Raw genomic sequence first — 55,267 nt, forward strand, 5'->3', positions numbered from 1 at the left:
TGTTGTGGTGGGGCGGCTTTGTGTCCGCACGGCGCACCCGTAGAAATAACGCCAATCGCCGTCATTTGTTCCCGCGCACGCAGTGAGGGTAGAAAAAGGGACAGAACGCCCACCAGTGCAACCGCGCGCGGTCCGTACTTATTCCGCGAGTTCGGACTCCCCGATGGTGATCTCGGGGATCGGCATGGGCTGGGCCTCGGCCATGCGCTGGTTGTCCCAGTACTCGAGGACCTCGCCAGGGTGCGGGTTGACCTCGGTCGAGACGACGATGCCTTCGTCCGGTGCGGGGGAGTCCGCGGGGGAGTCGTCGCGCGTCTGCTCCACGACGGCGCGGGTGTCGCGCGCCACCTGGTCGAGCCTTCCCGCCGAGGCGGCCGCCGCGACAGTGGCGCCTCCGACGACGATGACGCCGACGACGGCCGCGGATGCCCACATCTTGCGGGTCTCGTCCATGAAGGCTCCCTCCTTTTCCCCCACTATGACGCAGCAGCGACTTGTCGGGTTCCTGCCTTGAGTCGCATCAGGTCGGTTTTGCCGTTGGGCAGCAGCGGGAGCCGGGCAACCAGTCGCAGCTCGCGGGGGGCCGCGTACGGGGGGAGCCTATCGCGGCAGTATGCGCGCAATTGGTCAAGTGTGGGGGGCGTGTCGGGACGGGCGGGCACCACGACAGCGGTGACCCGTTCGCCCCACTCGGGGTCGGGCGTGCCGAACACGACCGCGTCGGCGACCTCGGGATGCGTGCACAGCACGGCCGCCACGGCCGTGGCGACGACCTTCTCGCCGCCGGTGTTGACGACGTCGTCGGCCCGGCCGAGCACCCGCAGCCGCCCGCCGTCGAACTCGCCCAGGTCGGAGGTGACGAACCAGCCGCCGTCGAGCGGCGCCGGCGGGTCGGCGAAGCGGTAGCCGGAGAACAGTACCGGCCCGGTGACGCGGATCAGCCCGTCGTCGCCGATCTTGACGTCCACGCCGTGCAGGGGGCTGCCGTCGTACACGCAGCCGCCGCACGTCTCGCTCATCCCGTACGTCGTCACGACCCGCGCGCCGAGGTCGCGCGCCTGGTCGAGCAGCCCCGGACGGGGAGCGGCGCCGCCGAGCAGGATCGTCCTGAACACCGACAGGTCGGCGCCCTGCTCGACCAGCCGGTGGAGCTGGGTGGGCACCAGCGAGACGTGGTCGGCGCCGGACGACAGCACCGCCTGCGGGTCGAAGCCGGGGTGGATGATCGGCTCGCTCTCGCAGAGCAGGGCACGGACGAGCACCTGAAGGCCGGAGACGTGGGAGACCGGCAGGCAGCACAGCCAGCGGTCGCCCTTCGTGGCCTCGACCCGGCGCAACGAGGCCGCCGCGGACGCGCGCAGCGCCGAGGCCGACAGCATGACGCCCTTGGGCGTCCCGGTGCTGCCGCTGGTGGCGATGACCACCGCGACGTCGCCGGGGACCCCCTCGCCGCCGTCGAGTGGCTCGCCGTCGACATGCGTGGGGCGCAGCGCGGCGATCGCCCCGGTGGAGTGGTCGGGCGCGAGCGGCAGCACGGCGGGGCCGTCACCCGTGAGCGCGTCGCGGACCGCCGTGAACAGGGCGGGTCCGGGAGGCTGCACAATGGCATGCAGCGGACGGTCCGGATGCGACGGGTTCCTCCACATGCTCGTAAGGTTAATGGCGACAGGTCGGACACTGGCGCAGGGAGGGTCGTGACGCGTTCCCCCGTGGTCTTCCGCATTCCGATGCGTACCCGGTTCCGCGGACAGACCGTCAGAGAAGGGGTGCTGCTGCACGGCCCGTCGGGGTGGGGCGAGTTCTCGCCGTTCCCCGAGTACGGCCCGCGCGAGTGCGCCCGCTGGCTGGCCTGCGCCCGGGAGGCCGCCTTCGAGGGCTGGCCGGAGCCGGTGCGCGACCGGGTGCCCGTCAACGCGACCGTGCCCGCCGTCGATCCCGGCCACGCGCACGACATCGTGCGCCGCTCCGGATGCGGCACCGCCAAGGTCAAGGTCGCCGAGCGGGGCCAGACCTTCGACGACGACGTGGCCCGGGTCGAGGCCGTGCGCGACGCGCTGGGCCCGTCCGGCAAGCTGCGCGTCGACGTCAACGGCGCCTGGACGGTCGACGAGGCCGTCCGCAGGCTCAAGCTGCTCGACCGGTTCGACCTCGAGTACGCCGAGCAGCCGTGCGCCACGCTGGACGAGCTCGCCGCGGTGCGGCGGGCGTGCGACGTGCCGATCGCGGCCGACGAGTCGATCCGCCGCGCGGAGGACCCCCTGCGGGTGCGCGCGGCCGAGGCGGCCGACATCGCCGTGATCAAGGTGCAGCCGCTCGGCGGCGTGCGCAACGCGCTGCGGGTGGTGGAGGCGTGCGGGCTGCCCACGGTGGTCTCCAGCGCCGTCGAGACGTCCGTGGGCCTGGCCGCCGGGGTGGCGCTGGCGGCGGCGCTGCCTGAGCTGCCGTACGCCTGCGGGCTCGGCACGATGTCGCTGCTGACGGGCGACGTCGTGGCCGACTCCCTGGTGCCCGTGGGCGGTGAGCTGGACGTGCGCCGACCTCCGGTAAGTTTTGACCACTTGTCGGCCTTTGAGATCGAATCTCCCCAGTGGTTTCGCCGGATGCAGGAGGCGTCACTTTGAACCCCGCCACCGCGCTGGCCACGGTGCTGATCGACGAGCTGGTGCGCTGCGGTTTGACCGACGTGGTGCTCGCCCCCGGCTCGCGTTCCGCCCCGTTGGCACTGGCGCTGCACGCCGAGTCGCGGGTGCGGCTGCATGTCCGCATCGACGAGCGCTCGGCGTCGTTCCTGGCGCTGGGGCTGGCGCGGCGCTCCGAGCGGCCGGTCGCGCTGATCTGCTCCTCCGGCACCGCCGCCGCCAACTTCCACCCGGCCGTGATCGAGGCCGCAGAGTCGGGCGTGCCATTGCTCGTGCTGACCGCCGACCGCCCGCCCGAGCTGCGCGGCACCGGCGCCAACCAGACGATCGACCAGCTCAAGCTGTACGGCTCGGCGGCCCGCTGGTTCGCCGAGCTGGGCGTGCCGGAGAACCGTCCCGGCCAGGTGGCCTACTGGCGGTCGCTGGCCTGCCGCGCCTACCAGCGCGCCGCCGGCCCGTACGATCCCGGTCCCGTCCACCTCAACCTGGCCTTCCGCGAGCCGCTGATCCCCGACGGCGACCCGAGCTGGTGCGAGCCGCTCGACGGCGGCGCGAGCGGCCCGTGGGTGCGCGCCCGGGTGGCGCCGCCGCCCGTCGCCCTGCACCTGCCGCCCACCCGGCGCGGCGTGCTCGTGGTCGGCGACGGCGCCGCCAACGTGCGCCGTTACGTGGCGGCGGCCGGCATGGCCGGCTGGCCCGTGCTGTCGGAGCCGAACGGCGGCGGCCGCTACGGCGACCACGCCGTCTCGACCTACCACCAGCTGCTGGCCACGCCGGAGTTCGCCGACGCCCACCGGCCCGACGTGGTCGTCACGCTGGGCCGTCCCGGGCTGTCGAAGCCGCTGCTGTCGTGGCTGCAGCGCGCGGACGAGCACATCGTGGTGTCACCCGGCCTCGACCGCTGGCCCGACCCGACCCGCTCTGCCACGCAGGTGGCGCAGGCCGTCGAGATTCCGGTCGCGGCCGGCGACGACAGCTGGCTGAACGCCTGGCGGCAGGCCGACCGGGTGGCCAGGGACGTGGTCGACGAGGTCCTCGACTCCTCCGGCACCAGCGAGCCGCGCGTCGCCCGCGACCTGGTCGACGCGCTGCCCAACGGCGCCCTGCTGTTCTGCGGCTCCTCGATGCCGATCCGCGACCTCGACCAGGCGATGCGGCCGCGGCGCGGCATCCGGCTCATGGCCAACCGGGGCGCCTCCGGCATCGACGGGCTCGTCTCGACCGCGATGGGGGCCGCGCTGGCCCACAACGGCCCGTCGTACGCGCTGATCGGCGACCTGTCGTTCCTGCACGACCAGAACGGGCTGGTGCTCGGCCCCCGCGAACCGCGTCCCGACCTGTGCCTCGTGGTGGTCAACAACGACGGGGGCGGCATCTTCTCGCTGCTGCCGCAGGCCGCGCTGCGCGACCCGTTCGAGCGGGTCTTCGGCACGCCGCACGGCGTCGAGCTCGGCTACGTGGCCGCCGCGACGAACACGCCGTACACGCTGGTCGAGGACATCAGCGACCTGCCCAAGGCACTGCGCGGCGAAGGGCCCAGGGTGGTCGAGGTGCGCACCGAGCGCGAGGAGAACGCCCGCGTGCACGCCCGCCTGACCGAGGCCGCGCGGCAGGCCGTGCGGGCGTACCTCCAGGGCTGAACCCGGCCCGCTTCAGCCGCCGAGGGCGTCGAGCAGGCGGTTGAGCGGGCTGTCGAGACCGTGGCGGTCGGCCAGGCGGACGAGCGCCTCCGGGTCGCGCGGCTTGGCCGGCAGCGTCAGGTCGGTCGCGGGCAGCGGCGCGTCCGTGGCCACCGCCACGACCGCGGGGGCCGCGCTCAGGTAGTCGCGGGCGGCGGCCAGGCGGTTGCGGCTGCCCGCCGGGAACCCGTCGGTCGCGCCGGCGTCGAGGGCGGCGAGCAGGGCCTCCAGCGAGCCGAACCGGGTGATCAGGGCGGCCGCGGTCTTCTCGCCGACGCCCGCCACGCCCGGCAGCCCGTCGCTGGGGTCGCCGCGCAGCGTGGCGAAGTCGGCGTAGGAACGGCCGGGGATGCCGTACTTGGCGGTGACGAACGCCTCGTCGACGATCTGCAGGTTGCGGATGCCGCGCGCGGTGTAGAGCACGCGCACCGGACGTGAGTCGTCGACGAGCTGGAACAGGTCGCGGTCGCCGGTCACGATGTCGACCGCGCCGGCCGCCCGGTGGGTGAGCGTGCCGATCACGTCGTCGGCCTCGTAGCCGGGAGACTCCAGGCGGGCGATGCCGACGGCGTCGAGCACCTGCTCGATGACGGCGATCTGCGGCACGAGCGCGTCGGGCACCTCCTCGGCGTCGCCCTGGGCGACCCGGTGCGCCTTGTACGTCGGGATCGCCGCGACCCGGAACGCGGGCCGCCAGTCGGCGTCCATCGTGGCCACCAGCTCGGCGGGGGAGTGGGTGCGCACGAGCGTGGCGATCATGTCGATCAGGCCGCGTACGGCGTTGACGGGGGAGCCGTCCGGAGCCTTGATCGACTCCGGCACTCCGTAGAAAGCGCGGAAGTACAGGGACGGGGTGTCCAGAAGCATCAGCACTAGGCCAGTATGCCCACCCCCAGCAGGCATGCGTCGTCCTCCGGGTTGGGTCCGCCGATGTCGGCGAGCAGCCGGTCGAGCCCGGCGTCCAGATCGTGGCCCTGGACCCGGTGCGCGGCGGCCAGGGCGAGCGCGAGACCCGTGTCGATGCCACGGGTACGCCGCTCCACGAGCCCGTCGGTGAACATGAGCAGCACGTCGCCGGGCATCAGCTTGGTCATGGCCAGCTCGTACGGCCGGCCGGAGACGGCGCCGAGCAGCACCCCCCGCGGCTGGTCGAGGTGGCGGGCCGTGCCGTCGCGCACCAGGATGGGCGCCATGTTGCCGGCCTGGGCCCAGGCGAACACCCGGGTCCGCGGGTCGAGGTGGCCGATGACGGCCGTGGCGGTCGTGTCGCAGAGCTGGTGCAGGACGAGGTCGTTCAGCCAGTCGAGCAGCCGGTTGGCGGCCTGGCCTGTCATGGTCAGGCCCACCAGGGCGTGGCGGAGCTGGGCCATGCGCGAGATCGCGGGCAGGCCGTGGCCGGAGACGTCACCGATGGCCAGCAGCAGGCGGCCGTCGGGCGTGGGCGTCGCCTCGAACCAGTCGCCGCCCAGGTTCGCCGTCTTCTCGGCGGGCACGTAGCGCACCGCGATGCCGGTGTGCGGGAGGTCGAGGCAGCCGGCGGGCGCGGGCAGGATGGCCTCGCGCAGGGCGAGCATGACGTGGCGCTCCTCGGCGGCCTGCTCGCGGGCCTCCAGCAGCTGGCGGCGCGACTCCGAGACCATGCGTTCCGCGCGGCGGCGGCCCGTGATGTCCTGGATGACGCCGTGCATGCCGACCGGGCCGCCGGGGCCCGCGAGCGGCTCCAGCACGACCCGGAGGTCACGAAGGTCGCCGAGGCCGCGGCGGATCCGGAACTCCGCCTGCACCCGTTCGTCGCCCTGCAGCACCGACCACAGCAGGCGGTCGAGGGCCGCGGCGTCGCCGGGCTCGACGTGCTCGGCCAGGTCGGGCAGCGCGATGGGGCCCTGGTGCGGATCGCGGCCGAAGATCGCGTACACCTGCTCGGACCAGACGGTCTCGCCGGTGTGCATGTGCCACTCCGCCCATCCCATGTTGCCGAGCCGCTGGGCGTGCCCCAGCCGTACGGCGAGCATCTCGGCATCGGTGGCGGTCCCGAGCAGCCCGGCCGCGCCAATGACGTCGACCATGTCTCACTCTCAAAGCGCAGTGGAACTAGACAATTGGCCCCACACTACGTGCTCGTTCGAGCGCGGAGCGTGGTGATGCCCGACCGCGTGTGAGACCTTTTCGCGGATTTTAGGGGGGTGCGAAAAGAGTAGATTGAGCCTGTGACGTCCACTGATCTGTATCCCGTATCCCGTCTGGCCGCCGTGCAGGAAGCCACGGCCAAGGCCGGCATCGACGCCCTTCTGCTGACGCCAGGACCCGACCTGCGCTATGTGAGCGGCTACGAGGCCAAGCCGCTCGAACGGCTGACCTGCCTCGTGGTGCCCGCGTCCGGTGACGCGTACATGCTGGTCCCGAGGCTGGAGCTGCCCGCCGCGCAGGCGTCCCCCGCCGCGCGTCTCGGGCTGGAGTTCGTGGCGTGGGACGAGACCGACGACCCGTACGCGATCGCCGCCGCGCGGCTCGGCAAGGTCGCCAAGGTGGGTCTGGCCGACCGGATGTGGGCGATGGCCTCGCTGCGCTTCCGTGCCGCGCTGCCCGGCGCCGAGCAGGTGCTGGCCGGCAGCGTGCTGCGTGAGCTGCGGATGCGCAAGTCGCCCGCCGAGGTGGCCGCGCTGCGCGAGGCGGGGCAGGCCATCGACTCCGTGCACCGGCAGGTGCCGGAGTTCCTGCGCGCCGGGCGCACCGAGCGCGAGGTGGCCCGCGACATCGCCGAGGCGATCCTCGCCTCCGGCCACGCCGCCGCCGACTTCGTGATCGTCGCCTCCGGCCCCAACGGCGCGAGCCCGCACCACGACGTGTCCGACCGCGTCATCCAGGCCGGCGAGCCGGTCGTCATCGACATCGGCGGCCACCTGCCCAACGGTTACTGCTCCGACTCCACGCGCACCTACAGCGTGGGCGAGCCGCCGGCCGAGTTCACCGCCTACTACGAGGTGCTGCACCGCGCCCAGGTGGCGTCGTGCGAGGCGGTGCGGCCGGGCGTGTCGTGCGAGTCGGTCGACGCCGCCGCGCGTGACGTCATCGCCGAGGCCGGGTACGGCGACCACTTCATCCACCGCACCGGGCACGGCATCGGCATCGAGGGGCACGAGGACCCGTACATCGTGGCGGGCAACGGCGAGCCGCTCGAGCCCGGCTTCGCCTTCTCCATCGAGCCCGGCATCTACCTGGCCGGCCGCCACGGCGCCCGCATCGAGGACATCGTCGTGTGCACCGAGGACGGCGTCGAGCGGCTGAACACGACCACGCGCGAGCTGGTCATCGTCTGACGGGTGCCGGGGCGGGTAGTGAGAGGGTCGCCTCATGTTCGCGGAGATCACGTACGCCACCCGTCCCGGCTCCGGGCGTCCCAACGAGGACCTGGTGGTCGCCGGGCCCTCGTGGATCGTCGTGCTCGACGGGGCCACGGCGGCCCGCGGCGTCGACTCCGGGTGCGTCCACGACGTCGCCTGGCTGGTGGGGCGGCTCGGCGGCGCGCTGGCGGCGAGCCTGGCGGCCGGTGCCGACGCGCCCCTGACCGAGATCCTCGCCCACGCCATCGCGCGCACGGCGCGGGCGCACGAGGGCGCCTGCGACCTCGGCAACCCCGACTCGCCCTCGGCCACCGTGGCTGTGGTCCGCGCCCGCGCCGGGCGGGTGGACCACCTCGTGCTCGGCGACTCCCCGGTGGTGCTCGCCCCGCGCGGGGGAGACGTGCGGGTGGTCGCCGACGACCGGCTGGAACGGCTGCCGGGCGGGCGGCCGTACTCGCTGGAACTCGTCCGGCGGATGCGCAACGCGCCCGGCGGCTTCTGGGTGGCGGCGGCCCGCCCGGAGGCCGCCCATCAGGCCGTCACCGGCACGACGGACGCGGCCGCCCTGCGCGGGGTCGGCGTGTTCACCGACGGGGTGTCCCGGCTGGTGGACTGGTACGGCTGGAGCTGGGCGTCCGTCCTCGCGCTGCTGGAGGGCAGCGGCCCGGCCGCGGTGATCGAAGCGGTGCGCGGCCTGGAGAGCTCCAGCGGTCCCGCGCGGGGCAAGCGGCACGACGACGCCACCGCCGCCTGGGGACGTCTGCAGGACGGGTGTCTGTCCCGTCCGGCGTAGTAGCTGTACTGGTTGGTCTGCTGACCTGCTGAATGTCAGGCAGTTCCGAACGGCTGATTCGCTATATGTCCGAAGTGACTCTGCACTTTCGGTGTACTCGCCTGCTCTGGGCCGCACCTCCATGTCACAGCCGTCGGCCGATGGTGAGGGCGGCCGACCAGTGGCGGGTGAGTCGTCCATCCGGGCGTGCGGCGAGGTGGCGGCGTATCTCACGGTAGAGGTGTTCGATCTTGGCCGGCTCCATGGCGATGTGGCCGGAGAACGTGTTGAGCAGAGCGATGTATGCGTCTGCTGTGTAGCGCAGTGACCATACGTAGAGCTTCGTTGCGACCACGGTGAAGTGCCCGGAGGCCTCGAACTCGGCGGCCATGGGGTCGGGTTGGTCCTCGGGTGGTGGCGGGGGCCACGGGCCGTCATGGCCTTCGCCGATCTCCTCATAGACCTTCTGAATCTCGGTGAAGATCGGATCGAAGTCTGTTGGCATGGCGTGGTCGGCGTTCCATACGGCCAGGTGGCCGTCCTGGGCGAGCAGAGCTGCTGCCTTTGCGTACTTGACCTCCGGGTCCACCCATTTCCACGCCGTGGCCGCGTACAGGAGATCGAAGTGGGCCCCAGCCGGCGGCTGCCAGCCTTCGAATGACGACGTGACTACGGAAACGTCGGAGAAGCCAGTGAGGCGGTGCCGTGCTTCTCTTGCCAGGGCATCACCGAGTTCGACCGCGGTGATCCTGAAGCCTTCCCGTGCCAACGGCAGCGTGGCCTTCCCCGGGCCGCATCCGACTTCCAGCAGGTGCGCAGGTGGCGTGACCCCTGTAATCGCCAGCAGGTCGGAATACAACTCGTCCGGGTAGTCGGGGCGTGCGTCTTGATAGGAGGCAGCCGCTCTGTCAAATGTGGCTCGAAGCCGAATGTCGCGGGACATGTTCCAATCCTGGCGGTGTGGCAACCGAGCCTTGGGGGCTCCGATGGAATCGAAGCTGCCCTGGCCGGCGCGTCCGAGCGCGCGGCTGAGAGGGCAGAGCGCCATGGTGTGGCCATCGCCTGAGGCCGAGCCGTTCGAGACGCGCTGTCCAGGGATTTTCTGGTCTGGCGGCCCAAGGGCGCAGAGGTTGAGCGAGGCTTCGAAGCCGTTGAAGCGAAGGCCGAAGGGGATCACCATCGCCAGGTCCTCTTCAGCGTTGTCCGGGACAAGTTCTGGCTCGGGTTGGGGCGAACGAGGGCTGCTGGCTGCGGCGACTTCGGTGCGCGCTGCGACGCGCCGGCTGCGCCGGTCGGCGGGTCCGTTCCCGGCGCGGGTCAGCAGCTGGTCCAGCACGCGTGCGATGTCGGTCTCGTTGCGGTCGTCCGCCTCGAAGTCACTCGCTGAGACGGGCTCATCATCGGACAACAGGACGGTCGCGGCTGTCATCTTCCTCTGTTGGATCCCTCCTGTCGCAGGGTCAGTGCGGACGTTTCATCGGTGATCGCAGGGTTGGTCCGGACGTCGCAAGGTTCACGCGGAGCGGACAGTGTCGTCCGAGGACAGCGGAGCCGACCGATCAGTCACGGGGCTGATACCTTGATCGATATAACGCGATCATGAAACAATTCCCCCACAGGTGTATATCGGCGTTGGGGGGGTCGTTCGCCCATGATCCGCGATCCGAGCGAGCGGCTCTAGGATGCCGGACGACGAGCTGGCCAAGGCCTACGAACTCGGACGGACGTGCGCGCTGGCCGCCGAATGCCACAGAGACCTGCGGCGCTGCGCCCAGATGTACGGCGCGCTGTTCCCCCCGGCGGCCTTCGGCGGCGAGTACCTGAGCGCCCTGACGCTCTCCACCGCCTTCAGCGCCCCCTGGGCCGGGGCCGACCGGCTGAAGGTCGCCAACCGCACGGCCCTGTGGGTCTCGGCCGTCGACCGGCTGGTCGACCACACCGTCACCACCCGTGAGCAGGTCAACCGGCTCACCCGCGAGTGCCTGTCGGTGGCCGACGGGGCGGTGCCGCGCTCGGCGGTCACCCGCTTCCTGGCCGACCTGCGCGACGAGCTGGCCACCGTCAAGGAGTTCCCCGGCCTGCAGGGGCTCTGGCGCGACCAGCTCGCCCGGATGCTGGTCGGCATGGCCACGGCCTGGGTCTGGCGTGACACCCGCGCCGAGCCGACGCTGGCCCGCTTCCTCGACAACGCCGACTGCTGCGGCTCGTCCTTCGTGGACGTCTCGCACTGGATCTACACCGCCGACACCTGGGCCAAGGCGCACCTCGACGAGCTGCGCGGCGTCAGCGCGATCGTGCAGCGCTATCTGCTCCTGCTCGGCGACGTGGCCTCCTACCGCAGGGACGTCAGCTGGGGCGACCTGAACGTGCTGGCGCTGGGCGTGAGCCGGGCCGAGGTGGCCGAGGAGATGGAACGGCTGGCGGGGGAGGCCGACGCCGTCATCGAGCGGGTGCGCGAGAACAGTCCTCGTACGGCGGCCTACCTGCGCCGGCAACTGGGGTTCAGTTCCGGATTTACCGGTATTTCCGGTTTAGGGCTATATGGGTAGTCTGTGAAGCCTGATGTTCTGACAGACTATCTTGACTCTCCCTCAGTTAGATCCCAAAATAACCACCCCCAGGCAGCAAAACGAGACATTTTCATTCTTGGGGCAAATTGCGGCTTGAGTGGAAAATGTGGCGTTGCTAAGGTGTCTCGATGCCAGGCATGTGGATCTCAGACGCGCCTTGACGGGTACCACTGACTCCGGCACCTCAGGGGTGGGGTTGTACATGCGCGAGATATGTACAGGCGGTGCTGAATGGAATTCGGTCGTTTCGACCGTTGGCGGCTGCCGACCGCTGTCAAGATACTGGTCGCGGGTGGATTCGGCGCGGGCAAGACCACCATGGTGGGCGCGGTCTCCGAGACCCGCCCCCTGCGTACGGAGGAGGCCCTCACCCAGGCCGGCACGTACGTCGACGATCTGTACGGCGTCGAGCGCAAGCTCAACACCACGGTCGCCATGGACTTCGGCCGCATCACGCTGAGCAACGACTACATGCTGTACCTGTTCGGCACCCCCGGCCAGGAGCGCTTCTGGTTCTTCTGGGACGAGCTCGCGCTCGGCGCGCTGGGCGCGGTCGTGCTCGCCGACACCCGCCGCCTCGACGACTGCTTCCCGTCGGTCGACTACTTCGAGAAGCGCGACCAGCCGTTCGTCGTGGCGCTCAACTGCTTCGAGGGCAGCAAGCCGTACACGGTCGGGCAGGTGCGCAAGGCGATCGGCCTGCAGTCCGACATCCCCATCGTGCACTGCGACGCCCGCCGCCGCGACTCGGGCAAGGAAGTGCTCATCACCCTCATGGAGCACGCGATGCGCAGGGGTGCCGCCTCCACCGTCGGGACCATGTCGTGACCATGACGGGCTACCTTTGACCGATGGAGGAGATCGACCGCCGGATCGTCACGCTGCTGGCCCGTGACGGCCGCATGAGCTTCACCGACCTCGCCAGAGAGACCGGGCTGTCGGTGTCGGCCGTCCACCAGCGCGTACGCCGCCTGGAGAAGCGCGGAGTCGTCCGCGGATACGCCGCGATCATCGACCACGAGGCAGTGGGCCTGCCGCTGACCGCCTTCGTGTCGATCAAGCCGATCGACCCCGCGGCGCCCGACGACGCCCCGGAACGGCTGGCCCACCTGACGGCCATCGAGGCCTGCCACAGCGTCGCGGGCGACGAGAGCTACATCCTGAAGGTCCGGGTGGCCTCGCCGACGGCGCTAGAAGACCTGCTGCAGCAGATCCGGGCCTCCGCCAACGTCTCCACCCGCACGACCGTCGTGCTGAGCACCCCCTACGAGCACCGCGCCCTCGAGCCGTACGCCGAGCCCGAGGTCAGGCAGGACGGCATCGCCTGACCGGGCCGCCCAGGTCCGCGTATTCGCCCCGCAGCCGCGTCCCGGCCTCCGGAGGGGCGCCGAGGCGGTCCAGGCCGAGCAGGGCCGCCCCCAGCACCGGCGGGGCATCGGCCACGGTGGGCGCGGCCCGCGGCGCCCGCCGCGCGAACCCCGCCGCGAGCAGCGCCACCAGCAGCGGGTCACCCGACGTCAGCAGGCCGCCGCCCAGCACCACCTCCGTGGGGGTCTCCAGCAGGCGCAGCCGCCACAGGCACACCTCGGCCAGCACGGTGACCTCCTCGGCCTGCCGCTCGACCAGCGCGAGGGCCACGGCGTCGCCGTCGCGGGCCGCCGCGAGCGCACCCGGCGCGAGCTCGTGCAGCCGGCCGCCGTCCACCTGACCGAGGTGCAGCCCGAGGACGAGCTCCTCGACCGTCGCCGTGCCGAAGTACGCGGTCACCAGGCCGGCCGGCGCGGTCGGCGCGCCCCTGCCGTCCTCGGCGCGGACCGCGCGGCACAGCGCCTCCTCGCCCAGCCCGTGCCCGCCGCCCCAGTCGCCGCTGAGCCGTCCGAGGGGCGGGAAGCGGGCGACGTCCCCGGTGGGGGAGACGCCGACCGCGTTGATGCCCGCATCGCACACCACGGCCACCCCCCACCGCGCCGACGCGCCCGCCCGCAGCGGCGCGAACGTGTCGTTGCGCACGACCACGTCCGCGCCGAACCCCCGGGCGGCGAACGCGCGGGCCGGCGCCTCCTCCTCCACGGGCAGGTCGGCGCCCGACACGTGCGCGATCAAACCCGCGTACAGTGGTTCGACCGGCGGCACCGGCAGCGGCGTCGCCCCCGAGGCCGTGACGGTCGCGGGCACCTCGATCACCGCCTCCTGGCCGAGGAACGGCAGCGTGCCGTCGTTGCGCACGTTCACCACCTGCGTGTCGCCCCGGTCGCCGAGCAGCGAGGCGATGAGCGCCACGGCCGCCTCGGAGTAGAACGCCCCGCCCCGCCGCGTCAGCAGCTCGGGCTTGGTCACCAACGCCGGGTCGGCGTACAGCTCCAGCAGCTGCTTCCCCATCGCCGCCACCTCGGCCGCCCGCGACGGCGCCTCCCGCTGCTCGCGCACCACCGCGTCGTGGGCGTAGAAGTACCGCAGATAGTACGAGGGCACCACGCCGAGCCGCCGCAGCAGGCCGGGCCGCAGCCCCACCTCCGCGGCGATCTCCTCGCCGTGGTCGCGCAGCAGGGCGGCCAGCACGTCCTCGCTGTCGAGGCGCACGGCGCGCTCCCAGGACAGGTGGTTGAGCCCCACGTGGTCCAGCGTCACCCGCGCCGGGTCGACGCCCAGCCGGGCGGCGAACCGCCGCTGGAACCCGATCGCCACGTTGCACAGCCCGACCGCCCGGTGCCCGGCGTCGAGCAGCGCCCGTGTGACGATGTCCACCGGGTTGGTGAAGTCCACGATCCACGCCTGCGGCGCGTGCTGGCGTACGGTCTCGGCCAGCTCCAGCACGACCGGCACCGTGCGCAGCGCCTTGGCCAGGCCGCCCGAGCCCGTCGTCTCCTGCCCGACGCAGCCGCAGCGCAGCGGCAGCGTCTCGTCCACCTCGCGGGCCGCCTGCCCGCCCACCCGGAGCTGGAACAGCACCGCCCGCGCCCCCGCCACGCCCTGCGCCACCGAGGACGTGGCCAGCACGCGCGCCGGGTGCCCCGCGTGGGCCAGCAGCGCCGCGACATCCCCGCCACGAGCTCCAGCCGGCCCGGGTCCGGGTCGACCAGGGCCAGCACCGTCACCGGCAGCTTGTCGCGCAGCCGCGCGACGCCGTCGACCAGTTCGGGGGGGTACGTCGACCCGCCCCCGACTTCCGTCTGCCCGGCGGGCCGAAGAGGAACACGCTTACGAAGGGAGGGTCGAGCCGAAGACCTCCTCCCGCAGCCCCGCCGGCGCCCGGGCGGCCGCACCGCCCTCGCCCCGCGCCGCCCGCGCGGCGGTGGCGACGGCCTGCCGGAAGCCGTCCCCCTCGATGCCGTACGAGCGCAGCACCTCCAGCACGGCGCGCCCACCGCTCAGCGCCTGCAGGCCGTGGTCGCCGTAGCGGCCGCTCTCCCGTGCGGTCGGCGCGCCCGGCGCCGGCAGGTAGCCGACCTCGCCCGCGCCGCCGGTGGTGCCCCGGTGCATCCGCCCGCCCAGCACGATCGCCGCGCCGATGCCCACGTCGGCCCACAGCAGCACGAAGTCGTCGCGGCCGCGGGCGGCGCCGTGCGCGCGTTCGGCCACGGCGGCGAGGTTGACGTCGTTCTCCACGTCCACCGGGACGCCGAGCCCTTCGCTCACCGCCGGGACGAGGTCGGGCAGCTGCCGGCGGTGTGCTCGCCCACGACCGTGCCGGTGATGTCGGCCACCTGCACCCGGACGCGGCCTGGGGTGACGTCGAGCGCGCCGACGTACGCGGCCGCGGGGTTGATCCGGTAGAGCTCCGCGTACGTCCAGGCAGACCTTCCCTGACGCCGTCGAGCACCACCAGGCCGGCCTCCCGCAGGCGGGCGAGCAGCTGCGAGGCCGTGGGCTTGGACAGCCCGGTGAGGGCGCCGATCTCGGGACGGGTCAGCGGACCCCGTTCGAGCAGCGCCCGCAGCGCCGCGCGATCATTGATGGCGCGCAGCAGACTGGGGGTACCCGGAGCGGTCACGACCTCTCCCTCGCCGTCAGGAAACTTTCCTGACGGCATGACGACCATAAAAAGAGCCGCGCGTGCCGGTCAAGGGTGTGATCGCGACGGAACGAGGTCGCGGAGAGGGGAAAATGATGGGAGTGCCGCGACGGGCATGCTAATGTCATCGTTTGTCGTAACAACAAGCAGAATGGCCCGGAGTGTCCCATTAACCACATTAATGGTCAGGCGGCGGCTCGTCAAACAGAACTCGCCAGGGAACAGGCGTACGTCACCAGCCTGTACGACCGGCTCGACCTGCTGCGCGAGCGAACCCAGAGCCAGCTGAAGGACGTGCTGGCCGCCGGCGCCGTCGGCACGATGCAGAACAGGTCCGAGCGCGACACGTTCGCCGACATGTACGCCTCCCGGCTCGCCCGGCTGTGGGCGGTCGAGCGCGGTCTCGCCTTCGGCCGGCTCGACCACCTCGACGAGGGCCGCCTCTACATCGGCAAGCTCGGTCTCACCGACGACGACCAGCGGCGGCTGCTCATCGACTGGCGGGCGCCGGTGGCGCAGCCCTTCTACCGCGCCACCCCGGCCGCGCCGATGGGCGTGACCAGGCGCCGCCACCTGCAGACCAAGGGCCGCACCGTCGTGGGCGTCGACGACGACCTGCTCGACCTCGACTCCCTCACCGACGACGACCGCGCCACGCTCAACGGCGAGGCCGCGCTGCTCGCCGCGCTCGACGAACGCCGCACCGGCCGCATGCGCGACATCGTCGCCACCATCCAGGCCGAGCAGGACCGCGTCATCCGCAGCGACCTGAACGGCGTCCTCGTGGTGCAGGGCGGCCCCGGCACCGGCAAGACAGTGGTGGCCCTGCACCGTGCCGCGTACCTGCTCTACACCCACCGCGAGCGGCTGGAACGGCGCGGCGTGCTCATCCTCGGCCCCAACCTCACGTTCCTGCGCTACATCGAGCAGGTGCTGCCCTCGCTCGGCGAGACCGACGTGCTGCTGTCGACGGTCGGCGAGCTCTACCCGGGCGTGACGGCCACCGCCAGGGAACGTCCCGAGGTGGCGGCCCTCAAGGGCGACCTGCGCATGACCGAGGTGATCGCCAAGGCCGTACGCGACCGGCAGCGCGTCCCGCGCAAGCCGATCGAGCTGCCCCTCGGCCGGGTCACGCTCACGATCGACCGCTCGATGCTCGACGCGGCGAGGAACAAGGCGACCCGCTCGCGCCGGCCGCACAACCAGGCCCGCGCGGTGTTCGTACGTTCGCTGCTGAACGCCCTGGCCAGGCAGCAGGCCCGCAAGATCGGCAAGGGGCTCATCGACGAGGACGACCTCGCCGACCTGCGCGAGGACCTGCGCACAGAACCGGTGGTCAAGGCCGCGCTCAACCGGCTGTGGCCGTACCTGACGCCGCAGCGCCTCCTGCTCGGCCTGTACGGCTCCAAGGAGCGCCTCGACCACGCCGCCTCCGCGCTCACCCCAGCGGAACGCGCCCTGCTGCGCCGCGACGGCGGCGCGTGGACCGACTCGGACGTGCCGCTGCTCGACGAGGCCGCCGACCTGCTCGGCGACATCGACGAGCAGGTGCTGCGGGCCACCGCCCTGCAGGCGGAGGAGGAGCTGGCCGCCGCGCGGCAGGCCGAGGAGCGCGAACGCGAGGCCGAGCTGGCCTACGCCCGCGAGGTGCTGGAGCTGACCGGCCTGTCCGACCTCATGGAGGCCGAGCGGCTGGCCGATCGGCAGCGTGGCGAGGGTCCCCATCTCACCACCGCCGAGCGCGCCGCCGCCGACCGCTCCTGGGCGTACGGGCACGTGATCGTGGACGAGGCCCAGGAGCTGTCGCCCATGGCGTGGCGGGCCGTGATGCGGCGCTGCCCCACCCGGTCGATGACCGTCGTCGGCGACATCGCCCAGACGGGCTCGGCGGCCGGGGCCCGCTCGTGGGCGCAGGTGCTCGACCCGTACGTGGCCGGGCGCTGGCGTCAGGAGCGCCTGACGGTCAACTACCGCACCCCGGTCGAGCTCATGGCGGTCGCCGCCCGCGTCCTCGCCACCGTCGACCCGGCGCTGCAGGCGCCGACGTCGGTACGCGAGGCGGGCGCCGAGCCGTGGTCCGCGCCGCTGGCGGCGCTGGCGGAACTGGTCAAGGCCGAGCTCGGCGAGGGCGGCAAGATCGCCGTCGTCGTGCCCGACGCGCTGCTGACCGGCCTCGGCGAGCAGGTCCGCGCCGCCGTGCCCGGCGCCGTCGTCGTGGCGCCAGGGTCGGGGCGGGCGGCGGGGGCCGAGGCGCTCGACGCCCCCGTCGCCGTCATGGGCGTGGCCGACGCCAAGGGCCTGGAGTTCGACTCGGTGATCGTGGCCGAGCCCGACCTCATCGCCGCCCAGTCGCCGCGCGGCCCGAGCGACCTGTACGTCGCCCTCACGCGCGCGACGCAGCGGCTCGGCGTCGTCCACGAGCGCCCGCTCTCGGACGCTCTGCGGGGCTTGCCTGGCCATCCGACAGTCCCCGCAAATGGGTTCTGACCTGCTTTAGGGCCATCGACCGAATCTCCCAGCTGCGAAAACTTGATGTTCCCGCTGATCGGGACACGGTTGACATCTGAGGTGGAGTCGGTAGTTTGCTGCGCAGTCCAGCACGGGACTTGGCCGGTTGGCCGTCTCTGACATCGTCGGATCCTGCGTCCGTGACGAAGCGTCGCTTCGTCCACACAGCCAGGTGCAGGGCCGTCGGTCCGTCGAGTCGGGGCACCCCAACCGGGCGGGGGGTTGGACCCGGGACGGGCCCGGGAGCCCAGTAGACAACGGAATTCCGCGCTCGCCGCCGACGAGACGGGTCCGGTCCGAAGGGTTTCCGGGCCCTCTTCCCGTTCCCGTGTCCCGGACTCATTTGCGCCGGGTGATCCCGCCAGCCGCGGGATCACCCTGTCGCTCTCCTCCGGCCATCCCCCTGGGCCGACTTCCGGCGCGGGCTCCGACCTGAGTAGCCGCCGCGGGGCGGTAGCGTTCTCGCAAGCAGGCGTTGTGAAGTGGCGAGGAGACCCCGGAATGGTTCAGGACAGCACGAGCCTTCCGCCCGCGACAGGACCCACCTCGGCGGGCGAGACGGCCGCGCCCGTGTCCGTCGCCGTGCCGCCCTCCCCGCGATGGGTGCTGCCCGCCAGGGTCGCGGCGGCCGTCGCCGGTGGTCTGGCGCTGTTCACCGCCTTCCCGCCGCTCGGCTGGTGGCCGTGCGCGCCGCTCGGCATCGGCCTCATCGCGGCCTCCCTGTACGGCACCCGCCCGAGACGGGCCGCCTGGCTCGGCTACCTGGCCGCCGCCGTCTTCCTCTTCCCGACCCTCGCCTGGGTGCGCAGCATCGGCGACGACGTCTGGTTCATGCTGGTCGGCATCGAGAGCGTCTTCTACGCCGCCATGGCGGCCCTGGCCGCGTTCGTGTTCCGGCTGCCCGCGTGGCCGGTGTGGTTCGGCGGCCTCTGGGTCGCCATGGAATGGGCGCGGAGCCTCGTCCCGGTGGGCGGCTTCCCGTGGGCGCGGGCGGCCTTCAGCCAGGGCCAGTCGCTGTTCACGCCCTACGCCGCGCTCGGCGGCGTGCCGCTGGTGTCGTTCGCCGTCGCGCTGAGCGGCGGCCTGGCCGCCATGGCCGTCCTGACCAAGGGACGGGTCCTGCGCCGGGCCCTGCCGCTGGCGCTCGCCCTCGTCGTGCCCGTGCTCGGCTACGCCGTGCCCCGGTACGGCGACGAGGGCCGCTACGTCAACGTCGGCATCGTGCAGGGCAACGTCCCTGGCCGCGGCATGTACGCGCTCGGCGACGAGCCGGCCGTCGTGCTGAAGAACCACGCCAACGAGACCAAGCGCCTCGCCCAGGCCGTCCGCGAGGGCAAGCTCCCCAAGCCCGACCTCGTGATCCTGCCCGAGAACTCCACCGACATCGACCCTTACCGCGACGCCACCGCCCGCGAGATCATCCAGGACTCCGTGCGCGACGTCGGCGTGCCCACGCTCGTCGGGGCCGTCGTGGCGATCGGCGACGAGAACCGCGCCACCCGCAGCCTCGTGTGGGACCCGGTGACCGGCCCCGGCGCGTACTACGACAAGCAGAACCTCGTGCCGTTCGGCGAGTACACCCCGTTCAAGGACCTCGTGCTGGCGCTGTCGACGCGGGCCCAGCTGGTGGGCCGGCAGTCCGTCCCGGGCGACCGGCCGGGCGACCTGAAGCTGGGCCCGGTCACCATCGGAGCGGTCAACTGCTACGAGGTCGCCTACGACGGCACCGTGCGCGACACCGTCCGCGCCGGCGGCACGCCGCTCGTGGTGCAGACCAACAACGCCAGCTACGCCCTGTCCAACCTGCCGCCCCAGCAGCTGGCCATGTCGCAGCTGCGCGCCGTCGAGCACAACAGGGCCGTCGTCACCGCGGCGACGACCGGGATCTCCGCCTACGTCACCCCGGAGGGTAAGGTCTCCTGGCAGAGCCGCGAACTGGTCGCGGCCATGAACGTGGTGAAAGTGCCAGTGCGCACGAGGGAAACGTTGGCCACCAAAGTGGGGGCTCTGCCCGAATGGGCATTGATGTTGATGGGAGTGGCGGCGGTGGGAGTCGCCGCGTGGCGTGGCAGGCGACGAGAAGACCTGATGAGGAACGAATGATGGAGACTCTCGGCCGGGTGCTCGTCGTCGTGCCCACCTACAACGAACGCGACAACCTGCCCGCGATCGTCGAGCGGTTGCGGGCCGCCGTGCCGTACGCGCACGTGCTGGTGGCCGACGACAACAGCCCCGACGGCACCGGCGAGGTGGCCGACCGGCTGGCTGCCGGCGACGAGCAGGTGCACGTCCTGCACCGGCCGGGCAAGCAGGGGCTCGGCGCCGCGTACATCGCGGGGTTCCGTTGGGGGCTCGACGAAGGCTTCGACGTGCTGGTCGAGATGGACGCCGACGGCTCCCACCAGCCCGAGGAGCTGCCCAAGCTGTTGCGGGCGGTGGCCGAGGGCGCCGACCTCGCGATCGGCTCGCGCTACGTGCCCGGGGGGAAGGTCGTCAACTGGCCGCAGCGGCGCGAGCTGCTGTCCAAGGGCGCCAACGTCTACACCCGGGTCATGCTCGGCCTGCCGGTGCGCGACGCCACGGCGGGTTTTCGCGCCTACCGCGCCGCCACGCTGGAGAAGGTGGGCCTGGCCGGGGTGGAGTCGCAGGGCTACTGCTTCCAGGTCGACCTGACGCTGCGCACGTCCCGGCACGGGCTGCGGGTGGTCGAGGTGCCGATCACGTTCGTGGAGCGGACGGTCGGCAAGAGCAAGATGAGCGGCAAGGTGATGTCCGAGGCGCTCTGGCGGATCGGCCTGTGGGGCGTGACCGGGCTGCCCGGGCGCCTGAAGGGGCCCCGCCGCCCCTGACGGCCGGAACGCTTCCGGGCGTCCGCGCGTTGTCCCCTTGAACGCGTGTGCGGAAACGAGGAAATGATGCGGCTGCTGCTCTTCCTGGCCTTCCTGGTCGTCCCCGTCCTGGAGATCTGGGTGCTCATCCAGGTCGGCTCCGTGATCGGCGGGCCACTCACCGTCGCTTTGCTCCTGGCCGACAGCCTCCTCGGCGCGTGGATCGTGCGGCGCGAGGGCCGGCGGGCCTGGCGCGCGGTGCAGAACGCGGTGCAGACCGGGCGCATGCCCGACCGTGAGCTGGCCGACGGCGGGCTCGTCCTCGTCGGCGGCACCCTGTTGCTCGCGCCGGGGTTCGTCACCGACGCGCTGGGGTTCCTGTGCCTGCTGCCGTTCACCCGGCCGATGATGCGCCGGCTGGGCGCGTGGTTCTTCCAGCGCCGGGTCAAGCGCATGGCAGCCGAGTCGCCGTACGCCGCCATGTTCCCGCCGCAGGGCTTCCCGCCGTCCGCGGACGGCTTCCCCGGCGCTGAGACGCCGCGCAGCGGGCGGGTGGTGCACGGCGAGGTGATTCGCGAGGACCGCGACTCCTGAGCGTCTCTGCGGAAAGCTGAAACCCCCCGGGCCGACGGCCCGGGGGGTTTCACCGTGAGAAAGGTCAGGCGCTCTTACGACGCTGAGCCCGCAGTACCGCGAGCCGCTCGTTGAGCACCTCCTCGAGGTCTTCGATGGACCGCCGTTCCAGAAGCATGTCCCAGTGTGTCCGTGGGGGCTTCGTCTTCTTCGACTCCGGCTGCTCGCCGTCCACGCGTACCGCGGTTGCGCCGCACATGCGGCACTCCCACGTCGCGGGGATCTCAGCCTCGGCGGCAAGCGGAACCTCGAAACGATGGCCCTTGGGACAGGTGTAAGACACCTCCTGGCGTGGGGCCAGATCCGTGTTACGGTCGTTCTCGTAGCTGGTTGCCCCGAGCCGGGTGCCACGAAGCGCGCGCTCGCCCATGTCTAAATGCCTCCTACAGGGCCCCCTTGCGTGGGGGGTCTGTCTCCCACGGTGGTTAACGCTTGGTACCGTGATGGGATTCCCACCCGTAGGGTGATCCAATCGCGCTGGGGGCCTCGGTTCTTGACCGGATCTCCGATAGGCCGCGTACACAGGGGTTGTGCGACCCTCCGGCCCCGTACCCGATCGCGGTAGGTCCCTCCGAGCGGCCCCCGAGCCGCTCAGATCCGGGCGCTTTGGTCAGATACGGGCGGGCACTTCGTTGCCGGCGGCCTTGATGGCCTTCGGCAGGTTCGTCAGGGCCAGCAGCACGAAACCGACGACGAAGAAGATGACCATCGAGACGATGGCGATGCGGTAGCTGTTGGTGAGCTGCAGGGCGATCGTGACCGTGAGCGCGCCGATGAACGCCGACCCCTTGTCGCTGATCTGCAGCAGGCTGAAGTACTCGGCCTCGCGGCCCTTCGGGATCACCAGCGAGAACAGCGACCGTGACAGCGCCTGGGTGCCGCCCAGCACGATCGCGATCGCGAACGCCATCAGGAAGAACTGCAGCGCCTGCCCCTCGGCGACGAACAGGCCCATGGCGACGATCACCGTCCACAGCACGAGGCTGCCCAGCACCGTCCGCTTCGTGCCGAACGACCGGGCCAGCCGGGCCATCAGCAGCGCGCCGAAGAACGCCACGAACTGCACCATCAGGATCGCCGTGATCTGCACTTCCTGCTCGAGCTTCAGCGCCTCGGACGCGAAGGCCGCGCTGTTGCCGATCACCGTCTGCACGCCGTCGTTGTAGACCAGGTACGCCACCAGGAACAGCAGCGTGAGCGGGTACTTGCGCAACCCCGACAGCGTCCGTCCGAGCTGGCGGAAACTGCCGCCGACCGAGCTGAGCGCCGAGGTCTCGTGCGCCGGCACCGGACGGTTGCGCAGCCGCAGCAGCGGCACGATCGTGAACGTCGCCCACCACAGACCCGCCGACATCATGCAGATGCGCACCGCCATGCCATCGGTCAGGCCGAAGCTCTCGCTCTTCGTGAACAGCACGAGGTTGAGCGCCAGGAGCAGGCCGCCGCCCAGGTAGCCGATAGCCCAGCCGCGCGAGGACACCGCGTCGCGCTCCTGCTCGGAGGAGATCTGCGGCAGGAACGAGTCGTAGACCACGATCGAGGAGCCGTAGGCGAGGTTGGCGACGACGAACAGCACGCCGCCCAGCATGTAGCGGTCGCCCTCGACGAAGAACAGCCCCATCGCGGCGAGCGCGCCGACGTAGGCGAAACCGCCGAGCATCTCCCGCTTGCGGCCGGTGTGGTCGGCCAGCGCGCCCACGATCGGCAGCCACAGGATCTGCACCAGCACCGCGACCGTCGTGATCAGGCCGAAGAACGCGGCAGGACGGATGTCGGCGCCGAGCACGTCGACGTACCCGAGGCCGGGGTTGGCGGCGGCGAGGTCGTCGAAGCCGTCCACGCACGTCGCCGACGGCACAGAAGGGAAGTCCTTGGCGCAGGCCGCCGTCTTGGCGACCGGGATGATGTACGGCCCCAGGAAGACCGAGATGACCGTGGTGTAGAAGGCCGAGTTGGCCCAGTCGTAGAAGTACCAGCCGCGCTGCTCGCGCCGGCGCGCGGCGGGGGACTCGTCGAGTGCCGCTGGAGGTGCGGATGGGGGCATGGGTCGAGCTCTCCTTCGCGGTGGGGCCGCCTCGTGGGGGTGAAGGACGGGCTGGAGGGGTGCGCGTCGGCCCGCGCCGTCAGGCGGCCTGCCTGCCGGGATGCCAGGCTCCGCGGCGTTGGAGCACGTCGCGCAGGCCCGTGATGTCGTCGGTCATGATGCCGTCGACCCCGAGGTCGAGCAGGGTCTCCATGCGGGCGGTGCTGTTGATCGTCCACACGTGCACCTGCATGCCGATGGCGTGGGCGGTGCGGATCAGGCGGCGCGTGGTGACGCGCAGCCCGCGAAAGCCGATGGGGACCTGCGCGCAGGGGACGCCGGCGCGCGACAGGCGCGCCAGCAGCCGGCCGTAGCCGGAGGTGCTCGCGGCGGCGCGCAGCGCGGCCACGCCACGCGGGCCGAGCGCCGAGCACACCTCCCTGCCGAGCGCCGCTCTGGCCATCGCCAGGCGCTCGTCGGAGAAGGAGGTCAGGCAGACGCGGTCGTAGGCGTTCGTCCGCCGGATCGCCGCCGCCAGCGGCGCGACGGCGGTCGCCTCCTTGACGTCGATGTTGAACCGCGCCTCGGGCCAGGTGCCGAGGAGGTCCTCCAGCAACGGGATCTCGTGCACCCCGCCGATGCGGGCCCGCTTGACCTCGCGGTAGGGGAGCTCGGCGACGCGGCCGCTCCGGTCGGTCACGCGGTCGAGCGTGTGGTCGTGGAAGGCCAGCAGCACGCCGTCGGAGGTGGCGTGCGCGTCCGTCTCCAGATAGACGTATCCGAGCCCGACCGCCTGCTCGAAGGCGGCCATGGTGTTCTCCGCTCCCTCCAGCGCCCCTCCGCGGTGGGCGAAGGCCAGCGGGGCCGGATGGTCGAGGAAGGCGAATCGGCGGATCGGCACGACGTGAAGTATGCCCTTCCCGAGTGAACGGTGAGGTTACGAATCGGGGAGTTTCTGCCATTCCTGGCGGCGGGCCTCCGCGAGCGCGATCGCCGCGGCCACCGCCACGTTGAACGAGCCCACCCGGCCCACCTGAGGGATGTAGCAGGCGCCGTCGACGGCGTCGAGCAGGGCGGGGGAGCAGCCGTGGTCCTCGCTGCCGACGACCAGGCACACGTCGCGGCCGAGGTCGGCGCGGTGCAGCGGCACGGCCTCGGCGGTCAGCTCGATGGCGAGGACGGTGAACCCGGCCTCCTTCGCGGCCTTGACCGCCTCGGTGGCGGGGACGGCCTCGTGCCAGGTGACCAGCCGCTCGGTGCCGAGCGCGGTCTTGCCCGCCTTGGGGTTGGTGGGCGGGGTGGCGTTGCCGGCCAGCCAGAGCTCGTCGACGCCGAACGCGGCGGCGCTGCGGAAGATCGACCCGATGTTGAACGGGCCGGTGACCGACTCGACGATCAGGCCGAGACGGTTTCCGGTGTTCCTGCGCCAGGTGCGGTTGAGCCGCTTGACGTCGGTGGGGCGCAGTTGCCTTCTCATCGGGTCACCTTCAGGATGCGGTAGGCGGCCCGGCTGGCCTCGCGGGAGGCCTGCCAGCCCTGCTCGCCGAGCCAGCGCTGCAGGGAGTCGGAGCCGAGGTGTTTCTGGACGACCAGGTAGGCCACGCCGTCGGGTGTCAGCCGGGTGAGCCACCTGGTGAGCATGTCGTGCAGGGCCTGCTTGCCGATGCGGATCGCAGGATTGGACCAGATGGCGCGAAATTTCACGTCATCCGGCACATCGTCGACATGTACCGATCTTACTTTGTACAGGCGCGCGGTCTGCGCATTGCGCTCCGTGAGCTCCAGACTGCGCCGGTTCACGTCGACGGCCCACACCGTCGCCTCGGGGGCCCGCGACGCCATCGTCAGCGCGATCGGGCCGTAGCCGCAGCCCAGGTCGAGCAGGTCGCCCTCCTGCGGCGGCTTCGGGACGGCCTCCAGCAGCGCGCGGGTGCCGACGTCGACGCGCTCGGGGGAGAACACGCCGCTGTCGGTCTCCAGCCGCAGATGCAGGTCGGGCAGGACCAGATCGACCGTGCCCGGCCGGCTCGCGGTCGACGGCCGCTCGGAGAAGTAATGAGCCACGTCGCCAAACGTTACGGGATGCGCGAACCGAACAGCACCGCGGCGCCCGCCACCAGCACCCCGGCCACGATCGCCGCCACGATGAACCACTGGCTGATCTCCTGGCTGACCAGCCGGTAGCCCAGCGACGTGCCGATCTGCTCGTAGACCTGGCGCAGCTCGCTGCCGGACTCCGCGGTGTAGGCCAGGCCGCTGGTACCGTCGGACAGCGACTGCAGGGTCTGCTTGTTGACCGGCACGGTCACGGGCCGCCCGTCGATGCTGACGGTGCCCTCCTGGGTGCCGTACGCGATCGTGGAGACCGGGACGCGGGCCTCCTGGGCGGCCTGGATGGCCTCGTTGACCGACCGGCCCGAGGTGTTGTCGCCGTCGGACAGCAGCACGATCGCGGCGGGCGGCGGGTTCGTGGCGGCCTGCTGGTCGAACGAGCGCACCGACTCGAGCGCGTTGAAGACCGCCTCGCCGATCGCCGTGCCGGGGCGCGTGCTGAGGTTGCCGATGGCGGTGATCACGGCGTCGTGGTCGGTGGTGGGCGAGACGATCACGTTGGCCGAACGGGCGAAGGAGACCAAGCCCACGTTGAACCGGTCGGGCAGCTCCCTCGCGAACGCCTGAGCGGCCGTCTTGGCGGCGCTGATGCGGTCGGGCTGGACGTCGTCGGCATCCATCGACAGCGACACGTCCAGAGCGATCATGATGGTGGCGCGGTCGCGGGGCACGCGTACCTGGTCGGCCGGTTTGGCCGCGCCCATGACCAGGAGGCTCATCATGACGAGGAACAACGCGGGCGCGACGTGCCGGCGCCAGCTGGGCCCGGCAGGGGCGACCAGGTTGAGCAGCGCCAGGTTGGTGAAACGCACGGTGTAGCGGCGGCGCGCGAACATCGCCAGGATGTAGCCGGCCACCAGGAGCAGCAGCAGGACGAACAGCCAGAGCCAGCCGGGGGCGAGGAACGTCACGACGCCGCCCCCGTCACGCGGCCGGTCGTGGCCTGGCTGGTCTGGGTCACGTGGGTCTCCTGGGGGACAGGTGGCTCATACGGCGCTGACGCAGTACGAACTGCGCGACGTCGAACACCCAGTCGCGGTCGGTGCGCAGGACGAGGTGGGCGACCCCGGCGCGGCGCAGCGCCCGGCGGGTGCCCTCGCGCTGGAGGGCCGCCGCCTCCGCGTACGCTTGCCGAACCTGGGGCGAGAGGTGCACCTCGCGTACGTTCCCGGTCTCGGGGTCGGCGAACGCGACGCGGCCCACGTCAGGTAGTTCGAGCTCGCGCGGGTCGACGACCTCGACGGCGAGCACCTGGTGGCGGGCCGCCAGCCGCCTGATGGGACGCTCCCAGGGCCGTTCCGCCGCTGGATCGAGGTCGGGGTGGGCGTCGAGGAAGTCGGAGACGATCAGCCGCATGCCGCGCCGCCTGCGGGAGGCCGACAGGATGTCGATGCCCTCGGCCAGGTCGGGCGGGTCGTCGACGACCTGGCCGCGCGGGGCGTCCATGAGCGAGTGCAGCAGCCCGTACAGGGCGGGACGGCCGGTGCGGGCGGGCACGCGGTGGACGTACTCGTCGTGGATGACGAACGCGCCGAACCGGTCGCCGAGGCGGCTGGACAGAAAGCCGATCGCGCCGGTCGCGGCCACCACCAGGTCGCGCTTGTCGGTGTCGGCGGTGCCGAAGTCCATGCTCGGCGACAGGTCGACCAGCGCCCAGGTCTCCAGCTCGCGGTCGGCGACGAGATCGCGGACGTGCGGGACGGTGGTGCGGGCGGTGACCGCCCAGTCCATGCGGCGCACGTCGTCCTCGCCTGGCACGTACACCCGGGTGTCGCCCGCCTCGCTGCCCGCGCCGGGCAGCAGGCCCAGGTGGGCGCCGTGCAGCAGGCCGTCGAGCCGGCGGGTGACGGTGAGCTCCAGGCGGCGCAGCGCCTGCTCAGCGGTGGTGGACGCGCTCAACGGTTCTGGTTCCAGACGACGAGGGGCGGGGGCACGGCCTGGAGGATCTGGCGCACGACCTGCTCGGGGTCGACGCCGTCGGCCAGGGCGTCGAAGGTGAGCATGAGCCGGTGGCCCATGACGTCGACGGCGACGTCGCGTACGTCGTCGGGCAGCAGGTAGTCGCGGCCGCGCAGCAGCGCCAGGGCCCGTCCGGCGGAGACCAGGCCCAGCGTCGCGCGCGGGCTCACCCCGATCTCGATGGTCTCGGCCAGCTCGGCCATGCCGTACTCGCCGGGCGCGCGGGTGGCCATGACGAGGCGTACCACGTAGTCGGCGACGAGCTGGTGCACCGAGACCTGCTCGGCGGCCTGCTGCAGGAGCAGCAGCCGGGCCGGGTCGAGCACCCGCTCGGGGACCGGCGGGCGCACGCTCATGCGGTGCAGGATCTCCAGCTCCTCGTGCGCGGCCGGGTGCGGCACGCGCACCCGGAACAGGAACCGGTCGCGCTGCACCTCGGGCAGCGGGTAGACGCCCTCGGACTCGATCGGGTTCTGGGTGGCCAGCACGATGAACGGCTTCGGCAGCGGGTGGGTGACGCCGGCCAGGGTCACCTGGCGTTCGGCCATGACCTCCAGCAGCGCCGACTGGACCTTCGCCGGCGCGCGGTTGATCTCGTCGGCCAGCAGGAAGTTGACGAACACCGGGCCCAGCTCGACGTCGAACTTCTCGGTGGACGGATGGTAGACGCGGGTGCCGACGATGTCGCTCGGGACGAGGTCGGGCGTGAACTGGATCCGGGCGAACGTGCCGCCCACGACGGTGGCCAGGGTCGAGGCGGCGAGCGTCTTGGCGACGCCCGGGACGCCTTCGAGCAGGCAGTGGCCCCGGGCCAGCAGGGCCACGACGAGCCGTTCGACCATGTGGTCCTGGCCGACGATGACACGCCGGACCTCGTCAAGACTCTGACGCAGTACGGCCGTGTCGATTCCGCCTGGCAACTCTTCGGCGACGCTCATAGAGGCCATTCCACCAAACGCGCCGCAAACGTGCACGGCGCCACGTCTGTGCTTTCATGGCAAACGTGGCAAGTCCCCTGCAGTACGGCGACCCTCCACGGCTGGGGCCCTATGTGCTCCAGGCACGATTGCAGACGGCGCCGGCCGGATTCGTGTACCTGGGCCAGGCCCCCGACGGCCGGCCCGTGTCCGTCGCCGTGCTCACGCGCGGCGCCGCGTTCGACGCAGCGGCGCGCGAACGGTTCGTCACCGCGATCAAAGAGGCCGGCGGTCGCGACCGGTCCGGGATGCGCGGCTGGCTGGGGCGGCCCGCCCGCGGGCGCAGCGCGGTCCTGGAAGGCGCGCCCGAGGTGCTGGCGTTCGACGGCGGACGCGCGCCGTGGGTCGCGGTGCCGTACGTGCCTGGCCGGCCGGGGGCCGAGCGGTTCCTCGAGCCGGTCATGGTGGGCGGGACGTTCATCGGCAAGGCGCACGGGCCCGACTTCGTCCCGTACTGGGTGACCGACCGCGCGCCCGCGCTGCCCGGTGAGAACCGGCGGCGCCTGCCGCTGACCGAGACGCGCAAGCGGGTGCTGATCGCGGCGCTGACGCTGGTGCTGTTGCTGCTCCTGGTCCTCACCATCCTGCTGGTGATGCTGCTCGGCCGCGGCGACAGCCGGCCGCAGCCGCGGCAGCTGCCGCCGACCGTGTTCATGCCCACGCCGCCGCCGACGCCCGAGACCCCAGAGCCGTCGCCGTCGCCGTCGCCGTCGGCGACCGAGAGCGGCCCCGGCACACCGGGCAGGACTCCCGGTGACGACCCGGACGAACCCGACCTCTGACGGAGCTCGAGAAAACGGGTTGAGCCTCACCCGGCGTGAGGCTTTACCGTCGGCCGGCATGGAGATCATCGTTCACGACACCCTGACGCCGATCGCCGCGCTGCTGGAGCAGCCGCTCGACCGGCGCCCGGCGGCGCTGCGCGAGCTGCTGGCCCCCATCCGGCCCGTGATCCCGATGCCGGGGGACATCGTCGACATCCACCACCAGGGCGGCGGCTTCCGGGTCGACGCCGACGACCCGCGCTACCTGCCCGCCGTACGGCGGATGATCGAGGCCGACGTGCTCGGCCAGGTGCGGCACGAGCTGGGCCGGGCCTCAGAACGACTGGACGCTGCCGAGCAGCCCGAGTCGCTGCAGGTCATGTTCGTGATGGGCGACCCGGACAACGACCACCTCATGAAGCTCAGCGGCGGCTACTACGGCATGGGCGGGGCGCGCGGCTGGCTCTACCTGCTGGCCTGGCCCGGCGACGAGGTGATCGGCCGGATCGCGCACTGCGCGGTGCACGAGCTGCACCACAACATCCGCTACACCAACGTCGAGTGGAACCCCGTCACCGTGACCGTGGGCGAGCACGTGGTCGCCGAAGGGCTGGCCGAGGCGTTCGTCCGGGAGCTGTCGGGGCCGTCGGCCATGGGGCCGTGGTCGGCGATGGTCACGGGCGAGGAGTTCGAGCGGGCGTACGAGCGGATCATGGCCGACTTCGACCTGGCGGGGATGCAGCACACGTCCGCGTACGTGCTGGGCGACACCGCGATGCGCTCCTTCGGGCAGGAGCCGCGCGGCATCCCCGACATGGCCGGGTACGCGGTGGGGCTGCACCTCGTCGACCGGGCGCTGGCCGCCACCGGGCTGACCGCGACGCAGGCCACGCTGCTGCCCGCGGGCGAGCTCATGCGGCGCGCCGGGCTGCGTCCGTAGCTCCTGCGGCACGCTGGGCCGCGTGTGTTGCCCTTCTCATATTCGGGGTGGGTTGTCGATGAATATTCGCTGAGGGGGGAATGCGCTTATCGAGAAATGCGCCGCAGGCGAAATCGGTGAAGAAAACGTGGCGGCCGGGTCTAACGTTTTTCGCAGTGAACACCCGCGAAGAAAGGCGATCGTCATGACGGAGACCCGCGCCGCCGCCTGGCCTGACCAGCTCGATCAGCGCCTGCTGAAGGAGCGCATCGTCGTTCTGGGCCAGGAGGTCGACGACGACATTTGCAATCGGCTGTGCGGCGAGCTGCTCCTGCTCGCGGCTGAAGACCCGAAGCGCGACATAACTCTTTACATCAATTCTCCGGGCGGTTCCGTGCACGCCGGAATGGCGCTGTACGACATGATGCAGTTCATTCCGTGCGACGTGGCGACCGTGGCGATGGGGTTCGCCGCCTCCATGGGGCAGGTGCTGCTGTCGGCGGGCGCGAAGGGCAAGCGATACGCCCTGCCCAACGCCCGCGTCGTGATGCACCAGCCGCTGGGCGGCATCGGCGGCTCGGCCAGCGACATCCAGATCCAGGCCGACAACATGATCTACACCAAGCGCCGGATGGCCGAGATCATCGCCCACCACACGGGCCAGCCGCTCGAGCGCATCCAGGCCGACTCCGACCGCGACCGCTGGTTCACCGCCCAGGAAGCCCTCGACTACGGCATCGTCGACCACATCGCGGAAGGGATGAACTGACATGAGCGGCTACGTGCTGCCGTCCTTCATGGAGCGCACCAGCTACGGCGTGCGCGAGATGAACCCGTACACGAAGCTGTTCGAGGACCGCGTGGTGTTCCTCGGCACGCCGATCGACGACGGCGTCGCCAACGCCGTGATGGCGCAGCTGCTCACCCTCGAGTCGATCGACCCCGACCAGGACATCAGCATCTACATCAACTCCCCGGGCGGGTCGTTCACGGCGATGGCGGCGATCTACGACACGATGCAGTTCGTCCGGCCGCAGATTCACACCGTCTGCATCGGTGAGGCGTCCTCGGGGGCGGCGGTGCTGCTCGCGGCCGGCACGCCGGGTAAGCGGGCTGCGCTGCCGCACGCGCGGGTGCTGCTGCACCAACCGCACACCGAGGGAGGGCGCGGGCAGGGCAGCGACCTCGAGATCCATGCCCGCGAGATCCTGCGGATGCGTGACCAGCAGGAGGAACTGCTGTCCCGGCACACCGGCCGGGGCGTGCTGGACATCAGAAAGGACATCGAGCGCGACCGCATCTTCACGGCCGAGCAGGCCCGCGCCTACGGCCTGATCGACGACGTCTACGCCTCCAGAAAACGCCTCCCCACCCTCACCCCCTGACCGCACGCCCCCATCCTCCGACCGCCGCGGGCTCCGACCGAACGCCGCAGGCTCCGACAGAACGCCCGCACCTCCCTGACGTGATCCTGGCCCGTCGCCGTCCTGTGGTCGTGATCTGCCGGGTGCTTCGAGCCGGCGCGTCGGATACGGGCGCGCCGTGTTCGCGATCAGGGGACGCGCAAGGTCCGCGACCTTGGGTGGAGCAGTGCCATCGGCGACACCTCGCTGTGTGCCTGGGGGTGGTCGGGAGTGGCTTCTCGCGGGTGGCGATGTGGCGGTGGGTCGGGTTGGCAGGGTGGGGTTGTTTGCCCTGCGGTTCTCTACCCGTCCCCGGCCGCCGGCCCGATGTCTGGGCCGTCGTCCGGGCGTTGGCCGGCGAGGGTGCAGGAGCGGCGTTGGGCAGCACCCGCCGGTGATACAGCAGCGCGAAGCCGGGGAAGCGGCCGGTCAGGTGCGCCCGGCTTCGGGCGGGACGCCCGCCCTGGCGGAGGTGTTGGTCGTGGCCGTCAGTGGGGCTTATCTGCTGGTCAGAGGGGTGGTTCGTGGGGTGCGGCTGCTGGGTGGAGCGGTGGCGTGTGTGTTGCCTCTGCGTCTGTCTGTGGTGTGTTGGCCTTGGGCGGTGGGTGGAAGTCGTCGACGGTGATCGTTGATCGAGGGGTTCGCGGGTCTCGGGCGGGCGGTGGGGTTGTTCGTTCCTGAATGGGCGACTTATACACTTCCTACCGGTTCTTTGGGGATTCAGGGGAGTTGGGCGTGCCGCTCGAGCAAGTCTTGGTGTTGTTGGTCGCAGCGGCTGGGGCGGGGTGGGTCGACGCCGTCGTCGGTGGCGGCGGTCTGCTGCAGCTTCCCGCCATTCTCGTGACCGGGATGCCGCCGGTCGAGGCGATGGCCACCAACAAGTTCGCGTCGGTGTTCGGCACCGCTTCGGCCGCGGTCGCGTACGTGCGCTCCACCAAGGTGGACCGGCAGGTGGTGCTGCCCGGCGCGGCGCTGGCCCTGGTGTTCGCGGGGCTGGGCGCGTGGGCGGCGGCGTCCATCACGACCGAGGTGCTGCGTCCCGCCGTCATGGTGGTGCTGGTGGCGGTGGCGGTGTTCGTGACGCTGCGGCCGGCGATGGGCGCCGTGCCGGAGCCGCGGCTGCGCACCCCGCCGCGGGCGGCCGCGGCGGTGGCGCTCGCGGGCGTGGCGATCGCCTTCTACGACGGCATCATGGGCCCCGGTACGGGGACGTTCCTGATCATCGCCTTCACCACCGTCCTCGGGCTCGACTTCGTCACCGCGTCGGCCTCCGCGAAGATCATCAATATCGGCACCAACCTGGGCGCGCTGGCGGTGTTCGCCGTACAGGGGCACGTGCACTGGGCTCTCGGCCTCGGCATGGCCGTGTGCAACGTCGCGGGCGCGCAGGCCGGCGCCCGGATGGCGCTCAAGCGGGGAGCCTCGTTCGTGCGCATCGTCCTGTTGTGCGTGGTCGTCGCGATGGTGATCAGGCTCGGCTGGCAGCAGTTCGCCTGAGATCGACCCCCGGCGGCGGCCGACGCCGCGGGTGATAATGGCAGATGTGCGTGCCAGCCGCCTGCTTTCGTTGCTTCTGCTCCTGCAGACGCGCGGACGCATGACCGCGCCCGAGATCGCACGTGAGCTGGAGGTCTCGGTCCGCACCGTCTACCGCGACGTGGAGGCGCTGTCGGCGGCCGGTGTCCCGGTGTACGCCGACCGGGGGCCCGTGGGCGGCTACCAACTGCTCGACGGCTACCGCACCCGGCTCAACGGGCTGACCGCCGAGGAGGCGTCCTCGCTGTTCCTGGCCGGGCTGCCCGGTCCCGCGGCCGAGCTGGGGTTGGCCGAGGTGGCCGCCGCCGCGGAGCTGAAGCTGCTGGCCGCGCTGCCGCCCGAGCCGCGCTCGCACGCCTCCAGGATGCGCGAGAGGTTCCTGCTGGACGTGCCGAGCTGGTACCGCTCGGCCGACGACGTGCCGTACCTCGGCGAGGTGTCCGAGGCGGTGTGGGGCGAGCAATCGTTGCGGATGACGTACCGGCGCTGGGGCAGGCAGGACGTCGAGCGGGTGGTCCACCCGTACGGGCTGGTGCTCAAGGGCGGGTCCTGGTACATGGTGGCCGCTCCGCCCGGTGGCACGCCGCGGACGTACCGGGTCGCGCGGATCCTCTCCCTGCGGACGCTGCCAGAGCGGTTCACCCGGCCGGAGGGGTTCGACCTGGCCGAGTTCTGGCGGGCGTACGCCAGGGAGTTCCGTGAGCGGATGTACACCGCCGAGGCGGTGATCAAGCTCGCGCCGGGACGGGAGGACCTGCTGGCGTACACGATGGGCACTGACGTGGTCACCGCGGCGGTGGCCGAGGCCGGGGAGCCCGACCCCGAGGGATGGACCACGCTGACCGTGCCCATCGAGTCGCTCACCCACGCCCGCTGGCTGCTGCTGCGGATGGGCGCCGACGTCGAGGTCCTGGAGCCGCCGGAGCTGCGCGAGCTCATGCGCGACGCCGTCGGGCAGCTGGCCAAGCTGTACGGCTGAGCACCCGTACGGAAGCCCGGCGAGTGCTCGGCTGAGCGCCCGTTCGGTGGTCCGGCGCGTGCTCGGCGGTCCGGGACCGCGCCGGGCGCGGCCGAGCGGGCCCACCGCCGAACGCCCGGATGAGGCCGGCGACTTGTTGGATTACCTTTGGTGCATGACGAACGACCTGGCGGCTCTGATGCAGCAGGCGCAGGACGACGACCCGCTGCGGGCGCTCAACGCCACGACGGCGCTGCGTCGCGAGATCGAGCGCCTGGAGGCGGTGCAGGTGCGGCGGGCGCGGGTCGCGGGGCTCCCCTGGGCACAGATCGCGGACGCGATCGGCGTCAGCAAGCAGGCCGTGCACAAGAAGTACGGCCGCCGGTAGTGGGCAAGGGCCCCGCGGCCCGTAGTGAGCCCGCGACCAGTAGTGCGTAGGAAGTACGGGCACCGGTAGTGCGCAGGAAGTGCGGGTGCCGGTAGTGGGCAAGGGCCCCGCGGCCAGTAGTGCGCTAAGAAGTACGGGCGTCGGTGGTGCGTAAGAAGTACGGGTGCCGGTTGGGCGCACGTACAGCCGCCGGTAGCGCTCCGCTGACCGGCGGTGCCGCTGTCGCGTTCCCGGTGGATCCCGCCGCGCGGCCCCCGAGGCGCTCAGGGTCCGCGGGTGGCGCGGGTGTAGGCCGTCAGTAGGCGACCTGGACGGTGGCGATGCCGAGTGTGCTGGTCATGGGCAGCAGACCCGACTCGAAGACGGCGCCCAGGACCGGGGCGGTCAGCTGCCCGAGGCGGGCGGCCCGGTCCTCGCCGAGGCGGCGCCAGGGTTCGGCGGCCAGGTCGTCGGTCATCCGCTCGACCTGGTCGCGCAGTGCCCGGCCGTCCTCGGTGGCCGTCCCGTCGGGCTTGACCAGACCGCGGGCGACGAGGCGTTGGGTGGCCTCGTCCCATTCCTGCTCGCTCCAGCCGCGTCCGGCGAAGTTCGCCACCGGCGCCGCGCCGATCGCGGCGAACGACACCAGCGCCTCGCACCCGTCGAGCCCGGCCGCGTTCAGCGCCACGAGGTGGCCGTCGCCGCGGTGCTCGCGCAGCACGGTGGTGGCGTGCCAGAGCGCGAGGTGCGGCTCGTCGGGCCAGGGGAGGTCGAGGTTGGCGGCCGTCAGCACGCGTCCCTCCACCTGGACGCTCTCGGCCGCCCGCCTGGCCAGCTCCGCCGCCTCCACGATGCCGTCGGCGGCCACCCCGTCGCCGAGCATGGCGCGGTAGGTCCGGTCGACCGCGCGCACGCGGGCGTCCAGCACCTGTTCGGGGGTGGCGACGTCCCAGACGGCGGGTAGGTGCTCGGCCACCGTACGGGGGCTGAAGCTGTAGTACGTCGCCGTGGCCAGCCGCGTGCCGGCCGCTCCGAGCGGGGCCGTGCGGTAGGCGAAGTAGCTGGGCCAGCGGGCGTCGACGTCGTAGTTCAGCGCCGCGGCCTCCTCGAACGCCTGCGGCGAGAAGTAGAGCACGGCGTGGAGCGGTTCGAGCTGGTGCCACATGCTGCGGGCGAGTCTGGACGAGGCACTCATGGCAACTCCTCACTGTCTAGATAAGATATGCCAGTGACGATAGAGGCCTGGCGCATCACTGGTCAACAGCAAATAGACAGTTATGTCGGGAGATGGGCGGAGTTGGCGGTGCTCCTCGTGAACGAGCTGCACGTCACGCACGTCCGCGGGCGGCGGGTCGATCCTCCGGCTGATCGCCGCGCGGCGCTGGAGGAGGCGTTCACCCGGCAGGAACGGGCCCTGGACGAGGTGCTGACCGAGGAGGATGCCGACCGCCTCGCCGACGTGGCCGCCGAGCTCCACCCCGCCTTCACCGGCGACGTCGCGACGCTCAACCAGGCGCTGGTCCGTCATGCCGCGGTGCCGAGTCTGCACGGGGACCCGCCGGTGCTCGCCTTCCACGCCCCCGGCGCCGACCTGGTGGACGCCTGGGCCGCCGACGCCGGCACGGCGCTCGCCATGGTGATCGGCGTCGGGCAGGGGAGGCGGCTGCGGTCGTGCGAGGCCGAGGGGTGTGAGCTGGTGTTCTTCGACGTCACGCGGAACACCTCCCGTCGGTTCTGCGGCCTGTCGTGCCAGAACCGCGCCAAGGCGACCGCCTACCGCGCACGCCGCCGCACGTGACCGTGCCGGGTTGATCGCCTGCCAGGTACGCGGCCGTGTGTGGCGGTGCCTCAGTGATCGGGTGCTGGGTGTGACTGTGCCCGGGCGATCGCCTGCTGGGGGTGCCGCCGTACGTGAGCGTGCCTGGGTGATCGCGTGCTGGGTGTGCCGTCGTGTGTGTCGGTGCCTGAGGTGGTGGCGAGCGGGCACATCGGGTGCATGGGACAGATCGACGGACGTTCGGGGGCGCGCGGCCCGGACGCCGGTGCGGGCGGTGGCTCGCGGCAGGTGTCGGAGCGGCTCGTGCCGTGGTTGCTCCTGCTGCTCGCCGCCTCGGCGGGCGCGTTGGACGCCGTGTGCCTCATCCGCCTGGGTGGCCTGTTCGCCAGCGTCATCACCGGCAACCTGGTGCAGCTCGGCCGCTCCGTAGCGACCGTGGACCTCGCCCTCCTCGTCGGAGCCGTCACGAGCGTCGGAGGGTACGCCGTCGGCGTCGCGGTGGGCAGCCTCGGCCTGCGCCGCCCGGGCAGGCAGCGACGCGGGGCGGACCGGCCGCGCGCCGTCGGCGGGTGGGGGCGCAGGGCCGGGGTCGTCGCGGCGGGGGAGTTCGTGCTGCTGGTCGCGGTGGCGGTGGGCTGGGTGGCGAGTGCCGCATGGCCGCCGCAGTGGCTCGCGACGCAGCTGCTCGGCGTGGGCGCTGCGGCGATGGGAGTGCAGAGCGCGCTGTCGATCGAGTCGGGCGCGGGGTCGGCGTCGACCACGTACCTCACAGGAACGCTGACGGCGGTGGTGAGGACGCTCTCCGGGACCCCTTGGCGGCGTTCGGGTGTGGCGGGCGGAGTCGCACGGCTGGCCGCGCTGCTCTGTGGTGCCGCGGCCGGAACCGTCCTGCTGGACGTCGCGCAGCTGTACGTCGTCCTGCTGCCCGTGGCGCTGGTGGGAACGGTCGCCGCCGTGATGCTCGCCGCCACCCGCAGGCCGCGTCCCGCTGTCCGTCGCTAGGGGAGTCAGCCCAGCGCGACCCGTAGCGGGACGCCGGGAAGGCGGCGTCCCGATGGTCCCCCGCTGTGGTTACCGGGTGATTTCGTAGATGGCGGTGGTGCCGCTGATCTCGTTGCCGACGATCAGCAAGGGCTTGTGGGTGGGGCTGTCCTTGCCGTCGACGAACAGGACGCCTTCGGGGCCGACGTCGCCGGCGGTGCCGGCCTCGACGTCGCCGGTGAAGTCGCGGGTGTTGACGTAGCCGGCCTGGCGGGGGTTGCCCGGGTCGGACAGGTCGTACACCGCGATGCCGCTGACCCGCTCCAGGCCCACGAACGCGTACGGACGGCCGCGCACCTCGCCGACCGTGACGCCCTCCGGCTCTGGGCCCTTGTTGTCGCTGCGCGAGTCGAACGAGTCGTTCTCCTCGTTGTCGGAGTTGAACTGCCCGGGCAGCTCACGCGCGATCAGTTGCTCCAGCCCGCTGCCGGAGTCCCAGACGAGCGAGCCGTCGGCCGAGCGCACCGAGATCGAGCGGCCGCCGAAGGCCCGCAGCTCGGTGAAGCGGCCCTGGGCGTCCTTGGGGGAGTCGGCCAGGACGGTCAGCCGGCCCAGTTCGGTGTCCTGCTTGAGGCGGGCCGCGTCAGGGAACGCCGTGGGTGACAGCTCGGCGTCCTTGACGCGCACCTCGTCGGCGTGGCACTCCCAGTCGCGGCTGTCGCCCTCGTTCGCCATCACCAGGTACGTACGCCCGCGACTGCGGAAGTGGCTGACCGCGTCCGGCATGTACACGCCCTTGACCGGGTGCGTACGGATGTCGATCCTGCCGTCCTTGTCGGAGGCGTCGAACGCGTCGGCCGGCTTGGAGTGGTCCTTCAGCCCGAGCGGCACGATGTCGCGGACGGTCGCGCGGCGCAGGTCCACGATCGCCACGGCGTTGTTCTCCTGGAGGGTGACCCAGGCGGTGTCCTTGTCGGTGGTGATGTACTCGGGTTCGAGGTCCTGGGCCACGCTCACGCCCGGGCCGCTGAGCCGCACGCCCTTGGCCCGCAGCTGCTCGGCCTTGCCGTTCCAGGACCGGAACCCGGCGGTGCGCACGGCGCCGCTGCGCACGTCGATGACGCTGACCGAGCCCTCGGGGTCGTCGACGGCGCCGGCGCAGTACGAGGCGGCCTCGCCCTCGTTGGCGACGACGACCTGCTTGCCGTCCTCGGTGAAGGTCAGCATGTCGGGCAGCGCGCCCACGGTGACCTGGCGCAGCTTCCTGCCGGTGCGGGCCTCGAAGAACGCGACGCTGCCCGGGCCGGTCTTGCCGGACGCCTGCTGGGCGACCGCCACCAGGCCGTCGTGCACGGCCACGCTGTTGGCGCCCGGCGTGGTGAGGGTGGCCACCTTGCGCGGGGAACGCGGGTCGCGGATGTCGAGCACGTCCACCGTGCCCTGTTCGGCGTTGATCACGAAGACGCGCCGGGTCCTGGGGTCGTACGCGGTGATCTCCGCGGCCCCGGCCCCTGCGGCGCCGGCGGAGTAGCGCCCCAGGAGGGACAGTTCCAGGCCGGACGGCTTGGCAGCGGCGGACGCGGCGGACGCGGCGGTGGCGGGCAGCATCGAGAGCACCGACAGGCTCGCCGCCGCCAGGGACAGGGCAGTGGTGGTACGCATGGGGCGGAGTGTCCTGAAACGGAGTGGCGTCCCGCCGCCCTGCGCATGATCACCGGATGAACCGGGACCGGCGAACGCGTGAACGCGGTCGGCGGCGCGCCGCCCCGGCAGCACCGCGACGGCCGACGAGAGCTCGGCCGCGCACCGCCGTGCGTACCCTGTCGTGCTTTCCTGGGTAGCTCTGGCGGCATGAGATTCGGTGACTGGGAGGTCCGGCCGCTCGGCGGCTGGGTCGGCTGCCTGGTGATGATCGTCGCGTCGATCGTGCTGTCGGTGCTGCTGACCGTACTGATCAACCTGCTCTTCTAGGTCGGGCCGGCGGGCCGGGCCGCGCGGCCCGGCCCCCGAACCGGTCAGACGCCCTCCGCCTTGGCGTAGTCGCTCATCTGGCCGGAGAAGTCGAACACCACGGCGGGCTCGTCGCCCACCACCCAGGCGTCGTGTCCCGCCGGGCAGTCGAAGACGTCGCCGGGCCCGATCTCGGACTCCGCGCCGTCGTCCATGCGGATGCGCATCCGCCCGGACGCCATGTACGCGTGATGGTGGACCTGGCAGGAATCCGTGCCGGCGATCTGCCGGAGCGACTCCGTCCAGCGCCATCCGGGTTCGAACGTGGCCACGGCGAAGGTCAGCTCGCTCAGGTGGCACAGCTCCACGTGCCCTCGCGGGAAGTCGCGGCGCTCGTCCGGCTTCTCGGTGCTCTTCACCTCGATCATGACGGTCCCCCTCTCCGTCCCTTCCAGTCTCGTACGGCCCTTCCGGCCGGTTCGCGGCGGGTGGGCGTCGCGGGCGGACGGTAAAGCGGCCGGTATGATGCCCGCATGAGCGCCGAACAGCCCGAGCCGACTTCCGCGGAAGCGCTCCCGGCCGGCGCCTCCGACGACTTCGGCTGGACACTCGGCGTGCTGCTGCGCGCGTACCACAACTCGGTCGTCTCGGTGATCGGCGACTTCCCGCACGGGCCGCGCGGCTACCAGACCCTCGCCGCCGTCCTGGGCGGAGACCACCCCACCCAGCTCGCCCTCGCCGCCCACCTCGGCATCGACCGCACGGTGATGACGTACCTCATCGACGACCTCGTCGCGAAGGGCCTCGTGGAGCGCCGGCTCAACCCGGCCGACCGCCGCAGCCGCCGCATCGTCGCCACCCCTGAGGGCGAGCGCGTGTTCCGCGAACTCGGACGTCGCGTCCGCCACGCCGAGGATCGGCTGCTCGGCGCGCTCGCGCCGGCCGAGCGGGTCGCGTTCCGGCACCTGCTGGCGCGGGTGGCCTGCGACGTGCGCGACATCGAGCCCGCCACCGACCCGTGCACGGTGGCCGAGAAGCTCTTCTCCGACAGCGTCCGCTAGCACATCACCTCTCTGCCTGAGTTGCGCCGCCGTCGCGGCGCCCGTCGCCATGCGCTCTGCTCAAAGGTGTCAGGAATATCGTGGGGATACCTGCTGTTCCGCAACTTGTCTCGCACTGGATATTCTTCTGAGCAACACATCTGCTGAGCAGACGAGGAGGAGAGCGCACATGTCCGACTACGGCCATGACCTGCTGTTCGGGACGTTCATCACGCCCACGAACGCCGCACCGCACCGGGTGGTCGCCCTGGCGCAGGAGACGGAGGCCGCCGGGCTCGACCTCGTGACCTTCCAGGACCACCCCTACCAGGCGGGTTTCCTCGACACCTGGACACTGCTGTCGTACGTCGCCGCGCGCACCGAACGCGTCCACCTGTCGGGCAACGTCGTCAACCTCCCACTGCGCCCGCCCGCCGTGCTCGCCCGCGCCGCGGCCAGCCTCGACCTGCTCAGCGGGGGCCGGTTCGAGCTCGGCATCGGCGCCGGCGGCTTCTGGGACGCCATCGAGGCCATGGGCGGCCGGCGGCTGAGCCCCGGCCAGGCGGTGGACGCGCTGAGCGAGGCGATCGACATCGTCCGCGGCATCTGGGACGCCGACGACAAGTCGCGGTTCCGGGTGGACGGCGCCTACTACCAGGTCGCAGGGGCCAAGCGCGGGCCGGCTCCTGCGCACGACATCGGCATCTGGCTGGGGGCGTACAAGCCGAAGATGCTCAGGCTCACCGGGGCCAAGGCCGACGGATGGCTGCCCTCGCTGCCGTACCTCGACCTCTCCCGCCTGGCCGAGGACAACGCGATCATCGACGAGGCGGCGCAGGAGGCAGGGCGCGAGCCCGCCGCGGTCCGCCGCATGCTCAACGTGGCGGGGCAGTTCGGGACGGCCGGTGACCGGCTGCTGTCCGGCCCGCCCGGCGTGTGGGCCGAGCAGCTCGCGGCGCTGACCCTGGAGTACGGCTTCTCGACCTACATCGTCATGGCCGACGACCCGGCCACGATCGCGACGTTCGGCGCGGAGGTCGCCCCCGCCACCCGTGAACTGGTCGCCAAGGAACGTGCGGCACGGGCCACCGTGCCGGGAACGGTGTGAACTGAACGTGACTCCTCCGCTCCCTGAAGAAAGCGGCTTCTCGCTGAGCCGCTTTCGCAGCCTGGCGAAGGGCAAGTCCTGCCCTGAGGATGTTGACCGCCGCGTTCACGTCGGCGTGCGCGGCATGCCCGCACGCCGTACAGGCGAACTCGGCCTGGGTGAGGCGGTTCTCCTTCGCACAGTGCCCACAGCGGGCGCATGTGCGGGAGGTGTTGGCGGGGTTCACCGCGATCAGCTCTCGACCGGCGCTTTCAGCCTTGTGCGCGAGAACCGTCAGGAACACCCCCCAACCCGCGTCGAGGATGCTTCGATTGAGCCGGGACTTGGCAGCGACGTTCCCTCCGGGCTGCTCGATCGTGCCCGCAGCGGAGCGGGTCATGTTCGCGATCCGCAGGTCCTCGTGCACGAGCAGGTCGTAGTCGCGGACCAGCGCGAGCGCGGCCTTGTGCGCGTGCCCGATGCCCTGGAGCCGCACGAACGTGGCAGAGGGGTGTTCGGGCTGGGAGTCCCACCGGCAGCCGTCGCCGTCCTTCGGCGATTCCACGCTGTCGAACCAGCCGCGCCCCTTGAAACGCGGGAAGCCCGGCGTACGCCCGGCCTTGACCCGGTCGAAGAACGCGCGGAACGCCTTGTCGAGCCGCCGCAGTGTGGCCTGCTGGGAGGAGAACGACCACCGGCCCTGCCCGCCGGTGTCGTCGGCGCGGATGTGCTTCAACTCGGCCGACTGGTCTGCGTATCGGACGCTCACGCCCGCCGTGGCGTAGGCCGTACGGCGGTGCTCAAGGGCCGCGTTGTACAGCGTGCGATGGTCCTCCAGACATGCCGCCAGCGCCGCCGTCTGCTTGCCGGTGGGGCGCAGCAGGTACTTGTACGACCTACGCACGGCCACCGCCCTTGGACGGCCGCTCCTCCAGGCGGTCTTTCACCCGGCCGCCCAGGACCGGGCGGCGGTACCTCGGGCACCACACCACGTGGTACCCGAGGTCGTAGGCCGCGCCCGGGGACGTGCGCACCTGACGAGCCAAACGATCACTATGACAGCGCCATCCATCTGACGCGCGATGAACGGAGATCTCTGATGCGCGGACCTGACAGGTCACTGCACGCTCGGGCCTTGACGGCCCTCCCGCTCCCGATTCCCCCGTCGCCTGAAGACGACGGTTCCCTCGGGAGAGTTTGATGGACTACGGGCATCCCCTGCGGTTCGGCGCCTCCCTCACCGCCCGGGACGGCGCGCTCGGGCCCGCCGCCGAACTGGCCGAGCTCAGCGAGGAGCTCGGCTACGACCTGGTCACCTTCTCGAGTGGCCCCGAGCCCGCCGACACCTGGACGCTCATGAGCTGGACGGCCGCCAGGACGGGCCGCGTCCGCCTCCTCGCCGCCCACGCGGCGGAGATGAACCCCGCCGTCACCGCGCGGGCGGCGGCCAGCCTCGACCTCCTCGCCAAGGGCCGCGCCGAGCTCGTTCTCGCCGGACGTCCCTCCGACGGCGAGGCCCTGGGTGAGGCGATCGAGATCGTCCGCGGCATGTGGGCGGCCGCCGACCGCTCGCCGCTGAGCTACAACGGCGAGCACCACAAGGTGGCGGGCGCGGAGCGCGGCCCCGCACCGGCCCACACCATCCCCGTCTGGATCGACGGTGCCGACCCCGCGCTCCTGCGCCTGGCCGGGCGGCGGGCCGACGGCTGGCTGGCCCCGCCCGTCACGGACGCGGCCGGGGTGGGCGGGCTGGCCATGGCGCAGGCCGCGATCGACGCGGCGGCGGCAGAGCGGGGACGTGACCCGCGCGAGATCAACCGCCTGGCGCGCATCGCAGGACGGTTCACCTCCGACCCCGGCGGCTTCCTGACCGGGCCGCCCGGCACGTGGGTGGCCGACCTCCTCCCGCTCGTCACCGACCACGGGTTCGCCATGTTCGTCCTCGCCGGCGACGACCCGGAGACCCTGCGGCGCTTCGCCCTGGAGGTCGTCCCGGCCCTGCGCGCGGCCGTCGCCGACGCGCGCCGGGAGCGCGGCGTGACGGAGTCGGCGCCGGGCCGCAGCGCGCTCGTCCGGAGCAAGCGCCGCGAGGGGATCGACTACGACGCCGTCCCCGCCTCCCTGTCCGCCACCGCCGTCGAGCCGGGGGACGCCGGGTACGCGCGCGTCCGCTCCACCTACCTGCGCGGCGGGGCGCCCGGCCTCGTCCTGCGGCCAGGCACCCCGGCGGAGGTCGCCGACGCCATCCGCTTCGCCTCGTCCCAGCCGGTGCAGCTGGGGATCCGCAGCGGCGGCCACGGCATCAGCGGCCGTTCCACCAACCACGGCGGCATCGTCATCGACGTCTCGCGCCTCCATGCGATCGAGGTGCTCGACAAGGACACCCGCCGCGTCCGCATCGGGCCGGGCGCGCGCTGGAGCGACGTCGCAGAAGCGCTCGCCCCGCACGGGTGGGCCCTCAGCTCCGGCGACTACGGCGGCGTGGGCGTCGGCGGCCTGGCCACCGCGGGCGGCATCGGCTGGCTGGTGCGCAAGCACGGGCTCACTCTCGACCACCTGTGCGCGGTCGAGATGGTGCTCGCCGACGGCTCCCTCGTCCGCGCGGACGAGCACGAGAACGCCGAGCTGTTCTGGGGCGTACGGGGAGCGGGCGGCAACTTCGGCGTCGTGACGTCGTTCGAGTTCGAGGTCGACGAGGTGGGTGACGTGGGATTCGCCCAGTTCGTCTTCGACGCCACCGACATGGCGGGGTTCCTGCAACGGTGGGGAGCCGCCATGGAGGCCGCGCCGCGCGACCTGACCAGCTCGATCATCATGGGCCGCCCCCGCCCGGGACAGCCGCACGTCGCCCAGCTCATGGCGGTCGTCGACTCCGACGACGGCCAGACGATCATCGATCGGCTGCAGCCGATCGCCGCCATCGCGCCGCTGCTCGACTACTCGATCCAGGTGCTGCCGTACGCGGCGATCATGCACGTGCCGCCGGGCACGCACGACGCCCAGGGCGAGCCGGTGACGCGCGCCGCGCTCGCCGACCACCTGACGCCCGAGCTGTCGGCGGCGGCGGAGCGGCTGGTCGGCGCCGGGCTGACGTACTTCTTCCAGATCCGGTCGGTGGGCGGCGCCGCGTCCGACGTCCCCCCTGAGGCGACCGCCTACGCGGGGCGCTCGGCGAACTTCCAGCTCGTGGCCATGGGACACAGCCGCAGGGCCCTCGATCCCGCCTGGGACGCCATGCTGCCCCACTTCTCGGGCCAGTACATCAACTTCGAGACCGACCGGCGTCCCGAACGCGTCCGCGAGGCCTACCCAGGCGACACCCTGCGGCGCCTGCGCGCCCTCAAGCGGCGGTACGACCCGGGCAACGTCTTCCGCGACAACTTCAACATCGACCCCGCCGAGGAGGACGCCGTACCCGCCACGATCTGAGCGCAGGCGATGCCCCGGACAAAATCAACACTACGGTGATAAAAACCGACATAGTGTAGAGTTTCGGTATCGGGGCAGGTCGGCCCCCTCTCAGTCCGTTGTGGAGGGCGATGAACATGCAGAAGTGGCTCATCACCGGAGTCAGCACGGGCCTCGGGCGAGCCTTCGCCCGGGCCGCGCTGGCCCAGGGGCACATCGTCGTCGGAACCGTCCGTACCGGGGAGGACCTCCAGGCCTTCGAGGAGCTCGAGCCCGGCTACGCGCACGGGCGCATTCTCGACGTGACCGACGACGACGCCGTCAGGCGGGTGGTCGACGAGGTGGAGCAGAACGTCGGCGCGCTGGACGTGGTCATCGCCAACGCCGGCTACGGCCTGGAGGGCATCTTCGAGGAGACCCCGCTGGCCGAGGTGCGGCGCCAGTTCGAGGTCAACGTCTTCGGGGCGATGGCCACCCTCCAGGCGGCCCTGCCCCACATGCGCCGGCGTCGCCGCGGGCACCTGATGGCCGTCACCTCCATGGCCGGGCTCATGGCCGTGCCCGGCATGTCCGCCTACTGCGGCAGCAAGTTCGCGTTGGAGGGCATCCTCGAGGCGCTGGGCAAGGAGGTCGCGCAGTTCGGGATCCACGTGACGGCCATCGAGCCCGGCTCCTTCCGTACCGAGTGGGCCGGGCGGTCCATGACCCGGGCGCCGCACGCCGTCCACGCCTACGACGAGCTGTTCCTCCCCCTCCGCGAGGCGCGGCAGAAGGCGAGCGGCAACCAGCTGGGCAACCCGGCCAAGGCGGGGGAGGCCGTCGTGCACATCGCCTCGCTCGAGCGGCCGCCGGCCCATCTCGTCCTGGGGTCGGACGCCCTGCGGCTCATCACCGCCGCGCGCCGGGCCGTGGACGAGGACATCCGCACATGGGAGGAGCTGTCCCGGACGACCGACTTCCCCGAGGGGGCTCAGCTCTGATGCCCGGTCACCGCCCTGCGCGGAGCCGGCGCACCACCGAACGCAAGGGCGACCTGCGGGAACGGGCCATCCTGGACACCTGCGAAGCGCTGCTGGCGGAGAAGGGCTACGAGGCCATGACCGTCGGCGACATCGCCCAAGGCGCCGGCATCACCCGCGGCGCCCTCTACTTCTACTTCGGCTCCAAGCAGGAAGTGGTCGCGGCGCTCGTGGCCCGCACCGTCGAGCACCTGTGGGAGCGCTCGCGGGCCACCGCGAACACCGAGGAGCCGCGCGAGGCCATCGCCATGGCGATGCGGCGCACGGTCGAGCTGTGGAACGAGCACGGCCTGGTCATGCGCACGGCGATCGACCTGGCGCAGACCGTCCCGCAGATCGGCGCGCTGTGGCGGCATACGGCCGATCTGTTCATCGAGGCCATCACGGCCGTCCTGGAACGGGCCGGCGTCGCCGTCGGTCCCGAGCCGGACCAGGCGCCCGCGATGGCCCGCGCCCTGTGCCTGATGGTCGAGCGGAGCTTCTACCACGCCTCGCAGATGTCGCGCGAGGAGGTGCAGAAGGCATCCTCGACCTGCGAGCACATCTGGCTGATCAGCGCCGGCCTGACCGTATGAGGACGGTCGGATCCGTCATGCCGAAATGGGTCAAGGTTTGGAAATTCACCGGTAATCCGCGAATTATCATGCGGGGTTCTGGCGTTTTTCCCACGATGGGTGATGGCCTGAAAGCAGTCGGCGGCGCCCCCTTGGGGGTGAGCCCGTCGGTCGCCGTCGTCGACGGCGCGGGCACGGTGATCGGCTGGACCGAGGCCGCCGAGCAGCTCACCGGCTACCCCGCCGCCGACATCGTCGGCCGCCCCGTCGGCGTGCTCCTGCCGCCGGGCGGCGAAGGCCTGCCCCGTACCGGATTGACGGAGGTGCGGCGGCGGGACGGCGGCGCGGTCATCGTGAAGGCCGAGGCCGCCCCGCTCACCCTCGGGGACGAACCCGGCCACTGGCTGGTGACAGCGGTGCCGGCCGCCTCCGACCTGTCCACCGGCACCGGCGCCCTGCTGGAGCTGCTCGGCAGCAGCTTCCCCGTCGCCATGGCCCTCTGGGACCGGGACCTGCGCTGCGTCTGGCTCAACGAGGCGGCTCGGCAGCTCAGCCACGGCTACCCGCACTACCGGATCGGCCGCCGCCTCACCGAGGCCATCGAGGGGATCGACACAGAAGCGCTGCAGGACGTCATGCGCAGGGTGCTCGACGGCGGCCCGCCCGTGATCGACCGCGAGGGTCTCTGGTCCCACCGGGGCGAGGAGCGCGTGATGTCCGTCTCGCTGTTCCCCCTGGAGGGCGCGGACGGCCGGCCGCTCGGCGTGTGCTCGGTGGTCCTCGACTTCAGCACCAGCCAGGCACGGGATCGCCTCAGGCTGCTGCGCGAGGCCAGCGTCCGGCTCGGCAGCACGCTGGACGTGATGAAGACCGGCCAGGAACTGGCCGAGCTGGCCGTCCGGGCGCTCGCCGACCATGTGACCGTCGACCTGGCCGAGGCGATGCTGCCCACCGAGCGGCTGCAGCGGCCTGTCACGACGGAGGCCGGCCTGCCCGTGCTCCGCCGGGTCGGCGTCGCGTCGGTGGACGAGGAGATGCGTGACGGGGCATCGCTCTGGATGCGGGACGAGACCGTGCCGGTGCCCTGGGGGTCTCCGGTCATGGAGGTCCTGCACTCGCGCCGGCCGCACTTCGAGCCCGTGCTGGACATGTCCGGCAACTGGGCGGTCCTGGACCGCGACCGGGTGCGGGCCTTCCACGCCGCCGGCCTGCACTCGCTGATCGCCGTTCCGCTGGAGGCGGGCAGCGACGTGCTCGGCGTCGCGATCTTCGGGCGCACCGTCAACCCGGCGCCGTTCACCAGGGACGACCTCATGCTGGCCGAGGAGCTGGTCACGCGGGCGTCGTTCAGCCTGGAGAACGCGCTCCAGTACACCCGCGAGCGGCTGACCACGCTCGCGCTGCAGCGCGACCTGCTGCCGCACGACCTGCGCGGCAGCGCCACCGTCGAGGTGGCCTCGCGTTACCTGCCCTGCACCCACGAGAAGGTGGGCGGCGACTGGTACGACGTCATCCACCTGCCCGGCGACCGCATCGCCCTGGTCGTCGGCGATGTCACCGGGCACGGCATCACCGCGGCGGCCACCATGGGCCGGCTGCGCACCGCCGTGCGTACGCTGGCGAACCTGGAGCTGCCTCCGGACCAGCTGCTGACCCACCTCGACCAGCTGCTGGCCGACGACGCCCGCGGCTTCGAAGCAGCGGGCGCCACCTGCCTGTACGCGGTCCACGACCCGCGGGCCGGTCGCTTCACCATGGCGACGGCCGGGCATCCGCCGCCCGCGATCGTGGCGCCGTCCGGCGAGGTGACGTTCCCTTCGCTGCCCGTCGGCCCGCCGATCGGCGTCGGGCTGGGCCCGTATCAGGCGTACGACGTGCACCTGCCGGCGGGCACCGTGCTGGCCCTCTACACCGACGGCCTGATCGAGAGGCGGCGGACCGACCTCGACGCGGGCATGGCCAAGCTCGGCGCCGTCCTCTCCCGCGCCACGTCGCGGCCGGCGACGCTCGACGGCGTGTGCACGGACGTGATCGACTCCTTGGTGGGTGACGCGCCCGCCGAGGACGACATCGCCCTGCTCGTGGCCCGTACCCGGGCCTGACCCGGCTCCGGCGGCGGTACGCGTGCGTCCGGCATGCGGCAAGATGGCTTGTCCGGGGTGTGATGGCGCGAAGGCATGGTGATGGGCTGTGACGACGTTCAGGATCAGCGAGGCCGCGGCGCTGCTCGGCGTCAGCTCCGACACCGTGCGCCGGTGGGTCGACGCCGGGCGGCTCGCGGCCGAGCGTGACGAGCTCGGCCACCGGCGGGTCAAGGGCGCCGACCTGGCCGCGTTCGCCCGTTCCCAGGTGGAGCTGGCCGAGGGCGGCCGCTCGTCGGCCCGCAACCGGCTGCGCGGCATCGTCACCGACGTCCTCAAGGACGCGGTGATGGCCCAGGTGGAGATCGCTGCGGGGCCGTACCGGGTGGTGTCGCTGATGAGCCGGCAGGCCGCCGACGAGCTGGGGCTGGAGCCGGGAGTGGTGGCAGAGGCCGTGATCAAGTCGACGAACGTGGTGGTGGAGGTCCCCGGGCGCGAGCGCGTGGCGAGCCAGTGAACCGCTGACCGGTATTTCCCTGTTTAGGAGTAGGCTTTCTCCTCGTGGCGATGCCACCGTGATTGTCGCGAGACGCCGAAGGGCAGGTCCGTGTGAGTTTCAGCCAGCTCTCCCACCTGGAATGCGGCCGGTGCGGGGCCGAGCACGACAGCGAGCGTCCGCAGAATCTCTGCGTCAAGTGCGGCTCGCCGCTGCTCGCCAGGTACGACCTCGACGCCGTCCGGTCCTCGGTCGACCCGGCGCAGATCGCGGGGCGCGCCCCCGACCTGTGGCGCTACCACGAGCTGCTGCCGGTCAGGAACCCCGAGTCGGTGACCACCCTCGGCGAGGGGATGACGCCGCTGCTCCCGCTGGCCCGCTACGGCGAGCGGATCGGCCTGCCGCAGCTGATGATCAAGGACGAGGGACTCATCCCCACCGGCTCGTTCAAGGCCCGCGGCGCCGCGGTGGGCGTGTCACGCGCCGCCGAGCTGGGCGTCGAGCGGCTCGCGATGCCGACGAACGGCAACGCCGGCGCCGCCTGGTCGCTCTACGGCGCGCGGGCCGGACTGGCCGCCACGGTCGTCATGCCGCTGGACGCCCCCGAGATCACCCGCCGCGAGTGCGTCGCGTCCGGCACCGACCTCCACCTGGTCGACGGCCTGATCAGTGACGCCGGGCGGATCGTCGGCGAGCTCGTCGCCGCCTCCGACGGCCGCGTCTTCGACGCCTCGACGCTCAAGGAGCCGTACCGGATCGAGGGCAAGAAGACGATGGGCATCGAGATCGCCGAGCAGCTCGGCTGGCGCATGCCCGATGTGATCCTCTATCCGACCGGCGGCGGCGTGGGGCTGATCGGCATCCACAAGGCCATGAACGAGCTGCGCGAGCTCGGCTGGATCTCCGGCCCGCCGCCCCGGCTGGTCGCGGTGCAGGCCGAGGGGTGCGCGCCGATCGTCCGCGCGTTCGAGCAGGGCGAGAGCGAGAGCCGGTACTGGGCCGACTCGCGGACCGTGGCGTTCGGGATCAACGTCCCGAAGCCGATCGGCGACTTCCTCATCCTGCGGGCGCTGGCCGAGACCTCCGGCACCGCGATCACCGTCTCCGACGCCGAACTGCTGGCCGAGCTGCGGGACGTCGCGGCCATGGAGGGCATGTTCGTCTGCCCCGAGGGCGCCGCTGCCTTCGCCGCGGCGCGCAAGCTGCGCGCCTCGGGATGGATCGGCGCGGACGAGCGCGTCGTGGTGCTGAACACCGGCGCCGGCATCAAGTACCCGGGGACGGTCCCGGTCGACGCGCCTGTCCTGCCCGTCGACGGTCACCTCGTGTAGCGCCTGTCACGACAGCGCGTCGAGTGCGCGGTCGACGTCCTCCGTCGTCGTGTAGACGTGGAAGCTCGCGCGCACCCTGCCCGCCCGTACGGCGGTCCGGATGCCTGCCGCCGCGAGGCGCTCGCCCGGGACGTCCACCGACACGATCGCCGACCCGGACGGCTCCAGGCCGAGGCCCGCGCTGAAACGGTCGGCGAGCGCCACGTCGTGCCGGTGGACGCGCTCGACGCCGATCTCGTTGAGCAGCTCGATGGCGGGGGCCGCGCCGACGTAGGAGAACCACGCCGGCGACAGGTCGAAGGCGCGCGCGTCGTCCGCGAGGCGCAGCGGCGGCCCGTAGGAGGAGCCGCTCCGGTCGGGGCCGCTGTACCAGTTGGCCGCGAGGGGGCGCATCCGCTCGCGCAGGTGCGGCGCCAGGTAGCCGAACGCCGCGCCGCGCGGCGCCATCAGCCACTTGTACGCGGCGCAGGCCAGCGCGTCGACGCCCGAGACGTCCACGGGCAGCCAGCCGCACGCCTGGGAGCCGTCCACGATCACCAGGGCGTCGTTGGCCCTGGCGGCGGCCACGATGTCGGCGAGCGGGGCGACGTACCCGGTGGCCGACTGCACCAGGCTGAACGCGACGGCGGCGGTGCCCGGGGTGATCGCGTCGGCCAGCCGGTCGGCGGGCACCGTACGCACCCGCGCCGCCACCGCCCACGGGAACAGGTTGCTGGTGAACTCGATGTCCGGCACGACCACCTCGGCCCCGGGCGGCAGGGCCGTGGCCACCACGGACATGATCTGCGAGACCGTCGAACTGATCATCACATCGCCGGGAGCCGCTCCGACCAGGCGCGCGAAGGCGGCGCGGGAGCGCCCCACGGAGACGTCCCAGGAAGCCCAGTCGTTGCTGCCGTGCCGCCACTCGGTCATGGCGGCCTCGAGCTCCTCGTAGGCGCGGCGCGGGGGGATGCCGTAGGTCGCGGTGTTGAGCCAGCCCGGGTGCGCGTCCCAGAGCTCGGCCGCCGCGGAGATGTCCATGCGATCAGCCTAGGCAGCCCGACGGGTTCCCGGGCGGCCCGCGGGGGCAGGCTTTCCGGGGAGGCGACGTCCATGATCGGAAAGCTGATCGAGCTCGGCGGCTTCGGGGTGGAGGCCGCCGTCACGCTCACCCGCAACGGGCTGCTGCGTCCCGAGCCGCCCGACGTGCTGGCGCGCGTCGTGGAGGCGTACCGGCACTTCCACGCCTCGCTCGCGACGGGCGTGGCCGTGGCCGCGGCCCGCTGGCCGGAGCGGCCCGCCGTCCTCGACGAGGACGGGACGCTGACGTTCGCCGAACTCGACGCCCGCGCCGCCGCGGTGGCCGCGGCCCTGCGCGCCCGCTTCGGCGCCGCGCCGGGCACGACGGTCGCGGTCATGTGGCCGAACCACCGCGACTTCGTGGTGGCCACCGCGGCGGTGTCGCGCCTCGGCGCCGACCTGCTGCTGCTCAACACCGGCCTGGCCGGGCCACGGCTGACGGACATCCTGCGCCGCGAGGACGTGGACGTGCTGATCGCGGACCCGGACCTGCCCCGGGTCGCGTTCGACGGCCCGTGCGTCGGCGATCTGGACGAACTGGCGCGAGAGGGCGGCCCCTCAGGGCCGCACCCGTCGTCGCCGGGACGGCTGGTGCTGCTCACGTCCGGGACGACCGGGACGCCGAAAGGCGCACCGCGGCGGCCGGCCCTGGGCGCGCTGGCCGAGCCGTTCGTGTCGATGCTGGCCACCGTGCCGGTGCGCGGCGGGGAGCCGATGCTCATCGCGCCGCCGCTGTTCCACGGGCTCGGCCTGCTCTGGTACGCGGCCGCGCTCGTCCTCGGCTGCCCGGTCGTGCTCATGCGCCGCTTCGACCCCGAGGCCGTGCTGGACGCGCTCGAACGCACCGGGGCGGGCAGCCTGGTAGCCGTGCCGGTGATGCTGCAGCGCCTCCTCGCGCTGCCGCCGCGGCGGCTGCCGCGCCTGCGCGTCGTGGTCTGCGGCGGCGCGGCGTTGCGCCCCGACCTCGCCACCGCGTTCATGGACGCCTACGGCGACGTCCTGCACAACCTGTACGGCTCCACGGAGACCGGCTGGGCGGCCCTCGCCACGCCGGCGGACCTGCGGACCGCTCCCGACACGGTCGGCCGCCCGCCGCGCGGGGCCACCGTCCGCATCGAGGGCCCCGACGGACGCGAGCAGCCCGTCGGCGAGGTCGGACGGGTGCTGGTCGGCGGCGGCCTGACCCTGGGCGCCGGCCCGCGGGACGAGCTGCTGGTCACCGGCGACCTCGGCCACCGCGACCGGCGCGGCCTGCTGTTCATCGACGGCCGCGACGACGACATGATCGTCTCCGGCGGTGAGAACGTGTTCCCGCAGGAGGTCGAGAACCTGCTCGCCCGGCGGCCGGGGGTGGCCGACGTGGCGGTGCTCGGTGTGCCGGACGAGCGGTTCGGGCAGCGGCTGGCGGCGTACGTGGTGGCGGAGCGCCACGCTGTCCGCCGACGAGTTGAAACGGGCCGTCAAGGAGGAACTGGCCGGCTACAAGACGCCACGCGACGTGGTGTTCGTGCCGGCCCTGCCCCGCAACCAGACCGGCAAGGTCGACCGCGCCCGGCTCCTTGAGTCATAGGTCGGCCGACCGGCTGTCCGGCCCGCCGATGTGGGTCACGATCGCGGTTCGTGCTTGCCGCGGGTGACACTCCTGAGTGGGCGACCCGGGCGGCTTCTTGATCTACAGTGTAAAGGCGCCGGGCGGGGTGATGTCGTGGTCAGTAGTTCGGGTAGCCGCCGGGCGGCGTGCCGCCAGGGGGTCTCCCGCCGTAGGTGCCGGGAGTCGTGTCGCCGAAAGGCGTGTGGCCAGGGGTGCCGCCGAAGGGCGTCCGGCCAAGAGCGCCGGGAGGCGGAGTGCCGAAGGGGGGCAGGCCGGCGGCGGCTGCCGAGCGATGCTCCTCCTGGGCGTGGGTGATCCTGCTGATGACGCCGGTCGCCAGCAGGGCGGCGATGATCATGAACGCGATGCTGACCACGTCGAACCGCGCGGCGGCGGCCATGGACTCCAGGTCGTCGGCCCGGAGCAGCAGCCGGGAGGCCACCTGAGTCGCCAGGGTGACGCTGATCCAGATCGCCCACCAGGCGTTCGGCAACGCCTTCGAGGGTCTCGGCGTGCGGGCGGAGGCGTACCAGATGTCGTCCACGATCTGCTTCGGGAACCAGAAGCAGATGATCGGCACGATCCACCCGAAGATCACCCAGGGGCGGCTGCGCCGATGGCCGTCAGGGGAGAGGACCTCGGCGTTCGTCCTCACCCGGTACAGCCACACCAGGAACGCCACGGCGGTGATGGCGTAGGCGAGAACCTCGAGGACGCCGGACAGGCCGTAGACGAGGTCGCCAGTCTCGATCTCCGCCTCGGAGACGGAGTCGAGGTCGACGATCAGGCGGTCCACCAGCGACGCGTACCACAGGTCGATCGTGGCCGCGACGACCCCGACGAGGGCGTGGCACACCAGGGTGATCATCGCGAAGAGGGCGAGTCCGCGGACCGGGCGTAAGGGGGACGGCGGCGGCGGGTAACCGTGGAAGGAGGGGGGTGGCGGATACATGCGCATGCCTTTCGAGAGCAGGGCGCATCAGTATGTCGAGACGAGGCGCGGAAAAGGATCAGTTGTTCGACCTGGCATCCTCTCGTGATGACCCCGGGATATCGGGTACGCACCGGTGCCGTGTCCGGCGCACGGCCTCCATCTCCACGTAAGGGGAGAGCCGCCGACGACGGTCCAGGTGTTCGGTGGAGGCGGCGTCCCTGAGGCGGGTGAGCTCCCCGACGGGGACGAGCACACACAGACGCGCGGGTGTGATGGGTGGTGCGTTGGCGGGGGGCTGTGGGGGTGGTTAGGGTGCAAGCGGTCCCATCAAGGTCACCGCGTCGGTGCTCGGCGCGCCCGTACGATCACGAAGCGAGGCTCGATGCCCTCTGTGCTGGTGCTCAACGGCCCCAACCTCAACCTGCTCGGCACGCGCAAGCCGGAGATCTACGGCTCCACCACGCTGGCCGACGTCGAACGCCTGTGCCGCGACACGGCCGAGCAACTGGGGCTGGAGCTGGAGTTCCGGCAGTCCAACCACGAGGGGCAGCTGATCGACTGGATCCAGCAGGAGGGGCCGCGGGTCAGGGCGGGGGAGTCGATCGGGGCGGTTTTCAACGCGGGGGCGTACACGCACACCTCGGTCGCCCTGCACGACGCGATCGAGTCGGTGGAGCTGCCGGTCATCGAACTGCACATCTCGAACGTGCACCGGCGGGAGTCGTTCCGGCACCACTCCTACATCTCGCCCGTCGCTACCGGCATCATCGTGGGGCTGGGCGTCGCGGGCTACGGCCTCGCGATCAGGGCGCTGCACGAACGGGCGTCCGCGGCGAAGGGCTGACCTCCCGGCCGCCGTGTCTGTAGGGGTGTGCCTCGTACGTGATCTGACGCCTGCGACGTCCCGATGGCTTCTATGCTTTGGCGATGCGTGTCGCATTCAGCGGGGAGCTGTGGTTCTGGAGAGGGCCGGCGCCCTGGTACTTCATCACGGTTCCGGACCGGGAGTGCCATGACCTGCACATGGTCGCCGCGTCCGTGACGTACGGCTGGGGCATGATCCCGGTGACGGCGGAGATCGGGGAGACCCGGTGGAAGACGTCGATGTTCCCCAAGGACGGCCGCTACCTCGTCCCGGTGAAGTCGGCGGTGCGGAAGGCCGAGACTCTTGACGTGGGGGACGTGGTGACGGTCCGCCTGTCCGTGGACGTCTGACGAACCACCGGTGCCGGGCAAGCCGTGGGAGCGAAAATGCGGTTTACCGCAGCAATCAGCCTTGCGATGATGGCGGGGTGATCACCCCAGGTTCTGTGGCGGCCGGCGGCGCATACGTGAACTCGTACGAGATCACAGCCCCCGCGCGCGTCGTACACGTCAGCGGTCAGATCCCGGTGGACCCGTACGGCGAGGTTCCCGAGGGCTTCGCGGCCCAGTGCCGTCAGGTGTGGGCCAACGTGGCCGCCGTCCTGGCCCAGCACGACATGGGCCTGTCCGACCTCGTGAAGGTCACGACCTTCCTGTCCGACCGCGCCTACCGCGCGGAGAACGCCGCCATCCGCCGCGAGATCCTCGGCGACCACACACCGGCGCTCACGATCATCATCACCGGTATCTACGACGAGTCCTGGCTCCTGGAGATCGAGGCCATCGCGGCCCGATGACAACCGGCCGCCGCATGCCCGTGCGCTCGCCGGGGCTCACCGTCCTCGACGGTGGAGGTAGGCGGCGATCGTCGCCGCCGCCAGCCACGTGACGCCGAGTACCAGGCCGCGCGCCGTCAGATAGTCCGCCGTGAATCTCTCCGGGCCTTCGACGAAGTAGTCGGTGACGGCAGACCGTTCGGAGAATCTCAGTGATCCTCTTGCCTGCTTCGCTGGCATCTGCCTCGATTGTTCGAGGTCTTACGTCGCCTCCACAGGCGTTTAGCGTCTCCGGGGAACTGCCCGGCGACGTGAA

Annotated in this window: 53 protein-coding genes and 4 pseudogenes; 33 read left to right on the forward strand and 24 right to left on the reverse strand. The window is 71.9% G+C overall.

Annotation, left to right across the window (positions count from 1 at the left end; genetic code table 11):
* Positions 1-138 precede the first annotated feature (138 nt).
* Entirely contained in the window at positions 139-453 is a 315-nt protein-coding gene (locus BLR04_RS29840) for a hypothetical protein (protein WP_090771519.1), read from the reverse strand.
* 23 nt (positions 454-476) lie between these two features.
* A complete protein-coding gene (locus tag BLR04_RS29845) occupies positions 477-1,646 on the reverse strand; it encodes an AMP-binding protein (protein WP_090771521.1) in 1,170 nt (389 codons plus the stop codon).
* Positions 1,647-1,727: 81 nt separating this feature from the next.
* Between BLR04_RS29845 and BLR04_RS29850 the strand changes: the two genes are divergently transcribed.
* Together BLR04_RS29850 and menD are read left to right on the forward strand one after the other, a co-directional pair.
* Positions 1,728-2,621 carry an o-succinylbenzoate synthase gene (locus BLR04_RS29850; protein WP_245740709.1) on the forward strand — a complete coding sequence of 298 codons (894 nt, stop codon included), beginning with the start codon at positions 1,728-1,730 and terminating at the stop codon, positions 2,619-2,621.
* Positions 2,618-4,279: a 2-succinyl-5-enolpyruvyl-6-hydroxy-3-cyclohexene-1-carboxylic-acid synthase gene (gene menD, locus BLR04_RS29855; RefSeq protein ID WP_090771523.1), complete on the forward strand. Its 1,662-nt coding sequence runs from the start codon at positions 2,618-2,620 to the stop codon at positions 4,277-4,279. Before BLR04_RS29850 ends, menD begins: the two co-directional genes overlap by 4 nt.
* 12 nt (positions 4,280-4,291) lie before the next feature.
* On the opposite strand, the gene BLR04_RS29860 is transcribed toward menD, so the two are convergent.
* Positions 4,292-5,185 carry a 5'-3' exonuclease gene (locus BLR04_RS29860; protein WP_245740716.1) on the reverse strand — a complete coding sequence of 298 codons (894 nt, stop codon included), beginning with the start codon at positions 5,183-5,185 and terminating at the stop codon, positions 4,292-4,294.
* A 5-nt stretch (positions 5,186-5,190) separates the two neighbouring features.
* Entirely contained in the window at positions 5,191-6,384 is a 1,194-nt protein-coding gene (locus BLR04_RS29865) for a PP2C family protein-serine/threonine phosphatase (RefSeq protein WP_090771527.1), read from the reverse strand.
* A 141-nt stretch (positions 6,385-6,525) separates the two neighbouring features.
* On the opposite strand from BLR04_RS29865, the gene BLR04_RS29870 reads away from it, so the two are divergent.
* Together BLR04_RS29870 and BLR04_RS29875 are read left to right on the forward strand one after the other, a co-directional pair.
* Complete coding sequence (locus BLR04_RS29870) at positions 6,526-7,635, forward strand: M24 family metallopeptidase (RefSeq protein ID WP_245740688.1); 1,110 nt, start codon at positions 6,526-6,528, stop codon at positions 7,633-7,635.
* Between the two features lie 34 nt (positions 7,636-7,669).
* Entirely contained in the window at positions 7,670-8,452 is a 783-nt protein-coding gene (locus BLR04_RS29875) for a protein phosphatase 2C domain-containing protein (RefSeq protein WP_090771529.1), read from the forward strand.
* A gap of 124 nt (positions 8,453-8,576) precedes the next feature.
* Here the strand turns inward: BLR04_RS29875 and BLR04_RS42005 are convergent, their stop codons facing one another.
* Complete coding sequence (locus BLR04_RS42005; protein ID WP_245740690.1) at positions 8,577-9,860, reverse strand: class I SAM-dependent methyltransferase; 1,284 nt, start codon at positions 9,858-9,860, stop codon at positions 8,577-8,579.
* A 253-nt stretch (positions 9,861-10,113) separates the two neighbouring features.
* Here BLR04_RS42005 and BLR04_RS29885 point away from each other — a divergent pair, with 253 nt between their 5' ends.
* From BLR04_RS29885 to BLR04_RS29895, 3 genes are all read left to right on the forward strand, one after another.
* Positions 10,114-10,980: a hypothetical protein gene (locus tag BLR04_RS29885; RefSeq protein ID WP_090771531.1), complete on the forward strand. Its 867-nt coding sequence runs from the start codon at positions 10,114-10,116 to the stop codon at positions 10,978-10,980.
* Between the two features lie 252 nt (positions 10,981-11,232).
* Positions 11,233-11,829: a GTP-binding protein gene (locus BLR04_RS29890; protein WP_090771533.1), complete on the forward strand. Its 597-nt coding sequence runs from the start codon at positions 11,233-11,235 to the stop codon at positions 11,827-11,829.
* A 23-nt stretch (positions 11,830-11,852) separates the two neighbouring features.
* Positions 11,853-12,329 (forward strand): Lrp/AsnC family transcriptional regulator, encoded by a 477-nt coding sequence (locus BLR04_RS29895; protein WP_090771535.1) that lies wholly within the window; start codon positions 11,853-11,855, stop codon positions 12,327-12,329.
* On the opposite strand, the gene BLR04_RS29900 is transcribed toward BLR04_RS29895, so the two are convergent.
* The 4 genes and pseudogenes from BLR04_RS29900 to BLR04_RS42020 form a co-directional block, all read right to left on the reverse strand.
* Positions 12,307-13,686, reverse strand: coding sequence for a family 4 glycosyl hydrolase (locus BLR04_RS29900; RefSeq protein ID WP_425413459.1), 1,380 nt, complete (start codon positions 13,684-13,686; stop codon positions 12,307-12,309). The two genes, BLR04_RS29895 and BLR04_RS29900, sit on opposite strands and share 23 nt — an antisense overlap.
* Before the next feature lie 21 nt (positions 13,687-13,707).
* A pseudogene (locus BLR04_RS42870) lies at positions 13,708-14,264 on the reverse strand (family 4 glycosyl hydrolase); the annotation flags it as partial.
* Complete coding sequence (locus BLR04_RS42015; RefSeq protein ID WP_245740694.1) at positions 14,200-14,637, reverse strand: ROK family protein; 438 nt, start codon at positions 14,635-14,637, stop codon at positions 14,200-14,202. The pseudogene BLR04_RS42870 and the gene BLR04_RS42015, both read right to left, overlap by 65 nt.
* Before the next feature lie 235 nt (positions 14,638-14,872).
* Positions 14,873-15,040: pseudogene (locus tag BLR04_RS42020) on the reverse strand (hypothetical protein); the annotation flags it as partial.
* Between the two features lie 267 nt (positions 15,041-15,307).
* On the opposite strand from BLR04_RS42020, the gene BLR04_RS29915 reads away from it, so the two are divergent.
* The 4 genes from BLR04_RS29915 (at position 15,308) to BLR04_RS29930 (ending at position 20,943) form a co-directional block, all read left to right on the forward strand.
* Positions 15,308-17,500, forward strand: coding sequence for a HelD family protein (locus BLR04_RS29915; protein WP_245740696.1), 2,193 nt, complete (start codon positions 15,308-15,310; stop codon positions 17,498-17,500).
* Positions 17,501-18,022: 522 nt separating this feature from the next.
* Positions 18,023-19,624: an apolipoprotein N-acyltransferase gene (lnt, locus tag BLR04_RS29920; RefSeq protein ID WP_090771540.1), complete on the forward strand. Its 1,602-nt coding sequence runs from the start codon at positions 18,023-18,025 to the stop codon at positions 19,622-19,624.
* Positions 19,621-20,370 (forward strand): polyprenol monophosphomannose synthase, encoded by a 750-nt coding sequence (locus tag BLR04_RS29925; protein WP_090771542.1) that lies wholly within the window; start codon positions 19,621-19,623, stop codon positions 20,368-20,370. The genes lnt and BLR04_RS29925 overlap by 4 nt, the downstream gene beginning before the upstream one ends.
* A 45-nt stretch (positions 20,371-20,415) precedes the next feature.
* The gene (locus BLR04_RS29930; protein WP_245740698.1) at positions 20,416-20,943 is read left to right on the forward strand and encodes an FxsA family protein; all 528 of its coding nucleotides are present in this window, start codon (positions 20,416-20,418) and stop codon (positions 20,941-20,943) included.
* Positions 20,944-21,007: 64 nt separating this feature from the next.
* Here the strand turns inward: BLR04_RS29930 and BLR04_RS29935 are convergent, their stop codons facing one another.
* From BLR04_RS29935 to BLR04_RS29970, 8 genes are all read right to left on the reverse strand, one after another.
* Complete coding sequence (locus BLR04_RS29935; protein WP_043625492.1) at positions 21,008-21,352, reverse strand: RNA polymerase-binding protein RbpA; 345 nt, start codon at positions 21,350-21,352, stop codon at positions 21,008-21,010.
* Positions 21,353-21,592: 240 nt separating this feature from the next.
* Positions 21,593-23,026 (reverse strand): MFS transporter, encoded by a 1,434-nt coding sequence (locus BLR04_RS29940; RefSeq protein WP_090771544.1) that lies wholly within the window; start codon positions 23,024-23,026, stop codon positions 21,593-21,595.
* A gap of 79 nt (positions 23,027-23,105) precedes the next feature.
* Positions 23,106-23,906, reverse strand: coding sequence for a glycerophosphodiester phosphodiesterase family protein (locus BLR04_RS29945; protein WP_176903352.1), 801 nt, complete (start codon positions 23,904-23,906; stop codon positions 23,106-23,108).
* A 36-nt stretch (positions 23,907-23,942) separates the two neighbouring features.
* On the reverse strand, positions 23,943-24,482 hold the full coding sequence (locus BLR04_RS29950; RefSeq protein WP_090771546.1) for a TrmH family RNA methyltransferase: 540 nt from the start codon (positions 24,480-24,482) through the stop codon (positions 23,943-23,945).
* Positions 24,479-25,069, reverse strand: coding sequence for a class I SAM-dependent methyltransferase (locus tag BLR04_RS29955; RefSeq protein WP_090771548.1), 591 nt, complete (start codon positions 25,067-25,069; stop codon positions 24,479-24,481). The genes BLR04_RS29950 and BLR04_RS29955 overlap by 4 nt, the downstream gene beginning before the upstream one ends.
* Before the next feature lie 11 nt (positions 25,070-25,080).
* Positions 25,081-26,028: a VWA domain-containing protein gene (locus tag BLR04_RS29960; RefSeq protein ID WP_090771550.1), complete on the reverse strand. Its 948-nt coding sequence runs from the start codon at positions 26,026-26,028 to the stop codon at positions 25,081-25,083.
* 46 nt (positions 26,029-26,074) lie between these two features.
* Positions 26,075-27,016, reverse strand: a complete 942-nt coding sequence (locus BLR04_RS29965; protein ID WP_090771552.1) for a DUF58 domain-containing protein — start codon at positions 27,014-27,016, stop codon at positions 26,075-26,077.
* On the reverse strand, positions 27,013-28,014 hold the full coding sequence (locus tag BLR04_RS29970; protein ID WP_090771554.1) for an AAA family ATPase: 1,002 nt from the start codon (positions 28,012-28,014) through the stop codon (positions 27,013-27,015). The genes BLR04_RS29965 and BLR04_RS29970 overlap by 4 nt, the downstream gene beginning before the upstream one ends.
* Before the next feature lie 56 nt (positions 28,015-28,070).
* On the opposite strand from BLR04_RS29970, the gene BLR04_RS29975 reads away from it, so the two are divergent.
* The 7 genes from BLR04_RS29975 to BLR04_RS30005 all read left to right on the forward strand — a co-directional run bounded on the left by BLR04_RS29975 (position 28,071) and on the right by BLR04_RS30005 (position 34,021).
* Complete coding sequence (locus BLR04_RS29975; protein ID WP_176903353.1) at positions 28,071-28,835, forward strand: hypothetical protein; 765 nt, start codon at positions 28,071-28,073, stop codon at positions 28,833-28,835.
* A gap of 58 nt (positions 28,836-28,893) precedes the next feature.
* Positions 28,894-29,757: a DUF2268 domain-containing putative Zn-dependent protease gene (locus tag BLR04_RS29980; protein WP_090771558.1), complete on the forward strand. Its 864-nt coding sequence runs from the start codon at positions 28,894-28,896 to the stop codon at positions 29,755-29,757.
* 184 nt (positions 29,758-29,941) lie between these two features.
* Entirely contained in the window at positions 29,942-30,505 is a 564-nt protein-coding gene (locus BLR04_RS29985) for a ClpP family protease (protein WP_090771560.1), read from the forward strand.
* A 1-nt stretch (position 30,506) separates the two neighbouring features.
* The gene (locus BLR04_RS29990; protein ID WP_090771563.1) at positions 30,507-31,121 is read left to right on the forward strand and encodes an ATP-dependent Clp protease proteolytic subunit; all 615 of its coding nucleotides are present in this window, start codon (positions 30,507-30,509) and stop codon (positions 31,119-31,121) included.
* Between the two features lie 753 nt (positions 31,122-31,874).
* Positions 31,875-32,636 (forward strand): TSUP family transporter, encoded by a 762-nt coding sequence (locus tag BLR04_RS29995; RefSeq protein WP_090771626.1) that lies wholly within the window; start codon positions 31,875-31,877, stop codon positions 32,634-32,636.
* Between the two features lie 46 nt (positions 32,637-32,682).
* Complete coding sequence (locus tag BLR04_RS30000; RefSeq protein WP_176903354.1) at positions 32,683-33,654, forward strand: helix-turn-helix transcriptional regulator; 972 nt, start codon at positions 32,683-32,685, stop codon at positions 33,652-33,654.
* A 154-nt stretch (positions 33,655-33,808) separates the two neighbouring features.
* Positions 33,809-34,021, forward strand: coding sequence for a hypothetical protein (locus BLR04_RS30005; RefSeq protein ID WP_090771567.1), 213 nt, complete (start codon positions 33,809-33,811; stop codon positions 34,019-34,021).
* 295 nt (positions 34,022-34,316) lie between these two features.
* Here the strand turns inward: BLR04_RS30005 and BLR04_RS30010 are convergent, their stop codons facing one another.
* Complete coding sequence (locus tag BLR04_RS30010; protein WP_090771569.1) at positions 34,317-35,195, reverse strand: SCO6745 family protein; 879 nt, start codon at positions 35,193-35,195, stop codon at positions 34,317-34,319.
* A 108-nt stretch (positions 35,196-35,303) separates the two neighbouring features.
* Between BLR04_RS30010 and BLR04_RS30015 the strand changes: the two genes are divergently transcribed.
* Both BLR04_RS30015 and BLR04_RS30020 read left to right on the forward strand, forming a co-directional pair.
* Positions 35,304-35,798, forward strand: coding sequence for a CGNR zinc finger domain-containing protein (locus BLR04_RS30015; RefSeq protein WP_245740700.1), 495 nt, complete (start codon positions 35,304-35,306; stop codon positions 35,796-35,798).
* A 198-nt stretch (positions 35,799-35,996) separates the two neighbouring features.
* On the forward strand, positions 35,997-36,779 hold the full coding sequence (locus BLR04_RS30020; protein WP_143022269.1) for a YoaK family protein: 783 nt from the start codon (positions 35,997-35,999) through the stop codon (positions 36,777-36,779).
* A gap of 69 nt (positions 36,780-36,848) precedes the next feature.
* Here BLR04_RS30020 and BLR04_RS30025 read toward each other — a convergent pair whose 3' ends face one another.
* Both BLR04_RS30025 and BLR04_RS30030 read right to left on the reverse strand, forming a co-directional pair.
* Complete coding sequence (locus BLR04_RS30025) at positions 36,849-38,420, reverse strand: choice-of-anchor I family protein (RefSeq protein WP_090771573.1); 1,572 nt, start codon at positions 38,418-38,420, stop codon at positions 36,849-36,851.
* Between the two features lie 353 nt (positions 38,421-38,773).
* The gene (locus BLR04_RS30030; protein WP_090771575.1) at positions 38,774-39,136 is read right to left on the reverse strand and encodes a cupin domain-containing protein; all 363 of its coding nucleotides are present in this window, start codon (positions 39,134-39,136) and stop codon (positions 38,774-38,776) included.
* Positions 39,137-39,241: 105 nt separating this feature from the next.
* Here BLR04_RS30030 and BLR04_RS30035 point away from each other — a divergent pair, with 105 nt between their 5' ends.
* Together BLR04_RS30035 and BLR04_RS30040 are read left to right on the forward strand one after the other, a co-directional pair.
* Positions 39,242-39,769 (forward strand): MarR family winged helix-turn-helix transcriptional regulator, encoded by a 528-nt coding sequence (locus BLR04_RS30035; protein WP_090771577.1) that lies wholly within the window; start codon positions 39,242-39,244, stop codon positions 39,767-39,769.
* Positions 39,770-39,938: 169 nt separating this feature from the next.
* Complete coding sequence (locus BLR04_RS30040) at positions 39,939-40,856, forward strand: LLM class flavin-dependent oxidoreductase (protein ID WP_090771579.1); 918 nt, start codon at positions 39,939-39,941, stop codon at positions 40,854-40,856.
* Here BLR04_RS30040 and BLR04_RS30045 read toward each other — a convergent pair.
* Positions 40,741-41,739, reverse strand: a complete 999-nt coding sequence (locus BLR04_RS30045) for an RNA-guided endonuclease InsQ/TnpB family protein (RefSeq protein WP_245740702.1) — start codon at positions 41,737-41,739, stop codon at positions 40,741-40,743. The genes BLR04_RS30040 and BLR04_RS30045 overlap by 116 nt on opposite strands.
* A gap of 22 nt (positions 41,740-41,761) precedes the next feature.
* A pseudogene (locus tag BLR04_RS30050) lies at positions 41,762-41,869 on the reverse strand (transposase); the annotation flags it as partial.
* A gap of 166 nt (positions 41,870-42,035) precedes the next feature.
* On the opposite strand from BLR04_RS30050, the gene BLR04_RS30055 reads away from it, so the two are divergent.
* From BLR04_RS30055 to BLR04_RS30080, 6 genes are all read left to right on the forward strand, one after another.
* Entirely contained in the window at positions 42,036-44,264 is a 2,229-nt protein-coding gene (locus BLR04_RS30055; RefSeq protein WP_090771581.1) for an LLM class flavin-dependent oxidoreductase, read from the forward strand.
* A 110-nt stretch (positions 44,265-44,374) separates the two neighbouring features.
* Positions 44,375-45,223 (forward strand): oxidoreductase, encoded by an 849-nt coding sequence (locus BLR04_RS30060; RefSeq protein WP_090771583.1) that lies wholly within the window; start codon positions 44,375-44,377, stop codon positions 45,221-45,223.
* Positions 45,223-45,837, forward strand: coding sequence for a TetR/AcrR family transcriptional regulator (locus BLR04_RS30065; protein ID WP_090771585.1), 615 nt, complete (start codon positions 45,223-45,225; stop codon positions 45,835-45,837). The genes BLR04_RS30060 and BLR04_RS30065 overlap by 1 nt, the downstream gene beginning before the upstream one ends.
* 95 nt (positions 45,838-45,932) lie before the next feature.
* Positions 45,933-47,918, forward strand: a complete 1,986-nt coding sequence (locus BLR04_RS30070) for a SpoIIE family protein phosphatase (protein WP_176903355.1) — start codon at positions 45,933-45,935, stop codon at positions 47,916-47,918.
* 88 nt (positions 47,919-48,006) lie between these two features.
* Positions 48,007-48,414, forward strand: a complete 408-nt coding sequence (locus BLR04_RS30075) for a TOBE domain-containing protein (RefSeq protein WP_090771589.1) — start codon at positions 48,007-48,009, stop codon at positions 48,412-48,414.
* Positions 48,415-48,506: 92 nt separating this feature from the next.
* Complete coding sequence (locus BLR04_RS30080) at positions 48,507-49,724, forward strand: threonine synthase (protein WP_090771591.1); 1,218 nt, start codon at positions 48,507-48,509, stop codon at positions 49,722-49,724.
* Between the two features lie 6 nt (positions 49,725-49,730).
* On the opposite strand, the gene BLR04_RS30085 is transcribed toward BLR04_RS30080, so the two are convergent.
* Positions 49,731-50,747 carry an aminotransferase class V-fold PLP-dependent enzyme gene (locus BLR04_RS30085; protein WP_090771593.1) on the reverse strand — a complete coding sequence of 339 codons (1,017 nt, stop codon included), beginning with the start codon at positions 50,745-50,747 and terminating at the stop codon, positions 49,731-49,733.
* A 72-nt stretch (positions 50,748-50,819) separates the two neighbouring features.
* Between BLR04_RS30085 and BLR04_RS30090 the strand changes: the two are divergent.
* Positions 50,820-52,160: pseudogene (locus BLR04_RS30090) on the forward strand (AMP-binding protein); the annotation flags it as partial.
* Positions 52,159-52,356 (forward strand): AMP-binding enzyme, encoded by a 198-nt coding sequence (locus tag BLR04_RS42470; RefSeq protein WP_281191757.1) that lies wholly within the window; start codon positions 52,159-52,161, stop codon positions 52,354-52,356. The pseudogene BLR04_RS30090 and the gene BLR04_RS42470, both read left to right, overlap by 2 nt.
* Positions 52,357-52,495: 139 nt before the next feature.
* On the opposite strand, the gene BLR04_RS30095 is transcribed toward BLR04_RS42470, so the two are convergent.
* The gene (locus tag BLR04_RS30095) at positions 52,496-53,245 is read right to left on the reverse strand and encodes a DUF4328 domain-containing protein (RefSeq protein WP_176903356.1); all 750 of its coding nucleotides are present in this window, start codon (positions 53,243-53,245) and stop codon (positions 52,496-52,498) included.
* Positions 53,246-53,693: 448 nt separating this feature from the next.
* On the opposite strand from BLR04_RS30095, the gene aroQ reads away from it, so the two are divergent.
* From aroQ to BLR04_RS30110, 3 genes are all read left to right on the forward strand, one after another.
* Entirely contained in the window at positions 53,694-54,155 is a 462-nt protein-coding gene (gene aroQ, locus BLR04_RS30100) for a type II 3-dehydroquinate dehydratase (RefSeq protein ID WP_090771597.1), read from the forward strand.
* Between the two features lie 83 nt (positions 54,156-54,238).
* Positions 54,239-54,526, forward strand: coding sequence for a DUF1905 domain-containing protein (locus BLR04_RS30105; RefSeq protein WP_090771629.1), 288 nt, complete (start codon positions 54,239-54,241; stop codon positions 54,524-54,526).
* A 77-nt stretch (positions 54,527-54,603) separates the two neighbouring features.
* Positions 54,604-54,972, forward strand: a complete 369-nt coding sequence (locus BLR04_RS30110) for a RidA family protein (protein WP_090771599.1) — start codon at positions 54,604-54,606, stop codon at positions 54,970-54,972.
* The last annotated feature ends 295 nt before the right edge of the window (positions 54,973-55,267 follow it).

It is taken from the genome of Nonomuraea maritima, from assembly GCF_900100395.1.
Classification (GTDB): domain Bacteria; phylum Actinomycetota; class Actinomycetes; order Streptosporangiales; family Streptosporangiaceae; genus Nonomuraea; species Nonomuraea maritima.

Coding starts and splice junctions, on each gene's coding strand:
- BLR04_RS29890 (WP_090771533.1), top strand. CDS start 11,233: ATGGAATTCGGTCGTTTCGACCGTTGGCGGCTGCCGACCGCTGTCAAG.
- BLR04_RS29975 (WP_176903353.1), top strand. CDS start 28,071: ATGGCAAACGTGGCAAGTCCCCTGCAGTACGGCGACCCTCCACGGCTG.
- BLR04_RS29925 (WP_090771542.1), top strand. CDS start 19,621: ATGATGGAGACTCTCGGCCGGGTGCTCGTCGTCGTGCCCACCTACAAC.
- BLR04_RS30035 (WP_090771577.1), top strand. CDS start 39,242: ATGAGCGCCGAACAGCCCGAGCCGACTTCCGCGGAAGCGCTCCCGGCC.
- BLR04_RS29990 (WP_090771563.1), top strand. CDS start 30,507: ATGAGCGGCTACGTGCTGCCGTCCTTCATGGAGCGCACCAGCTACGGC.
- BLR04_RS30025 (WP_090771573.1), bottom strand. CDS start 38,420: ATGCGTACCACCACTGCCCTGTCCCTGGCGGCGGCGAGCCTGTCGGTG.
- BLR04_RS29980 (WP_090771558.1), top strand. CDS start 28,894: ATGGAGATCATCGTTCACGACACCCTGACGCCGATCGCCGCGCTGCTG.
- BLR04_RS29865 (WP_090771527.1), bottom strand. CDS start 6,384: ATGGTCGACGTCATTGGCGCGGCCGGGCTGCTCGGGACCGCCACCGAT.
- BLR04_RS29895 (WP_090771535.1), top strand. CDS start 11,853: ATGGAGGAGATCGACCGCCGGATCGTCACGCTGCTGGCCCGTGACGGC.
- BLR04_RS30095 (WP_176903356.1), bottom strand. CDS start 53,245: ATGATCACCCTGGTGTGCCACGCCCTCGTCGGGGTCGTCGCGGCCACG.
- aroQ (WP_090771597.1), top strand. CDS start 53,694: ATGCCCTCTGTGCTGGTGCTCAACGGCCCCAACCTCAACCTGCTCGGC.
- BLR04_RS30055 (WP_090771581.1), top strand. CDS start 42,036: ATGGACTACGGGCATCCCCTGCGGTTCGGCGCCTCCCTCACCGCCCGG.
- BLR04_RS29970 (WP_090771554.1), bottom strand. CDS start 28,014: ATGAGCGTCGCCGAAGAGTTGCCAGGCGGAATCGACACGGCCGTACTG.
- BLR04_RS30060 (WP_090771583.1), top strand. CDS start 44,375: ATGAACATGCAGAAGTGGCTCATCACCGGAGTCAGCACGGGCCTCGGG.
- BLR04_RS29950 (WP_090771546.1), bottom strand. CDS start 24,482: ATGAGAAGGCAACTGCGCCCCACCGACGTCAAGCGGCTCAACCGCACC.
- BLR04_RS29985 (WP_090771560.1), top strand. CDS start 29,942: ATGACGGAGACCCGCGCCGCCGCCTGGCCTGACCAGCTCGATCAGCGC.
- BLR04_RS30010 (WP_090771569.1), bottom strand. CDS start 35,195: ATGAGTGCCTCGTCCAGACTCGCCCGCAGCATGTGGCACCAGCTCGAA.
- BLR04_RS30085 (WP_090771593.1), bottom strand. CDS start 50,747: ATGGACATCTCCGCGGCGGCCGAGCTCTGGGACGCGCACCCGGGCTGG.
- BLR04_RS30020 (WP_143022269.1), top strand. CDS start 35,997: ATGGGACAGATCGACGGACGTTCGGGGGCGCGCGGCCCGGACGCCGGT.
- BLR04_RS30105 (WP_090771629.1), top strand. CDS start 54,239: ATGCGTGTCGCATTCAGCGGGGAGCTGTGGTTCTGGAGAGGGCCGGCG.
- BLR04_RS30005 (WP_090771567.1), top strand. CDS start 33,809: ATGACGAACGACCTGGCGGCTCTGATGCAGCAGGCGCAGGACGACGAC.
- BLR04_RS29840 (WP_090771519.1), bottom strand. CDS start 453: ATGGACGAGACCCGCAAGATGTGGGCATCCGCGGCCGTCGTCGGCGTC.
- BLR04_RS29935 (WP_043625492.1), bottom strand. CDS start 21,352: ATGGGCGAGCGCGCGCTTCGTGGCACCCGGCTCGGGGCAACCAGCTAC.
- BLR04_RS30040 (WP_090771579.1), top strand. CDS start 39,939: ATGTCCGACTACGGCCATGACCTGCTGTTCGGGACGTTCATCACGCCC.
- BLR04_RS30065 (WP_090771585.1), top strand. CDS start 45,223: ATGCCCGGTCACCGCCCTGCGCGGAGCCGGCGCACCACCGAACGCAAG.
- BLR04_RS30070 (WP_176903355.1), top strand. CDS start 45,933: ATGGGTGATGGCCTGAAAGCAGTCGGCGGCGCCCCCTTGGGGGTGAGC.
- BLR04_RS29845 (WP_090771521.1), bottom strand. CDS start 1,646: ATGTGGAGGAACCCGTCGCATCCGGACCGTCCGCTGCATGCCATTGTG.
- BLR04_RS29860 (WP_245740716.1), bottom strand. CDS start 5,185: ATGCTTCTGGACACCCCGTCCCTGTACTTCCGCGCTTTCTACGGAGTG.
- BLR04_RS29850 (WP_245740709.1), top strand. CDS start 1,728: ATGCGTACCCGGTTCCGCGGACAGACCGTCAGAGAAGGGGTGCTGCTG.
- BLR04_RS42005 (WP_245740690.1), bottom strand. CDS start 9,860: ATGACAGCCGCGACCGTCCTGTTGTCCGATGATGAGCCCGTCTCAGCG.
- BLR04_RS29885 (WP_090771531.1), top strand. CDS start 10,114: ATGCCGGACGACGAGCTGGCCAAGGCCTACGAACTCGGACGGACGTGC.
- lnt (WP_090771540.1), top strand. CDS start 18,023: ATGGTTCAGGACAGCACGAGCCTTCCGCCCGCGACAGGACCCACCTCG.
- BLR04_RS29940 (WP_090771544.1), bottom strand. CDS start 23,026: ATGCCCCCATCCGCACCTCCAGCGGCACTCGACGAGTCCCCCGCCGCG.
- BLR04_RS29875 (WP_090771529.1), top strand. CDS start 7,670: ATGTTCGCGGAGATCACGTACGCCACCCGTCCCGGCTCCGGGCGTCCC.
- BLR04_RS30030 (WP_090771575.1), bottom strand. CDS start 39,136: ATGATCGAGGTGAAGAGCACCGAGAAGCCGGACGAGCGCCGCGACTTC.